51 protein-coding genes, 1 tRNA gene and 1 riboswitch (2 of these 53 cut by a window edge) are annotated in these 56,411 nt (G+C 62.0%); of the genes, 19 read left to right on the top strand and 33 right to left on the bottom strand.

Going from position 1 to position 56,411, the window contains the following annotated elements:
* The 5 genes in view from ACP15N_RS12225 to ACP15N_RS12205 are tightly spaced (at most 3 nt apart) and all read left to right on the top strand, a layout consistent with a single transcriptional unit that may run on beyond the window.
* Window positions 1-790: the 3' portion of a HesA/MoeB/ThiF family protein gene (locus ACP15N_RS12225; protein ID WP_425092563.1), read on the top strand. It extends 179 nt beyond the left edge of the window; the window shows 790 of its 969 coding nt (coding positions 180-969); its start codon lies off the left edge, out of view; the stop codon is at window positions 788-790.
* A 3-nt stretch (window positions 791-793) separates the two neighbouring features.
* A complete protein-coding gene (locus ACP15N_RS12220; protein WP_425092562.1) occupies window positions 794-1,738 on the top strand; it encodes an ABC transporter substrate-binding protein in 945 nt (314 codons plus the stop codon).
* Window positions 1,735-2,406 (top strand): TenA family protein, encoded by a 672-nt coding sequence (locus ACP15N_RS12215; RefSeq protein ID WP_425092561.1) that lies wholly within the window; start codon window positions 1,735-1,737, stop codon window positions 2,404-2,406. The genes ACP15N_RS12220 and ACP15N_RS12215 overlap by 4 nt, the downstream gene beginning before the upstream one ends.
* Window positions 2,403-3,128 carry an ABC transporter ATP-binding protein gene (locus ACP15N_RS12210; protein WP_425092560.1) on the top strand — a complete coding sequence of 242 codons (726 nt, stop codon included), beginning with the start codon at window positions 2,403-2,405 and terminating at the stop codon, window positions 3,126-3,128. Before ACP15N_RS12215 ends, ACP15N_RS12210 begins: the two co-directional genes overlap by 4 nt.
* A complete protein-coding gene (locus ACP15N_RS12205) occupies window positions 3,125-3,859 on the top strand; it encodes an ABC transporter permease (RefSeq protein ID WP_425092559.1) in 735 nt (244 codons plus the stop codon). Before ACP15N_RS12210 ends, ACP15N_RS12205 begins: the two co-directional genes overlap by 4 nt.
* Here the strand turns inward: ACP15N_RS12205 and ACP15N_RS12200 are convergent.
* Window positions 3,851-4,480, bottom strand: coding sequence for a trimeric intracellular cation channel family protein (locus ACP15N_RS12200; RefSeq protein ID WP_425092558.1), 630 nt, complete (start codon window positions 4,478-4,480; stop codon window positions 3,851-3,853). The genes ACP15N_RS12205 and ACP15N_RS12200 overlap by 9 nt on opposite strands.
* Before the next feature lie 18 nt (window positions 4,481-4,498).
* Complete coding sequence (locus tag ACP15N_RS12195) at window positions 4,499-5,155, bottom strand: hypothetical protein (protein ID WP_425092557.1); 657 nt, start codon at window positions 5,153-5,155, stop codon at window positions 4,499-4,501.
* A gap of 173 nt (window positions 5,156-5,328) precedes the next feature.
* Between ACP15N_RS12195 and ACP15N_RS12190 the strand changes: the two genes are divergently transcribed.
* Window positions 5,329-6,237, top strand: coding sequence for a hypothetical protein (locus ACP15N_RS12190; protein ID WP_425092555.1), 909 nt, complete (start codon window positions 5,329-5,331; stop codon window positions 6,235-6,237).
* Here the strand turns inward: ACP15N_RS12190 and ACP15N_RS12185 are convergent.
* From ACP15N_RS12185 to ACP15N_RS12135, 11 genes are all read right to left on the bottom strand, one after another.
* A complete protein-coding gene (locus ACP15N_RS12185) occupies window positions 6,227-7,855 on the bottom strand; it encodes a formylglycine-generating enzyme family protein (protein WP_425092554.1) in 1,629 nt (542 codons plus the stop codon). The genes ACP15N_RS12190 and ACP15N_RS12185 overlap by 11 nt on opposite strands.
* A complete protein-coding gene (locus ACP15N_RS12180; protein WP_425092553.1) occupies window positions 7,852-9,051 on the bottom strand; it encodes an ABC transporter permease in 1,200 nt (399 codons plus the stop codon). Before ACP15N_RS12180 ends, ACP15N_RS12185 begins: the two co-directional genes overlap by 4 nt.
* Window positions 9,048-9,785, bottom strand: a complete 738-nt coding sequence (locus tag ACP15N_RS12175) for an ATP-binding cassette domain-containing protein (RefSeq protein WP_425092552.1) — start codon at window positions 9,783-9,785, stop codon at window positions 9,048-9,050. Before ACP15N_RS12175 ends, ACP15N_RS12180 begins: the two co-directional genes overlap by 4 nt.
* Window positions 9,786-9,790: 5 nt before the next feature.
* Window positions 9,791-11,719, bottom strand: a complete 1,929-nt coding sequence (locus tag ACP15N_RS12170; RefSeq protein WP_425092551.1) for a vWA domain-containing protein — start codon at window positions 11,717-11,719, stop codon at window positions 9,791-9,793.
* Window positions 11,720-11,732: 13 nt separating this feature from the next.
* Window positions 11,733-12,818, bottom strand: coding sequence for a hypothetical protein (locus tag ACP15N_RS12165; RefSeq protein ID WP_425092550.1), 1,086 nt, complete (start codon window positions 12,816-12,818; stop codon window positions 11,733-11,735).
* The gene (locus ACP15N_RS12160) at window positions 12,815-15,508 is read right to left on the bottom strand and encodes a putative virulence factor (RefSeq protein ID WP_425092549.1); all 2,694 of its coding nucleotides are present in this window, start codon (window positions 15,506-15,508) and stop codon (window positions 12,815-12,817) included. Before ACP15N_RS12160 ends, ACP15N_RS12165 begins: the two co-directional genes overlap by 4 nt.
* Window positions 15,509-15,525: 17 nt before the next feature.
* Window positions 15,526-18,666 carry a virulence factor SrfB gene (locus ACP15N_RS12155; protein ID WP_425092548.1) on the bottom strand — a complete coding sequence of 1,047 codons (3,141 nt, stop codon included), beginning with the start codon at window positions 18,664-18,666 and terminating at the stop codon, window positions 15,526-15,528.
* The gene (locus ACP15N_RS12150; protein WP_425092547.1) at window positions 18,666-19,934 is read right to left on the bottom strand and encodes a hypothetical protein; all 1,269 of its coding nucleotides are present in this window, start codon (window positions 19,932-19,934) and stop codon (window positions 18,666-18,668) included. The genes ACP15N_RS12155 and ACP15N_RS12150 overlap by 1 nt, the downstream gene beginning before the upstream one ends.
* A gap of 9 nt (window positions 19,935-19,943) precedes the next feature.
* On the bottom strand, window positions 19,944-21,914 hold the full coding sequence (locus ACP15N_RS12145; RefSeq protein WP_425092546.1) for a trypsin-like peptidase domain-containing protein: 1,971 nt from the start codon (window positions 21,912-21,914) through the stop codon (window positions 19,944-19,946).
* 189 nt (window positions 21,915-22,103) lie between these two features.
* Complete coding sequence (locus tag ACP15N_RS12140) at window positions 22,104-23,423, bottom strand: peptidoglycan-binding domain-containing protein (protein WP_425092545.1); 1,320 nt, start codon at window positions 23,421-23,423, stop codon at window positions 22,104-22,106.
* 239 nt (window positions 23,424-23,662) lie between these two features.
* A tRNA-Leu gene (locus ACP15N_RS12135) sits at window positions 23,663-23,749 on the bottom strand.
* A gap of 168 nt (window positions 23,750-23,917) precedes the next feature.
* On the opposite strand from ACP15N_RS12135, the gene lipB reads away from it, so the two are divergent.
* The 4 genes from lipB to ACP15N_RS12115 all read left to right on the top strand — a co-directional run bounded on the left by lipB (window position 23,918) and on the right by ACP15N_RS12115 (window position 27,812).
* Complete coding sequence (gene lipB / locus ACP15N_RS12130; protein ID WP_425092544.1) at window positions 23,918-24,592, top strand: lipoyl(octanoyl) transferase LipB; 675 nt, start codon at window positions 23,918-23,920, stop codon at window positions 24,590-24,592.
* 284 nt (window positions 24,593-24,876) lie between these two features.
* Window positions 24,877-26,553, top strand: a complete 1,677-nt coding sequence (gene ctaD, locus ACP15N_RS12125) for a cytochrome c oxidase subunit I (protein ID WP_425092542.1) — start codon at window positions 24,877-24,879, stop codon at window positions 26,551-26,553.
* Window positions 26,553-27,074 carry a DUF2244 domain-containing protein gene (locus ACP15N_RS12120; protein ID WP_425092541.1) on the top strand — a complete coding sequence of 174 codons (522 nt, stop codon included), beginning with the start codon at window positions 26,553-26,555 and terminating at the stop codon, window positions 27,072-27,074. The genes ctaD and ACP15N_RS12120 overlap by 1 nt, the downstream gene beginning before the upstream one ends.
* Window positions 27,075-27,131: 57 nt before the next feature.
* Window positions 27,132-27,812 carry a Crp/Fnr family transcriptional regulator gene (locus ACP15N_RS12115; RefSeq protein ID WP_425092540.1) on the top strand — a complete coding sequence of 227 codons (681 nt, stop codon included), beginning with the start codon at window positions 27,132-27,134 and terminating at the stop codon, window positions 27,810-27,812.
* A gap of 358 nt (window positions 27,813-28,170) precedes the next feature.
* On the opposite strand, the gene ACP15N_RS12110 is transcribed toward ACP15N_RS12115, so the two are convergent.
* Window positions 28,171-28,632: a GatB/YqeY domain-containing protein gene (locus ACP15N_RS12110; protein ID WP_425092539.1), complete on the bottom strand. Its 462-nt coding sequence runs from the start codon at window positions 28,630-28,632 to the stop codon at window positions 28,171-28,173.
* A 157-nt stretch (window positions 28,633-28,789) separates the two neighbouring features.
* On the opposite strand from ACP15N_RS12110, the gene carA reads away from it, so the two are divergent.
* Both carA and ACP15N_RS12100 read left to right on the top strand, forming a co-directional pair.
* Window positions 28,790-29,953 (top strand): glutamine-hydrolyzing carbamoyl-phosphate synthase small subunit, encoded by a 1,164-nt coding sequence (carA, locus tag ACP15N_RS12105; RefSeq protein WP_425092538.1) that lies wholly within the window; start codon window positions 28,790-28,792, stop codon window positions 29,951-29,953.
* Window positions 29,954-30,022: 69 nt separating this feature from the next.
* Window positions 30,023-31,900, top strand: a complete 1,878-nt coding sequence (locus tag ACP15N_RS12100; RefSeq protein WP_425092537.1) for a glycosyltransferase family 2 protein — start codon at window positions 30,023-30,025, stop codon at window positions 31,898-31,900.
* Here the strand turns inward: ACP15N_RS12100 and ACP15N_RS12095 are convergent.
* Window positions 31,897-32,538, bottom strand: coding sequence for a GntR family transcriptional regulator (locus ACP15N_RS12095; RefSeq protein ID WP_425092536.1), 642 nt, complete (start codon window positions 32,536-32,538; stop codon window positions 31,897-31,899). The genes ACP15N_RS12100 and ACP15N_RS12095 overlap by 4 nt on opposite strands.
* A 98-nt stretch (window positions 32,539-32,636) precedes the next feature.
* Between ACP15N_RS12095 and ACP15N_RS12090 the strand changes: the two genes are divergently transcribed.
* From ACP15N_RS12090 to ACP15N_RS12080, 3 genes are all read left to right on the top strand, one after another.
* Window positions 32,637-33,284: a pyrimidine 5'-nucleotidase gene (locus ACP15N_RS12090; RefSeq protein WP_425092535.1), complete on the top strand. Its 648-nt coding sequence runs from the start codon at window positions 32,637-32,639 to the stop codon at window positions 33,282-33,284.
* Between the two features lie 98 nt (window positions 33,285-33,382).
* Complete coding sequence (locus ACP15N_RS12085; protein ID WP_425092534.1) at window positions 33,383-33,622, top strand: hypothetical protein; 240 nt, start codon at window positions 33,383-33,385, stop codon at window positions 33,620-33,622.
* An 81-nt stretch (window positions 33,623-33,703) separates the two neighbouring features.
* Window positions 33,704-34,903, top strand: coding sequence for a UbiH/UbiF family hydroxylase (locus ACP15N_RS12080; RefSeq protein WP_425092533.1), 1,200 nt, complete (start codon window positions 33,704-33,706; stop codon window positions 34,901-34,903).
* Window positions 34,904-34,906: 3 nt separating this feature from the next.
* Here ACP15N_RS12080 and ACP15N_RS12075 read toward each other — a convergent pair whose 3' ends face one another.
* The 4 genes from ACP15N_RS12075 to ACP15N_RS12060 all read right to left on the bottom strand — a co-directional run bounded on the left by ACP15N_RS12075 (window position 34,907) and on the right by ACP15N_RS12060 (window position 37,468).
* Entirely contained in the window at window positions 34,907-36,034 is a 1,128-nt protein-coding gene (locus ACP15N_RS12075; protein WP_425092532.1) for an aminotransferase class V-fold PLP-dependent enzyme, read from the bottom strand.
* Between the two features lie 138 nt (window positions 36,035-36,172).
* Window positions 36,173-36,538 (bottom strand): cupin, encoded by a 366-nt coding sequence (locus ACP15N_RS12070; protein ID WP_425092531.1) that lies wholly within the window; start codon window positions 36,536-36,538, stop codon window positions 36,173-36,175.
* A 13-nt stretch (window positions 36,539-36,551) separates the two neighbouring features.
* Entirely contained in the window at window positions 36,552-37,013 is a 462-nt protein-coding gene (locus ACP15N_RS12065) for an Lrp/AsnC family transcriptional regulator (protein WP_425092530.1), read from the bottom strand.
* Window positions 37,010-37,468 (bottom strand): Lrp/AsnC family transcriptional regulator, encoded by a 459-nt coding sequence (locus ACP15N_RS12060; protein ID WP_425092529.1) that lies wholly within the window; start codon window positions 37,466-37,468, stop codon window positions 37,010-37,012. Before ACP15N_RS12060 ends, ACP15N_RS12065 begins: the two co-directional genes overlap by 4 nt.
* A gap of 111 nt (window positions 37,469-37,579) precedes the next feature.
* Here ACP15N_RS12060 and ilvC point away from each other — a divergent pair, with 111 nt between their 5' ends.
* Window positions 37,580-38,626, top strand: a complete 1,047-nt coding sequence (ilvC, locus tag ACP15N_RS12055; RefSeq protein WP_425092734.1) for a ketol-acid reductoisomerase — start codon at window positions 37,580-37,582, stop codon at window positions 38,624-38,626.
* Between the two features lie 72 nt (window positions 38,627-38,698).
* Here ilvC and ACP15N_RS12050 read toward each other — a convergent pair whose 3' ends face one another.
* Together ACP15N_RS12050 and ACP15N_RS12045 are read right to left on the bottom strand one after the other, a co-directional pair.
* On the bottom strand, window positions 38,699-39,106 hold the full coding sequence (locus tag ACP15N_RS12050) for a hypothetical protein (RefSeq protein ID WP_425092528.1): 408 nt from the start codon (window positions 39,104-39,106) through the stop codon (window positions 38,699-38,701).
* Window positions 39,107-39,347: 241 nt separating this feature from the next.
* Entirely contained in the window at window positions 39,348-39,518 is a 171-nt protein-coding gene (locus tag ACP15N_RS12045) for a hypothetical protein (RefSeq protein WP_425092527.1), read from the bottom strand.
* A gap of 102 nt (window positions 39,519-39,620) precedes the next feature.
* On the opposite strand from ACP15N_RS12045, the gene ACP15N_RS12040 reads away from it, so the two are divergent.
* Complete coding sequence (locus ACP15N_RS12040; protein WP_425092526.1) at window positions 39,621-40,544, top strand: DMT family transporter; 924 nt, start codon at window positions 39,621-39,623, stop codon at window positions 40,542-40,544.
* Between the two features lie 19 nt (window positions 40,545-40,563).
* On the opposite strand, the gene ACP15N_RS12035 is transcribed toward ACP15N_RS12040, so the two are convergent.
* The 9 genes from ACP15N_RS12035 to ACP15N_RS11995 all read right to left on the bottom strand — a co-directional run bounded on the left by ACP15N_RS12035 (window position 40,564) and on the right by ACP15N_RS11995 (window position 51,351).
* Window positions 40,564-40,689, bottom strand: coding sequence for a hypothetical protein (locus ACP15N_RS12035; RefSeq protein WP_425092525.1), 126 nt, complete (start codon window positions 40,687-40,689; stop codon window positions 40,564-40,566).
* 167 nt (window positions 40,690-40,856) lie between these two features.
* Entirely contained in the window at window positions 40,857-42,200 is a 1,344-nt protein-coding gene (gene glmM, locus ACP15N_RS12030) for a phosphoglucosamine mutase (RefSeq protein ID WP_425092524.1), read from the bottom strand.
* Window positions 42,197-43,201, bottom strand: a complete 1,005-nt coding sequence (gene folP, locus ACP15N_RS12025) for a dihydropteroate synthase (protein WP_425092523.1) — start codon at window positions 43,199-43,201, stop codon at window positions 42,197-42,199. Before folP ends, glmM begins: the two co-directional genes overlap by 4 nt.
* A gap of 21 nt (window positions 43,202-43,222) precedes the next feature.
* Window positions 43,223-44,098 carry a dihydroneopterin aldolase gene (locus ACP15N_RS12020; RefSeq protein WP_425092522.1) on the bottom strand — a complete coding sequence of 292 codons (876 nt, stop codon included), beginning with the start codon at window positions 44,096-44,098 and terminating at the stop codon, window positions 43,223-43,225.
* 107 nt (window positions 44,099-44,205) lie between these two features.
* Window positions 44,206-44,829, bottom strand: a complete 624-nt coding sequence (locus ACP15N_RS12015) for a cell wall hydrolase (protein ID WP_425092521.1) — start codon at window positions 44,827-44,829, stop codon at window positions 44,206-44,208.
* A 242-nt stretch (window positions 44,830-45,071) separates the two neighbouring features.
* Window positions 45,072-47,660: a putative PEP-binding protein gene (locus tag ACP15N_RS12010; RefSeq protein WP_425092520.1), complete on the bottom strand. Its 2,589-nt coding sequence runs from the start codon at window positions 47,658-47,660 to the stop codon at window positions 45,072-45,074.
* A gap of 68 nt (window positions 47,661-47,728) precedes the next feature.
* A complete protein-coding gene (gene glyS / locus ACP15N_RS12005) occupies window positions 47,729-49,948 on the bottom strand; it encodes a glycine--tRNA ligase subunit beta (RefSeq protein WP_425092519.1) in 2,220 nt (739 codons plus the stop codon).
* 3 nt (window positions 49,949-49,951) lie between these two features.
* Complete coding sequence (locus ACP15N_RS12000) at window positions 49,952-50,428, bottom strand: DUF6446 family protein (RefSeq protein ID WP_425092518.1); 477 nt, start codon at window positions 50,426-50,428, stop codon at window positions 49,952-49,954.
* Window positions 50,425-51,351 carry a glycine--tRNA ligase subunit alpha gene (locus tag ACP15N_RS11995; RefSeq protein ID WP_425092517.1) on the bottom strand — a complete coding sequence of 309 codons (927 nt, stop codon included), beginning with the start codon at window positions 51,349-51,351 and terminating at the stop codon, window positions 50,425-50,427. The genes ACP15N_RS12000 and ACP15N_RS11995 overlap by 4 nt, the downstream gene beginning before the upstream one ends.
* 153 nt (window positions 51,352-51,504) lie before the next feature.
* Here ACP15N_RS11995 and ACP15N_RS11990 point away from each other — a divergent pair, with 153 nt between their 5' ends.
* Window positions 51,505-53,211 (top strand): serine protease, encoded by a 1,707-nt coding sequence (locus tag ACP15N_RS11990; RefSeq protein WP_425092516.1) that lies wholly within the window; start codon window positions 51,505-51,507, stop codon window positions 53,209-53,211.
* Window positions 53,212-53,223: 12 nt separating this feature from the next.
* On the opposite strand, the gene ACP15N_RS11985 is transcribed toward ACP15N_RS11990, so the two are convergent.
* From ACP15N_RS11985 to ACP15N_RS11975, 3 genes are read right to left on the bottom strand one after another with little or no spacing between them, the layout of a single operon-like run.
* Entirely contained in the window at window positions 53,224-54,672 is a 1,449-nt protein-coding gene (locus ACP15N_RS11985; RefSeq protein ID WP_425092515.1) for a TrkH family potassium uptake protein, read from the bottom strand.
* Window positions 54,673-54,731: 59 nt separating this feature from the next.
* Entirely contained in the window at window positions 54,732-55,121 is a 390-nt protein-coding gene (locus ACP15N_RS11980; RefSeq protein WP_425092514.1) for a glutathione S-transferase C-terminal domain-containing protein, read from the bottom strand.
* A 60-nt stretch (window positions 55,122-55,181) separates the two neighbouring features.
* A complete protein-coding gene (locus tag ACP15N_RS11975; protein WP_425092513.1) occupies window positions 55,182-56,006 on the bottom strand; it encodes a DUF726 domain-containing protein in 825 nt (274 codons plus the stop codon).
* Between the two features lie 200 nt (window positions 56,007-56,206).
* A riboswitch (SAM riboswitch) is annotated at window positions 56,207-56,284 on the top strand.
* 38 nt (window positions 56,285-56,322) lie between these two features.
* On the opposite strand from ACP15N_RS11975, the gene metZ reads away from it, so the two are divergent.
* Window positions 56,323-56,411, top strand: partial view of an O-succinylhomoserine sulfhydrylase gene (gene metZ, locus ACP15N_RS11970; RefSeq protein ID WP_425092512.1) — the 5' portion only. The gene runs 1,099 nt beyond the window's last position; 89 of the gene's 1,188 nt are visible here — the first part of the coding sequence; it begins with the start codon at window positions 56,323-56,325; its stop codon lies off the right edge, out of view.

Genomic DNA, 56,411 nt, shown 5'->3' with positions numbered 1-56,411 from the left:
CCTGCATCGCCAGATCCTGTTCAGCACCGATCAGATCGGGATGTGCAAGGCCGATGCAGCACGGGATGCTCTGCACAGGCTCAACCCCGAAACAACGCTTATCGCCCGGGACATCGCCTTCGATCCGGCCACCGGACCAGCATTGGTGGCGGATGCGGATCTGGTGATCGATTGCGCCGACAGCTTTGCCGCCAGCTACGCGGCCTCGGACATCTGTGCAGCCACGAACACGCCACTGATCACGGCCTCTGTCCTGCTACGCGGGGGGTACGTGTGCGGCGTGTGTGGCGGTGCCCCAAGTCTTCGGGCGGTTTTTCCCGACCCACCGGAGACAGCTGCAAGCTGCGCCACGGCGGGGGTCAGCGGGCCCGCTGTTGGACTGGTCGGGGCCGCGCAGGCGCAGATGGCGCTGGACCTGATCAGTGGCACGGGCCAGTCCCCCCTCGGTCTGATGGTGCAATTTGATACGGCGGCATGGCGGAGTGCCCGGTTTCGGTTCGACGACGCCAAGGAGCCGGACACCCGCCTTGCCTTCATCGCGCCCACCGCCATCCGGCAGGAGGATCTGGTTCTCGACCTCCGCACCGCTGACGAGGCCCCTGCACCGATTACAACCACGGCCCTACGCCTTGCGACCGACACCCGCCCACCGCTGCCAGCAGAACACCAGCGCACAGTCCTGGCGTGCGCCACGGGCCTGCGCGCCTGGCGCCTCGGCCATAGCATTTGCCATGACTGGCCCGGAGAGATCGTTCTCACCGCCGCCCCCTTTTCGACAACGGAGACCTGAGACATGAAACCAACGAGCTTGGCGCTGGCACTGGGCCTCGGCCTGCTGGCCGCACCTGCCGCAGCCGCCGACAAGATGACCTTGCTGCTGGACTGGTACATCAACCCCAACCACGGCCCAATCATCGTGGCGGAGGAACGGGGCTATTTCGCCGACGCCGGGCTGGAGGTCGAAGTGATTGCCCCTGCCGATCCTTCCGCCCCTCCGAAACTGGTGGCCGCCGGACGCGGCGACCTTGCGGTGTCCTATCAGGTCCAGCAGCACCTTCAGGTGGCACAGGGGCTGCCTTTGCTGCGCGTGGGCACGCTGATCGCGACCCCGCTCAATTGCTTGATGACCCTCGCGGACGGGCCGATCGAAAGCCTCTCGGATCTGCGCGGCAAGACAATCGGTTTTTCGGTCGCGGGTGTGGAGGAGGCCTTGCTGGAGACGTTGCTGGGCACGCACGGGGTCAGTCTGGATGACGTGACGCTGGTCAATGTGAACTTCTCGATCTCACCCGCGCTGATGTCCGAACAAGTCCAGGCGGTGATCGGCGCCTACCGCAATTTCGAACTCAACCAGATGGAAATCGAGGGGATCGACGGAAAGTGCTATTATATTGAGGAAGAGGGCATTCCACCCCATGACGAACTGATTTACGTCGCCAATTCCGAGACGATGGACGCCGACAAGATCACGCGTTTCCTAGGCGCGGTGGAAAAGGCCACACAGTATATCGTGAACCATCCCGAGGATGCTTGGAACATTTTCAAGGGCACTGCGGCGGAACTGGATGACGAGTTGAACGCGCGCGCCTGGGTCGACACGTTACCGCGCTTCGCGCTGCGACCGGCGGCACTGGACGAAGGCCGCTATGCACGGTTCGAAGAGTTTCTCGTTGGCACCGGCCTGCTGGAGACGGCGAGGCCCGTGGCAGAAATTGCGATCGACGTGACCGCGCAATGACCAGCTACGGCGCAGCATTTCAGGCGTGGCGCGACGCGGCACCGGATTGGCGTGCATATACAGACCACGCATTTGTCCAAGGATTGCAGGAGGGAACCCTGCCAGAGGCTGCGTTCCTGCACTACTTGCGACAAGACTACGTCTTCCTGATGCACTTCTCGCGCGCCTGGGGGCTTGCTATCGCGAAATCGGACACGCTGGCCGAGATGCAGGCCGCTGCCGCGACCGTGCACACCCTTCTGCACCACGAAATGGCGCTGCATGTGGAACTGTGTGCGGCAGCCGGGATCGACAAGAGCCTGCTCGAAGCCACGCAGGAGCGAGCGGAAAACATGGCCTACACGCGTTTTGTGCTTGAGGCGGGGTATTCCGGCGATCTGCTCGATCTGCTTGCGGCGTTGGCGCCTTGTGTGCTGGGATATGGCGAAATAGGGGCCGGGCTTGCGGCCCGCGACCATGCCCCAACCTACGCAGACTGGATCGCGACCTATGGCGGACCCGAGTACCAACAGGTGTGCCAAGAGACAGGCGCGCTGATTGACGCGGCACTCACACATCGACTGGGGGACGGGTTCGCAAAGCTTCCGCGCTTTGGCCAACTCTCACAAACGTTTTCCAAGGCCACAACGCTTGAGGTCGGCTTTTGGGACATGGGCCTCGCGCCGTGACACGCGCCCCGGGCATTCGCATCGAAGGCCACGCGCGGACTGGGGTGGATACTCTGTTCGGACCACTTGCGCTGACACTGGATCCGGGTGCATGGACTTGTTTGCTGGGCCCCTCGGGCGTCGGGAAATCGACAATCCTGAGGCTCCTCGCCGGTCTCGATGCGCACGTGGCGTTCGAGGGCGAGATCACGACGTCGGACAACGCCGCCCTGACGGGCCGCGTGGCGCTGATGGCGCAGGATGACTTGCTGTTTCCTTGGGCGAATGTGCGCGACAACGTCTGCACCGGTGCGCGGTTACGCGGGCAGACGCCGGACCTCCCACGCGCGGAGGCGCTTTTGGATCGTGTCGGCCTGAAAGAGCACGCTGGGAAGCGCCCACATCAACTGTCGGGCGGGCAAAGGCAACGCGCAGCTCTGGCACGCACGTTGATGGAGGACCGACCGGTCATCCTGCTGGATGAGCCTTTCTCGGCGCTCGATGCCAAGACCCGCAGTCAGATGCAGGACCTCGCGGTGGAGCTCCTGGCGGGGCGCACGGTTTTACTGGTCACACACGATCCGTCAGAAGCCGCGCGGCTCGGGCACAAGATCGCGGTCCTCGAGGAGGGTGGCTTGACGGAAGTGGCGCCGCCCGCCGGCCCGGTTCCACGTCCTATCGATGACCCGGAAACCCTGTCCGCCGCAGGGGCCCTCTTGCGCCGTCTGCGGGAGGCCGCATGACCCGGTCGGCGATTTTCTGGCCCATCGCGGCCCTGCTCGTTGCGCTTGGGGTCTGGCAGGCGATTGTCAGCTTCACCGGCGTTGCGTCGTTCATTCTGCCGGGACCCGGGCGCGTGGCCGCAGCGTGGTGGGACAACCGGAGCCTAATTGCCGAACACACGCTCGTCACCCTCTCGGAGGTGATGCTCGGATTGCTGATCGGTGGACTGCTCGGTATCGCCACGGCGTTGTCGCTGGCCACCTCCCGCACGGCGCTCGCCTTGGTGCGGCCGATGCTCGTCTTCAGCCAAGCGCTGCCGGTTTTTGCCCTTGCGCCGATCCTGACGCTCTGGCTGGGCTACGGGCTCTGGTCGAAGGTGGCGATGGCCGTCTTGATTATCTACTTCCCTGTCACCTCAGCCTTCTTTGACGGGCTGATGCGTACGCCGCGAGGATATCTTGATCTGGCTCGGACGATGGGCGCGACCCCGCGCGCTGTCCTGTGGCGCATCCGGGTGCCCCATGCGCTTCCCTCGCTTGGCTCCGGGCTGAAACTTGCGGCTGTATACGCGCCGATCGGAGCGGTCATTGGCGAATGGGTCGGGGCATCCAAGGGCCTCGGATACCTGATGTTACTGGCCAACGGGCGTGCAAAAACCGATCTGATGTTCGCGGCGATGCTGACCTTGGGGGTGATGTCGGTTTTGCTCTATGTGGCCGCCGATCGTGCGGCACAGCGCCTGTCACGCTAGCGGTTCATCCCGGATCGCGCCGCGCCAGACCACCCAGAACCGGGCCAGCGTCATGATCGAAAAGGACGTAATGAGCGCCGTCTCCAGCGTGCCGACCTCATGCGCGATAACAAACACGATCCCGCCGGCAAGCGAGATGGTCGCATAAAGATCCTCTTTCAGGACAGAGGGTTGCAGCCCGCAAAGCACATCACGGAACATGCCGCCGGCGATCCCTGTCACACAGCCGAGGATGACCGCCATCAGCATGGATACTCCCGCCGTCAAGGCGATCTGCACCCCGACCAGCGTGAACAGCGCGAGCCCGACCGCGTCAAAGTAAAGCAGTAGCCGCAGACGCCGCCCACCACCGGCAGGCATCCGGTGCGCGATGACCCACGTGAGCAACCCGACCGGCACTGCCGTCAGGATATATGTCGGGTCATTGATCCAGAACACCGGGAACCGTCCGATCAGGATGTCGCGCAGCGTACCACCGCCTACCGCTGTAACGAGCGCAAGAACCACAGCCCCGAAGAAATCGAACCCTTGCCGCGCAGCCTGAATGGCCGCGGAAACCGCCATGACCCCGGTTGCAAGAACCGTCAGTGCGACGAGAAGCGGAGCGAACTCACTCGGCATCGTGGGGGCGTGCGCCGGTCACAACGGCTGCGTGATCTTCGACATGCCCAAGGACGCCTCGCCACCTGTTTCAGGTTGCAGGGTATCGCACTGCAGCCCTGCGCCACCCAGCCCGCAGGCGATGTCGCGGCGATGGATGTAGCCGCCATCACTACAGGCCAGATTGTCTGCCTCGACAACTTGCAGACGCCCTTGCGCGGTGAACCCTGCGGTAACAGGGCCCGCACATTGCGACCCGTCGCTGCCCTGCATGATTTGCCGACCCTCCCCGCGCCCGTTGAAACACATCTGCCATGTGCCGTAGGTGATCACCTCGTCGGTATCGACGTCGCGGGTGGCATAGGTGCTGTCGAGCGCCCAACACCCGTAGAGCGCGCCCAGCTGGCGCGCCTGCCACAGATCGCGGTCAAACGGGCCATAGGGATCAGGTGGCGACGCAACGCATTGGATCCGAGCCAGTTCGCGTTCTGCCGCTGCGATACGAGCCGTCAAATCCGCGGTGCGAGCGTCGAGAACCGCAAGCTCGCCGCGCGCGCCAGTTACCGCGTCCCCTGGACAGGCATCGGGCAAAAACGGCGCACGAACCGCACAGGCCTGTAACGCCAAGCCCGCCCAGGCCGCACTGAGGCCGACAAGTCCCAGGCTTAAACCGAAGATCAGTGCTTTTGACGGCATAACAAGCAGATCCAATATGGCAGAGCGCAAAGAATTTCCCGCATGTTCGCCGCTCGAACGCGTCAGGTAAACCCCTATTGTCGGGGGCTTACCTGTTCCGATCCTGATTTCCGCTTGCCAGACGCGCGCGGCTGATTAGGCTTGGATGGAACCTTTTTGATCGCGAGTTTCTCATGCAAATCGTTCTGCGTTTCATCACTTTTTTTCTGTGCAGCCTTTTGGCATTGCCCGTGGCTGCCGAGCCCATTCGCGTCCTTTTTGTCAACGGGACGCAGGATTCGGGTGTCTCGCGCAATTCGCTGCGACAGGAGATGTCGGACTGGCTCAACTCAGCCGAGAACGACGGGGCATTTGCGTCGACATTCGTACGGTTTCGCGGGCGCGGGGCACTCGCCAGCGCGCTTGAGGCGCATCCGCAGACCGAAGTCCTGATCCTTGATCTCGCCAACACGGTGTCACAGGTCAGCCAGAGCGACATTCAGGCGTTGCAACAGTATTACGCGGGCGGAAAGCGTGTGGTCATGATGGACGCTTCCTTTGGGATCCGGTCGCTGCGGATCAGTGGCACGCCGGAAGTCGACTTCCCCGGTGCAGAGAACTCAAGCGGTGCGCTTCTAGCCAATCAGATAAAGGCCATTCACGACGCAGGCGGAGGCACGCTAATCGGAACGGACCACGACGTCTGGCAGGTTCCGGCAAATGCGGCCGCACGCGCGTTGCTGCCCGATGCCCGTTTCCGGGGAACGACCAACCCTTCCACGGACGGGCAGTTTCTGGGCGATGTCCTGCTGACGGGCCACACCTCCGTCAAACCGATCACGCTGCTGCGGCACTGGGAATCCGTCCCAAATCAGGGCGAGGCGCCCGTGGGCAATTTCACGGATTTCACCGGCACTCCGGTCACCCTCTATTCATTGGTCGAGGCGGCGGACAAACCCGGTGGTGGCCGCAAGCGTCCCTATATCTCGGCAAGTTTCAACCCCGGCGACGCGCGCTACGACATCGACAGCGAGCTTGCACCGGAGGTGGAGCCGCAACTGCCCGACAACATGCCAACACGCAAAAGCCCACCTATCCAGTGATCGCCAGTTCCAGCAACTGATCAAGCGACATGTCGGGTTGCGCAACGTAGACGGCAAGATCGTCCCAGAATTGCGATAGCGGCCCAAGCAAAACGGTCTGGCCTGCCTCTGACAATTCGGTGTTCAATGCCTCATATGCGGCTGTCCGTGTCTCGGCCGGGAAGTCGGTCCCGAGTGTCTCGAGCATTGCGCGGTAGGACAGAAGGTAGGTCTGTTGCTCCGTCCGAAGTGCAGTCAACCGTTCTACCGTCGCGCGAAAAGACAACATCAACTGATCACGCTGAGGACCGACCGAGACTGCGACCCGGTCGCGCAAGGCCCGCGCATTGGAATCAAGTCGCGAGATCTGTGTCGTGTCAGCCACGAGTGTCTCCACGAACGCGGCCCCGGCCAGCAACGATGACTTTGCCGCCTGTTTCAACGACACTGCCGCGTTTTCCTGAAAGACCCTGAATTCCAACTGCACCTCGGACAACGCCTGCTTGCGGCGCGGGTCCAGTTCATCGCGGATCAGCCCATCGAGGGCCGCCTGCGGGTCGCCTTCTTCTGCGTCAGCGGCACCGCCTTCGGCTTGCGAAATCCACCCTTCGCGGATCGTGTCAAAACTGTCTTCGGCCACGATATGGGAGGCGATCACAGGCCGCACTCCGAAGAACTGCCCTGCCAGTGCCCGCCCGCTTCGAGCACTGAACACCGGGTATTCACGCCGCTGTGCGGTGTAGATCTGGCTCTCCTCCGCGTCGATCGCGCCACCCCGGGTTACAAGCCCGCCGACCTGACCATGGGCGCGCCCGACGGCGTTGAGGCGAAACGGCTCCAGCATCAGTTCTTCGGCATTGCCATAGACGTCGAACAAACCGACGGGATTGGGTTGGCGCAACCCCACAGGGCGCAGACTATCCGCGGCGCGGCCTCCCGATTGGAAATGGCCGTAATCGTCCAGACTGCCGGAGGCGAAGAACCGACGCCCTGGAAACAGGGTGGCTTCGATCCGCGCGCCGCCGCGCACTGCGTATTCCCACTCCGGCTCGGTTGGCAGGCGCAGGAACCCCCGCCGTTCCCCCTGAACCGGGAGGCTCTCGGGCGCGTTTTGCAAAAGCCATTCCGTGTAGGCCCGCGTAAGCTCCACCGCGTCGAACCAACTGAGACCGCCTTTTGCAAAGCTATCACGCGGTCCGAACGGTGCCTCGCAATCACCTGTCAAGGCCCTGTACTGCGCAACCGTGACTTCGTACCTGGCGATGTAATAATAGGAGTATCCGGCATCCTCTTCCGCGAACGCCCCGCGTAAGTACGCCTGCCGCAAGTAATCTGAGAACCCTGTTTGCGCCTCGGACTGGCCAACCCGGAACCGCCGGTCATCAAGCGGATTTTCAAGATCAACGGGCACGGCGATCTTTTGAAAGGCCATGCCACCGCCACAAGGCATGGGCAGGATCAGATCGGCGGGCTCAGCACCGACGCGCACCGTACCGGGATCGATCAGGTCCGCGCCCCAGCCCTCAGTCACGGCCTCGACTTCTGCCGCAGGCAAATCCAAGGGGGCGACGGTGTCCTGTGCCAGCGAAGGATGTGCAGCAAGAAACAGTGCCACAAGGGCTGGAAACGCCCGCATCATGCCGCCCCCTCCCGCAGGACCGACGCCGGGTCCGCCTGTGCCGCCGCGCGCGCAGCAAACAGTGCGGTTGCAGCAACAAACACGATGACCCCGAGGCTGATGCTCACGACCTCTGCAAGGGACAGGCTCACCAGCCCCTGCCCATCCGGCATGCCTGCGGCGAACATGGCTTCGGCCACCTGTGCGGCGCCAAAGTAGATCACAAATGAAACCAAAAGCCCCAGCACTCCGCAGGCCAGCGCCTGCACCAGCGGGAACACCCACAGCCCGCGCGCGGGCAGGCCCATCAAAGCGAGCGTGGCCAGAACGCGTCGTTTGCGGGCCACTTCGGACCAAAACCCGAAGACCAGCGCTGCGGCAAGACCAATCGCAGCCACGGACGCTGTCAGGACGAGCGCAAGGTCGAGGTTACGCCCAAGGTTCAGGACCCCTTCCACCTCCGCCGTTCGGGCCTCGGTCCGGATGTTGAACCGTTGCTCTATTCGGGTCTGGAGCGTCGCAAGCTGCGTCAGGTCTGCCGCGAACACGCGCATGCCTTCGAAATCGGGCGTGCGCTGCGCCAGATCGCGCCCCTCTGTGATCCCGTGCTCTGGCAAGGCGTACGCATCGTAGAACGCCTCCACCAGATCGAGCACGGCAATGTCAGCAAGGATTGCGCGCCCGCCCATCCGCTCAGCCGGCATCACGGCGGCAACCTCAAGCGCAAGCGCCAGTTGCCGTGGCCGGTCTTCGGCTTGTGTGATCACCTGCACCTGCGTGCCCGGGGACAGGTTGAGTTGCTCGGCCAGTGTCGCGCTCAACACGGCCTGGCCCTCCGCCAGAGATAACCCGCCGAGGGTCGGATCGCCGCTGCCGGACGGCACGAGGATCGCGTCCCTTTTCCCACGTCCGCCGACCTCTCGCACGTTGACGAAATCGAAAAGTGACCGGGTCTTGAGTGTTACGAACCCCGCTTCGGGCCAACCGCGCACCTCTTCGGCATCAGCCATCGAGAAACTCTGATTGCCGGAGGTGTCAATCTGCAAGGCCGCAGGGTCCGACAGCAGCCGCCCAATCAATGCGTCATAGACCCCGTTCTTGACGCCCAAGAGAACCAGAAGCGGCACCAGAACCCCGGCCAGTACCGCGATGTTGCAGATCAGTTGCATCCGGTCGCGAAGCAAGTCTTTCAGAGCGAGGCGCGCCAGAAGGCTCATGCCGCGGCCTCCTGCAATGGGGCCAGAACCGAATGGACCCGCCCTTCGGCACTGCCGGGGGCTAGACCCAGATGCACGCGGCGCATGGCGAACTGCCCCAGAAGCCCGATGTCGTGGGACGAGATGATCACCCCGGAGCCGCCCCGCTCCGCAGCCTCGATCAATAGTCCCATGGCAGCCATCGCAGCCTCGGGGTCCAGCGCGGCGGTCGGTTCATCGGCGATCACGAAAACCGGCCGATGCGCCAGCGCGCGGGCGATCGACACCCGCTGGCGTTGACCGATCGACAAGGCGGATGGCGTCAGTCGGTCCAACCCCGTCAACCCGAGCCGGGACGTCAGTTCCGTGATCCATTGCGGGTCCGATATACCGGCAATCTGCTGGCTCAGCGCGATGTTCTCGGCCACGGTCAGAAACGGCAGCAACCCGCCTGTCTGCGGGACGAACCCGAAGAATTGCCCCCTGAGCTCCGCGGCCCGAGACGCCCCGCCGGTGGCATGCAGATCAACAGACAAGTCCTGCGCACGCAGCACGAACGCGCCGCCCGGATCGGGCTGGCGCAGCAGGCCCAGCACCTCCAGCAGCAGTGTCTTGCCGGTGCCCGATCCGCCGGATAGTCCGATGATATCCCCTGCGCCAAGCTCCAGTCGCCCGGTCGAGATCCGAAAGGACCGGTCGCCGTCACTGAGTGTGACGGCAACATCTTCCAGTCGAAGGGAAGCGAGCGCCGCCATCGTGGTCAGGGAAGCACGTCGAAGGGCATGGCATAAACCAGTTCACCATCCGGAGCACCCTCGTAGAGGGCGGTCCAGACAGACGGATCGAAAAGCCATTTGCGGTACTGCGTCAGCTTCTGCCGCATCCCGTCAATGACCGACCGGCGCAGCATCGCCGACTGGCCCCACCGGTCTTCCGTCATCTGCAAGAGCTGGCTCTGATAAGGCAGACGTTCGAGGTATTCGAGCGCGCCACCCAAGGTCTCGGTGTCTGGGTTGACCAACCGGTCCGGGTTCTGCGCCATGTCAGCAATCACGCCGCGTACCTGTCCGAAGAACGAGTATGCATCCTGCGAGTCGCGCGATTGCTCCCCAAGCCGCACGAGATTGTCGAGCAACTCAGCCATCGTCGCCAATTCGTTCTTGGTCACCAGAAGTCGCGGTTCAATCACTGTTTCGCGCGGGGATTCGACCGCTTTGTCAGACACCCAGCCTTCGATTACGGAGGGGGCTTGAGTGCCCCGCGTGGCCCCAAGATATGCAAGACGCATCGCGCGCCCGAGGGCCAGCAAATCCTCGCCCGCCTCGCTGTCCGGCAAGACACTCTCTTCCCCGCGCGCAACGCGCACGTGGTCGGTCAACGCCGTGACAAGCCGCTGCGCCGTATCGGCAAACGCATCGCGGGAGCCCCCTTCGATCGGAAAATAGTATTCGCGCCCGGCAAACCGCGACAGTGTGCGATAACGGTCCGCTGCATAGGCATGGTTTCCGCCCTGCCCGGCTGAGGTTTTCAGGTGCAGCGTCATCACGACGATGTTGCGCCCTTCGGCGTCAGCCTGCAACTCGGCCACCCCGATCTCGGAACGTGCATTCGGATCGCGCGGATCCTTCGGTCCCGCATCCGTCACGAGGATAACGTAGCGTGCATCAATGGGGTCACCGACGCCAAGCTGGTCCCAGTCGATCTGGTCAATCGCGTCTTCCACCCCTGCAAGGCTGTCTTCGTTGAACCCGGGCGAATTCGCGCGCGCCACTTCGGTTGTCGCGATGGCCGCGATCACGGGCGTCTGGTCCTGTCGCCGGGTCAGAGGAAGCAGGGTCTTGGTACGGTACTCCAGGTCAGGAACGGCATCGGTGCTGTCCCGGAACCCAACGGCCCCAAAGTTCACCAAGTTGCCGATTTCGGTGCCGGAGATATCGCGCACGGTGTTTTGCAGAACCTCTTGCGTTGCCGCGATGTAAGGTTCCATCGACTGCGTGGTGTCTAGAACAAAAACGATCCCGACATCAAACTCGCCGCCCTTGCCAGTATCCTCCGGCGCGGCGGGGCGCGCCGCCTCTTTGGGAACGGAGGCGATCTGCATCAGCAAGACATCTTCGTAGTTGACCGGGTGAAGATCCTCGACAAAGTCGAGAATGGGCATGAGGTACAGTTCCTCGCGGATGTTCACGAATTCTTCGGGCTCGATTGCCACGATCCCCTCTGCCCCGTCGATGATGCCCGCTTCGGCCTGCGCCAAGAGCCTTTCTTGCACCTGACGCAGGGCTTCGTGGTTCATCAACCAGCGCAACTGGTCCTCGCTGTCGAAAAAGAACTGCCGTTCACGGGCCGCTCTGTTGGTGAACGCGCCGACGATGTTCTGACGCCATTCAACGGTTTCCTCCGCCGCCACCCAGCCCATCGGACCACCGGCATTCGAATTGCCGACAGCCAGCCACGGCCCCTGCGCGGCGTAAACGTAAAGTGGTTGAAACGCTGGCAGTTCGTCCTGTACCGGGCCGTTCGGCGCAGAGCGCAGCAATGCCGAGGGTTTGGTCAACACGCGTTGATACACTGTCTGCGTACCTTCGAGCAGAAGCGGACGCTGGGTCTGGGCCAGCGAGGGCCCTGCCGCCACCAAAACGCCGAACGCGAGCGCGAGGGCGAGGATCGCACGCAGATGTCGGATCATCGGGTCTCTCCCATCAGTTCGGACAATGGTCTTCGCGCGCGCTGATGCTCAGCGTGTCGGTGCGCAGCAACAGGGCGCGGCATACCCCGGCAAGCAAGTCATCCGCCTCGGCAGTGCCTGCATCCTTGGCGCGCGCGTAATATTCAGCTGCTCGCGCCGGGTTGTCGCCAAGTGTCAGACCGATCTGGTTTTCAATGATCTCGTCGGTCTGGCCGCTATCGTAAAGCGTTCCGAAAAACGCCAGCGCGGCGGGATCGCCCTCGGCGACAGCGCCTTCAACAAGACCAAGCGCGACATCTGCACTGACCGACCCACCGCAGCCGCGCAATGCATCGCCAAGCGCAGCAAATCCCTGGCTCGCCACAGCCGAAAGCTCCGCGTCCGAACACGGGTCCGGCGCCGCGGCGACCGGTGGAATGGGTTCTGGCTCCGGTATCGGAGCGGGGGCGGGCTCGGGCTCTGCAACCGGCACGTCCTCTTCCGGCATCAGGAACAGCAGCGCTGCGATGATCGCTGCAACCACCGCCACACCGCCAATAATCAGAGGAAGGCTCAAGCCGCCCTTCTTGTCACCGTCCTCTTCCGCGACAGTTTGCTTTGGATCTTGCGTTACCAACACCTCTTCACGTGGCGCGGCAGGCGCGTCTTCTTCCGCTTGGGAGGGTGTCGCAACCTCAGGCTCGGTCTCAGGCTCCGGCTCTCGCAACTTGATCGGGGCCGCAACTGCCGGTGCGGCCGGGCCGCTGCCGAACTTGATCGCGCTGTCGGATGTCGCAGCTTTTGGTGAGTGCACAATATCGTCCGGCCAACTGACATCGCCGCTGAGAGCCCCGAGTGTCAGCCTGATGGTCGCGAATTCCTCCAAATGATCAACCACCTCGGGGCCAAGCACTACTTTGGCTTCTCCGCCGCTGCGGTCCACCGGATAGGGACCAAAGCTATGCCGTTCCGGCTGCCATCCAGCCTTGCCCAGATACAGTTCGTTATAAAGGTCGAACACGTCGACCGAGACGCTCTCATCGGGCACAGACGCCCCGTCAAACGACAGGACCGCGTACCCGCCACGCGGGTGCGCGGGATCGGGCCGGACGTCAATCATGCTGCATCCTCGATCTGTTCGTTGTTCAGACCACGCAAGATGCGGCCCACCTTGCGGTTTTGTTCCTGATTGATTTCGCCTGCATCCGTATCGCCTGCATTGCCAACAAACAGGGCCTCCAGCATGTAAACCCAGTCGGTCCAGGTTTCTTCGGCAGACGCGCGCGGCAGTTCCGGCAAACCGTCCACCCGATCAGGGGCCGCACGGGGCGCAAAAACCGGGCGTGTGACCCCCTCGTCGATCTCGATCGCGGGGCGTGCTTCGGGCGACAGGCGATCCGCTCCCAGCTGGTAGATGAAGCGGTTGATGGCCTCCGCACAAACAATTGCCGCCGGTGCAGCCTGTTGATCGACCGTATTTCCGTAAGCTATTGCACGCAATTCTTCGAGCATGGCATCACGTACACCGGTGCGGCGCAGACCATGCACCAGTTCGGCAACGAGTTGCGCGGCAACTTCTGGCGTGAGGGCCAAAGCCTCCAGCAATTTCTCGTCCTCGCGGAACCGGTTGAGTCCTTCGACCCAAAGCTCGATCGCGGTGTCCGCCTGAAATTGCTCTGGCGTCATGGTGCGGATCTTGGCAGGTGCTTCGGCGTCTGCCTCGTCGGGTACGGGCGTCGCCGCCGCGGCAGGCCCGGGTCTGCCCGGTCGCCCCGGTCGGCCGGGGCGCGAGGGACCGCCAGAAGCCGCGGCGGCCGCGGGCCGCTCAGCCGCTGCACTGCTCACAGCGCTGGAGATCCGGATAGAGCTCGGCACCCGGGACAGACGGTCCTGCACCACATCTTGATCCACGCAGAGCGCCGCCAGAAATGCACCGAACCGGTGGTTCTGCAACGTGATCTCAAGGCAGTCCATGATCTCATAGGCGGCTTTCTTCTTCTCTGCCTCGCGCTGTTCGAAATCGTCCGAGACATAGAATCCAGTCAGTTCCAGCGCCATGTCCTTGGCGATCTTGTCGCTCTGGCTCTTGATCTGGCGGAACTTGCTGTCAGGCTTGCAGACCTTCGTCAGCTCCTCCGTAAGATAGCCGACCCCGCCATCGTTGAGCTTGAGGGCCGCGTCCCACGCCACCTCGGGCGCTTTGAAATGCTTCTGAACGGAAGCGGCCTCAAGGCACCCGGCCTTCAACTCTGCAACCCGCGCTTCTTTTTCCGCGCGGATCGCAACCTCGCGCTGGTTCTCGTCGTAGTCGATAAGACCTTCGACGAAGTAGTTCGGGTTGCGCAGCCAGTAGCAGTTCTGGAACGGCGTGTTGGGGGTCCACTGATTGACCCAGCTATCATCGATCTTGCCGCCGAAACCCTGCAGCAGGCTGGCCTCAAGCCGACGGTCAAAGCGTGTGGATTCTCCGCCACCCGCAGCGCTTTCGCCGAGGTGCTTGTCGAACTTCGTCATCACAAAGAAAAGGATGCAGTCGGTTTCTGCCCGCTGCTGCGGACGCGCGCCATGGGTCATGCCGATCCAGTTCTCGACCAGCCCCGGCAGGTCCAGCGTTTCCATGTTGCTGTCCGGCACGCAGAGCAGCATGGACGTGATTTCCTGATTTTCCACATACCGGTCAAAGAGGTAGGCAACCTTGCCGCGCAGCAAAAGCTGGCTGACGGTCTCCTCCGGCTTGGAAAGTGTCTTGCTCAGGGGTTGCTCGAACCGGTTGCGCGCGCCGGGGAAGTCCAGCAGGTCGGTTTCAGCAAAGAGAGGGCTTGGCTGGGTTTCCATGGGGAATACCAACTCAGCAGCAAGGGCGCAGACAATCGCGCGCGGCAGGTCGACCTCCTTGCCCGCAGGTGTCCGCACCTTGAGCGTGTCGGCGCTTGCCCCTTCGAACAGCCCGTGCAACGTCTTGACATCGATGATGGAAGTTTCGCGCGGGGTAAGCGCGTCGAGGCCGCAAAACACCTCCTCGGCGTTATCGATCTTCTGCAGGGCTTCGGCAAGCTGCAGGTAAAGCGCCGTGAGCGGCTCATGCCCACCCCAAAGGATCGACAGAAACTTCGCGCGATCTGCAACGGCCATTTTCGGCGCCATTTCTGCGGCTTCTTCCCAGAACGTGCGCAAGGCGGCGGCGTAAGCAGCCTTGCCGAAGGACGCCGCGAAGTAGTCGCCGATCTCATAAACCTCATCCTCGGTCATGCCCGGCACGATCGCGCCGCCGACCCGTCCGCGATAAGCATCGAAATGCGCTGACAACTCCTCTGGCTCAGGGGCGGGTTCGGACTGATCCCCATCGTTGAAGAACGAGTTGGCGATCGTGCGGGCCAGATCGGCCTCCGACAACAGCGTCAGCTTGATCGGAAACCCGTCCGGCGTCGGGTCCTTGGACATGGTGAAGCGGGTTACAAGACCGGTGGACTCCCCCTCGCCCTCCGGGTTGATCTCGCGGATATAGTCCAGCTTGCCACCGGGGCCGTTGAAATCGGCGGTAAGACGCCCGGTTTCGGGGCGCGCCAGAACCGAAACCAGAAACGATTTCCCGGCCTGGCTGGGCCCGAACACGCTGACAGACATGCGGGTGCGGGCTGACTTGGCAAGCTTGTTGGCGCGCCGTTTCGACTTGCGCATCAGTTGCGTCAGCGTCTTGGCGCGGCGGTCGACCATTTCGGCATTCTCGGGGTCGTTGACCCAGCCCTGCGCCTCCTGGCTGAGTTCGGCGACCTGCAGGCAACGATCGGCAAGAGTGTTGGCATCTGACATGTCTAAATTCCCCGCACTCAAATCCGGAACACGCCGGTATCGAGCCAATACTCGTCTTCAAACCCAAGCGTATGCAAGGACAACACGACATCCTCGTTGCGCATCATGTTGCCCTCGGCATCTTCCACACCATCCACGCGGAACACCTCCCGCACACGTTCACGGCGCAGTTTTTCCAGCGAGGTCTCGGCTTCGTCCACATCATCGTCTTCGCGCACCAACTCGATCTGCAAGGGTTTCTTGCGCCCCTCGATCGACGAATTGGCAAAGTCGAGCCGGTAGAGCGGCGTCGTCGTCCACCGCTCCAGCGGCAGTTGCCGCGACCCTATGAATACGGGCGAGTACATCTTGATCATCGCGGTCGGGTCCTGCGCCGTTTTCTTGGCGTCCAGATCGATATCCTCGAACAGGATGCGGTGTTCGGGGATCTGCCCGTTCGTGTCCATCTCTCCGACAAAACGCGCGGTGGATTTCATCTGAAACGCGCCGGTCGTGACCTTGAAATTCGGAATCTGGCTCTCGCTGAGTGCGATCAGCATGCCACCCACAGCCACTGTCGACTTCGGGTCGCCGACCCGCTGGGACACCGGGTCGCGGAACGGATACCAGTTGCCCGTCTTGTACCGGTGCATGGAGATCAGGCGATGCGGTGGCACCACCAGCATCTCTTCGACAATCGCGCGCACGGCCGGCAAGCGCGACGGCCGCCCGGTCAGCAGCACGACATCGCAGCCGAGGTGATCGATCACCTCGCACATGTTACCCAGCACCTTCTGGAATACCTCACGCGCGATCGCATCAAGGTCTTCGCGACTGACGCTGAGCGTCACGTCCGCAAGGCGCCATCCTTCGGCGCCGCACTGCGCTGCGGGTTTTTCCAGATAATCGAGGATATCGTCCGTAACCTTCGGCTTGATCTCGACTTCGGCTTCCTCGGAGTCCGGCTGGTCTTCACCGTCAAGGGGCGCGTCGGGCGTAGGGATCAAACCAAGAATTTCCGCAACAGGCACGTCGATACGGTCCGCTTCCTCCACGTCCTCGCAGCGCGACAGGATCGCTTCAGCCAAGGGCACCAAAACCCGGACAGAAAATTGCCGCCGCCGTTGCACGGTCTGCTGTTCCTGACCGCCGATGTCACCACCGAAAAGCTCACGCATCCGCTCCGCCACGAAACGGCCGCCGCCTTCGGTCACGGCATCTTCCAAACGCGGAAGCACAATTGCACTGATCACCCGATGGACAAGATCATCGCCGGCGACACGGAACCCTTCGCGGAACGTCTGTTCAGGATGCAGAACCTTGTTGTCCTCACCCCGATAGGTCGTGATCATCAAGTCGGTCGTCCCGCCGCCAACATCGATGCAGGCCAGCCTGAGCGATGCTGCCTCCGCACCGTCGGGACCTTTGCGCGGTTTCCCCTTCAGATCGAGGAATGTATCAATCCGCCCTTCGAACTTCTGCGTGACCTCGGAGTAGAGATAAACCAACTGCGTGCAGCTTGCCTCGTCCCAGTCGACCAGCAATTCGGGTTTCTCGGATACGGCAATCGTGCTGGACCCGTCCTTGATCCCGAGCATCTCCTTTACCAGCGTCATCGCCCCCTGAACCCGCGACCGGATCATCGCCTGCTCCTGCACCGACGTGGCAGTCGGCAGGCTCAGGATGATCCGGTTGAGGAACCTGGGCAGGTCCGATTGCGGTCGCCGGGACCGGGATGCGGGATCGTTGATCTGCACCATCGCATGGGCGATCACCTCTGCAAGCATGAACCCGAACAACGATGAGCGTGAAAACCTTGGCCGGATTGCCGGGGTCATCGGAACGCCCTTTTTCGGAACGCGCAGCTTGTCGCTGATCTCCTGTTTGATCTGAACCAGAACGTCGCCCGCCTCGTTCAGGTGGCGCATCGCCGCCCGCACCGGACGCGGCAGATTGTTCGGATCGAAGTGGTTGTGGAAGCGCCAGTCCTGCTGAACCGCCGTGTCATCCCACAGGTACCGCTTTGGCGAGGACAGTCCGGACAGGGTCTCTGTCCCCTCCTCCGACTGAACAAGGCGCATCGCCTCGGGCCCCATACGCACGAAGCTCGGCCACATGAACGCATTCCGACGACCCGACCGCGAGGCGTAGCGTTCGTCGCCGAACCGCAGGTCGGCAAATTCCACGCGGCTCTCGAACAGGCCGGAGTAGAAATACTCGGGACGTGACAGATCACGGATTTCCAACGGGAAAGACCGCGCCAGATCGACCCGAGTGTCCCCGGGAAACCGTTCAATCAGAATGCCACAGGTGCGTGAGTTGCCGATATCCAGCACCAGGTCCACCTTAACCGGCGTCACGGCATCGCGCTGCGCCACGGTGTTCGCAAACCGCATCTTTGGCGGAGCCACCGCGCGTTCGATCAACCGCAGATAAGAAAGGTACCGCGCCCAGTGCTCGAACATGTAGGGCAGGTTTTCCTCGGAAATCGCGCGCCCCGGACGCTCGGCGCGTTTGAAGTCCAGAAACATCTCCTTCAGCCAGTCCGAGACCCAAAGCTGCAAGTCCAGAGCGTTTCCTTCGTCATCCGCTTCGAGCCGTTGCAGGAACCAGCTCATCGATGCCGGATCGGAGACCAGCCTGAACTCGCGCGGCTTTTCACTGTCCGCTCGTTCGGGAGCGACGTAGTGATGGCTTTGATCCTGATCGGTCAAGGCTGTGTCGAGCGCGATCTGGACCCGGTGGGTATGTCCGGTATCCGCGTCCGGCTCGGCCAATTCGACCGTGCGCATCCGTGCCCAACTTGAAGGCCCGGCATCGTAGAGTTCTTCGCCACCGGCCCCGCGCTGGTTCTTGAGTCGAAGCACAGGCACCGGCACCCATTTTTCCAGGAACGGTTCAAGCGCGGCGACAGGACGGACGGAGTATTCGGTATCGTCCGACGTCACCCCTTCGAGGATCTCGCTGTCCTTGTCCGCGTCTCCGGTCAGAGGATACAGCGTGCGATGCGTCTCAGATGCACCTGCTTCGGGGCGCTCGATGAACCTGAAGGACCGGATGTCCAACGCGTTGATATCGAAACCGAAATCGAGGATTTGAATGCCCGAGTAAGGCACCAGTGTGACCTCGTCTCCCAGATTAACCAGCTTTCTCAGCCGCTTGGCGCGGTCTTGCAGCATTATTGTCCCCCGAATACGTAGGAAAAGGTCCATTCTCTGGATTGACCTGAAACGATACCTGTCAGGTTTTCAACCCTGTCGCCCGCGCGAATTTGCAAGGTAAAGGGCGCGTCCGCGCCACCGGTGCGCGATGCATAGAGGTGAACGCGCACGGTATAGGTTCCAGCCAGCGGATCGGTAAAGAAGGTGTTCTCCACCGGTTGCGGCACCGGCGTACCGACATTGCTGTCCACATCGATCTGGCCGTTGCACCCCGCCCGCAGCAGGTGAGAGACCGTCACACCTGCCGGACAGGTCACGTACAGGTCGATGTCATCGGCATTGTCCCATGCCAGAGTGAACGTCAGGTCGCCCAGTTCGGCCCCGGCCCGCTCGCGCCGCGCATCGATGTCCGGCAGCGATTGCGGAACGGGGGCTGGTCTGGCCGGAAATGGTGGAACCTGCGCCGTGTCGAACGGGTCGGGCTGGCATGCACGGTCCAGAACGCCAATCTCGCGTTCCAACGCTGCAATCTGGTCCTGCAACTCCGCGGTGCGACGGCTGTCCTCGCTCGCCTCGGCCGGGGTCGGGCAGTTGGACAGAAGGAATGGGGTGCGGACACCGCAAGCTGGGACCATCAACCAGAATATCGCCGCGAGCAGAACCGCCAGCACAAGCCACCACAGCCAGAAAAGCCACATGGGGATGGTCCGGGGCCCGTCACGCCGCGCAGCCGCCGCCTGCGCCCTCGCCCCGGCTGCAGTAACCGTAGTCGGAGCGACCGGTGCAGGCTTGGGTGGCGTCCGGGTATCCTTGGCCTTGAGCGTGCCCTGAACAGTTGTCTGCTTGTCTTCGACCCAGGCCCAGTTCACGAGCACGGGTTGCGGCGGCCCATCCCCGGTGTCGATAACGAAAATCCAGTCCGCTCCGGGATAGTTCAGCGCGTTTTCAAGCGCTTCCCCAAGACGTTGTTCTTCTGCAAGATCGCTATCGGAAAAGCCTTGCGCCATGGCGCGAATATCGCGGCTCAGCGCGTCTATCCGTGCGGTGATCGCGTCCTGTTCCTCCTCCGGCAGCGCGGACAAGGGCCTCGCCTTGCCTTCAACCGCCGGATACCAGTCGAAACGATCGCCGAACTGGGTCGCAACGGGTTCAGCGAACAGCGCTGCGTGGGCCTCGCTGAGCTGACCGCGGACTGTCCCCGTGATCAACTCATACGATCTTTGTGGCGGCGTCCCCAGTGGGCGCAGCCCTTCGATGGAACTGTTCGTCAGTAGCGGATCCGACATGCGACCGGCCTACTCGACGGGAACTTGCAGCGGCGGCAGCGCCGGGATTTGCGACGTCCCGCCCTGTTGCGCCGGCGCAGGAACCGGTGTCGCCTCTGGCGTAGGGGTCGGCGCAGGCAAAGCAGGAACCGGAGTCGCCGTCGCCGCGCCCGCAGGGGCGGCCGCAACCTCCGCCGGAGGAGGTGACGGCCGCGCCACTTGCGGGCGGCAGGGTTGGGATACCACGTTCGGCAAAGCGCCCGCGGATTGCAGGAAGCCCAACAGTTCGGAGCTTGCCAGTGCGAAGTTCAGATTTCTGAGAGGACCCTGCACGACAAAGGTATTCACGCCCACGACCCGCCCACAGGTGTCGATCAGTGGCCCGCCAGAATTCCCGGTGGAAATGGGGGCGGAGTGTACGACAACATCGGTTTGCCGTGGCGCCATGGTCTGTTCAACGCTTACAGACCCATCGGTGACGGCCAGTGCGGGTACCGCGCTCAGATCACCATTGCGCAACTGCGCGAATTCCGTATCGGTTCGCATCAAGTCGCCCGGATAGCCCGCAGCAATGACGTTTTGCAGCCGGAGACTTTCGGTCGGTCTCAGAATATCGAATGCCGGAGAGTTCGCACCGGGCACGCGCAACAGGGCAAAATCGCCCCCCGTCCGGTCCAGAGGGCCAAGCGCGCTGAGCACCTCAGCGCCGCGCAATTCGCCCAACGCTTCGTTTGTCACGAAAATACTGTCATTGGGCGCGCCTTCGATGACATGGAAGTTGGTCACAAGCAGATCGGGCGCGACAAAGAACCCAGTCCCAAGCCCCATCCCGGACGGGCTGACCGCGATTACCAGAGCGGTACGGCTTTCGATCAAGGCCAGCAGATTCCCCGTATCGAGACTGCCTTCCGTCACACCCGGAGGGGCGATACGTTCCGGATCCGGGGGCAAAATGGGCGTCGGATCGGCAGGGCGGATCGCCCCGGCCCGATCATTTGGATCACGGGGATCAGGTGGAAGGAGCCCTTCTATCGTCATTCCGTCCGGCATCAACAAAGTGCCGTCTGCGCGGCATTGCGCCCCCTCAAGCGCGCCCTGCAAACCCGCTAGGCGTTCCTCCAGCGCGCGGTTCACGTCCTGCGCCAGCGCAACGGCGGCCTCGTCCGAAATCGCCTGATCGCCCGGATCGTCCGGGAAAAGGCGCACACCCGGGATGAGCAGCCAAATCAGCACCGCAAGGGCGAGCAACGTCAGCACCGCAAGCGGGATCCAGCCCCCTGGTCCGGCGCGGCGATCCGCCGGGGGTGGTGAGGTCGGGGCGCTGCCGCCGGGTTGATCTGGTGGGGGTGGCGATGCCCCCGCAGCGCTCGCGCCTGCGGCGGCAGCACCCGCGCCAATTGCGGCCGCGGCCGCAGCAGGCGCAGCAACTGGTGTGCCGCCGGAACTTTCGGCGCCGCCGACCAGTTTCTCTCGGTAGCTGCGCGCCTCCGACGGGCCAAGCGGTGGAGGGGCTGGCAGATCAAGGTAGGCGCCAAGGGTTCCCGAGAAGTGCTTCGCGCGCGCGCTGCGGTCCCGCTCCAGTCCTTCGGGGAGCATGCCCCAATTCAGAATGACCGGCTGACCGGCAACGGACGTGATTGACCCGGCATCAAGAGTGTAGAGCGCGCGGGACAGAAGCGCACCATGCTCGGGATCATCCAGATGGTCGGTGAGCGGACCGAGGCGCGCCCGCAAGGCGTCGATGACGTTGGAGCGCGCTGCACCATCCAGCCGGTCCAACGGCACGGGCTTGCCGTCGGCATCGGCATACCATGACACAGAAGCTGCCGCCTGGTCATTGCCGCGGCTGATCAGAGGTTCCGCGAACAGCGCTTCGGCCCCAGGGGAAACCGCGCCGAGGGCCGCGCTCAGCGCCTGATGCTGTTCAAGCACGAGTTGGCCATCGTGGGACAGGCAGTTTTCCAACGCCAGAGGCGTCTTCAACAAGAAAAAGTCAGCCATCGCACCGTCCCTGTATGCGCGCCTGTTCGGTCAGTGCGGGGGTCTTTCGCCCGCTCCTCGATAATCCCGCCGCCGCGCTTGTAATTATCACTAGAAAACTTCCGGTCTTGTCGGCGGACCGGCCCCGCATCTGGGGCAGGTCCATCTTTCCACGCCGCTCCGGCTGACGCCGAAGCGCGCCGCGTCAGTCTACTGGGGCAGCACCGGCAGTGCCGGAATCGCTCCACCAGCGGGAACGACCGGTGGCAAGCCCGGGGTTGCGACCGCCTGCAAGCGACCGGATTTGAGCGCCGCGCGCATCACGGACACCCGCTCAGCAGATTGTGATGGCAGGAACGCAGGCTGCGCGTTCTGCTCCAGCGCGCCGAGGGCTGTGTCATACCATGTCACCGCGCTCGGAACGTTTGCGGTCAAACCAAAGCCTTCGCGCAAATGGTGCGCCATCACCTCACCATAAGGCATCTGTCCAATAGAAAATGCCAGAAGTGCACCTGACAACGCCATGTCCGCATCATCCTGGCGGTATCCGATACCGAGACAAAGCTGCCCGTAAGCGCCCGCGTTTGCCGGATCCCCAAGGCCAATGGACTGACCGATCTTGGTGACCTCTGCCGACACGGCCTCGACACCGCCGCTGCCCACCATGTTGCGTGCCGGGGCCAAGGCTTCGGTGATCTGCGTGCAGGTGCTCAGCAACTGATCATCACTGACCCGCAACTGTGCCGCATAGCTTTGCGCCACCGACATCGCGTACCCACGCGCTTCGCAGAACTTCTCGCTCAGCGCCTGATCCGGGTCCGACATGGCCGCAGCCTGGATAGCTCCCTGATTGGTCTGCGTCATCAGCGTAACGAGCTCACACCGTTCGGCCATGCTCTTCTTGACCTGGCCGATCGCGCCGGGAATAGGCGGGATCGAGATTGGCGGCACCGCACCTGCTGCCTGCGTGGTCGCGGGTGGGATCGCACTCGGGATTGCGCTCGGCACCGGGTTCTGCACGCCGACAGTTCCCGGAGCCCCATACTGGCCAGGCACCTGCGTGCCGCGCGCCACTTGCGGGTCGGGGAAATTTGTCGCGCCATATTGGGCCGCCCATTGCGGGTCCCGGAACGCCTTCAACAGGCCCTTGGTGCCTTCGGCCGCGACGACCTGCGGATAGGCCTGCCCGGCCCCGTTCCGCATCCGGTTGTGCGACTCAAGCAGGAAACCGCGCTGCTGATCATCGAGGTAGCCAGTCCGGGGATACCCCATATATTGCTGGTAATCTCCGATTGCACCGCGCGACCTCGGGCCGAGTGCCCCGTCGACCGTGCCGACTGGAAACCCAAACCCGTTGAGTGCGGATTGCACGTCACGGTTCTGTTGGCGCTGCGCCTGCGAGACGCCGCTTCCGCGATTGGACGATGACGATCCGCGATTGCCGCTGTTCTGGTTGGCAATCGCCCCCAGAATTCCGAGTCCGATAATTGCCCCATGAATATCCGCTTTGACGGCAGGAGTCGCCGCCATGGTCAAAACACAGGCTGTTGCAACTGCATTGCGTAAACGCATTACAAACCCCCATAAAACAATTTCCTCAACAGTATTTGGGTTTGAACCGGATTCGTCTAGGGCTTTCCCTTGAAAACCCTTGAGATTTCCCGCACGGAACTGTGTCTTGACGATCAATTGCGCCGCGAGCGCAGCAACAGGACCGCAGCCGGAAACAACCCGGCGGGCTCGCAACAACTTCATTTTCGGAAGAAATATGGTGCGGTCGGCGAGACTCGAACTCGCACGGGTGTTACCCCACAGCGACCTCAACGCTGCGCGTCTACCAATTCCGCCACGACCGCACGTGACTGGTGTGGCGCGTCTTTAACCGGGCTTTTGCGGGTTGTGAAGAGGGAATTGGCGTTCCCTTTGAATTCGCAAGCGCAACGTCCTGCCCCCTCTGATCCGGCTCCACACTTGCACTTGGGGCAACCATGAGCCATTTGCGGGTATAACACGGGAGTTCCTGTATGGAATGGAGAACATCCGACACGTTGGTGGACTATCCGCAAGCGCTCGCCGAGATGGAGGCGCGTGCCGACGCGATTGCACGCGGTCAAGCGGATGAGTTGATCTGGCTTCTGGAACACCCCCCGCTCTATACCGCGGGCACCTCTGCCGACGCCAGCGATCTGACCGACCCGGACCGGTTTCCCGTCTACGCGACACGCCGCGGTGGGCAATACACCTATCACGGCCCGGGTCAAAGGGTGGTCTACATCCAGCTTGACCTGACCAAGCGGGGACGCGATGTGCGCAAGTTTGTTTGCGCAGTCGAAGACTGGCTGATTGCGACTCTGGCGGAGTTCAACGTCAAAGGCGAACGTCGCGCCGGGCGCGTGGGTGTTTGGGTGGTACGCGAGGACAAACCGCGCACGGCATCCGGCGCGCTGGCCGAGGACAAGATCGCGGCACTTGGCATCCGGCTGAAGCGCTGGGTCAGCCTGCATGGGCTGTCGATCAACGTCGATCCGGACCTGGAACACTTCAGCGGCATCGTGCCCTGCGGGATCGCCGAACATGGCGTGACCAGCCTCGTCGACCTCGGCCTCCCTGTCGGTATAGCGGATGTCGACGTGGCGCTGCGCCGGACCTTTCATCAGGTCTTCGATGCTATGCCGACTGGCCCGGTCACACGCGACTAGCCCCAGGCCGCGCCCGAATCTGACCGGCATGTCCAGCCGTCGAGGGGATCGGATGACGCCGACAGATTACCGCGACACGGGGCGCCGGTCCGCGAAGCTGGTCCGGAATGCGACCAATGCGCGCGACAGGGCAAAAACACATGCAGTTTTTGTTGTATGTCAAGGCGCACCCCATTGCCGCGTACCGGAGGCGCCGCTAGAACCGGTGTCGGGAAATATGACAGGCGGGTGTGTGCCTATCCCGGCGCAACGCCACCTGAACGAACGACGAACAGGAGAGCAGCATGGCAGATGCAGCCATCCATGATCACGGCCACGAAGACAACCGAGGGTTCTTCACGCGCTGGTTCATGTCTACCAACCATAAGGATATCGGGATCCTGTATATTCTTGTGGCGGGTCTGGCCGGGTTTATCTCGGTCGCCTTCACCGTCTACATGCGCATGGAGTTGATGAACCCCGGTGTTCAGTTCATGTGTGCGGAAGGCGCGCGGTTCATCGCCGCCGGGGCGGGCGATACCTGTACCCCGAACGGCCATCTTTGGAATGTTTTGATCACCGGCCACGGCATCCTGATGATGTTCTTCGTGGTGATCCCGGCGCTATTTGGCGGCTTTGGCAACTATTTCATGCCCTTGCACATCGGCGCGCCGGACATGGCCTTCCCGCGGCTGAACAACCTGTCTTTCTGGCTGTATGTGGCCGGTACGTCGCTCGCCGTCGCATCCGTCCTCGCACCGGGCGGCAATGGACAGACGGGGTCAGGCGTTGGCTGGGTGCTGTATCCGCCCCTGTCGACCAATGAGGACGGCTTCTCGATGGACCTTGCGATCTTCGCGGTTCACGTGTCCGGGGCGTCCTCCATCCTAGGGGCAATCAACATCATCACCACGTTCCTGAACATGCGCGCGCCGGGCATGACGTTGTTCAAGGTGCCGCTGTTTGCGTGGTCGATCTTCGTCACTGCGTGGCTGATCCTCCTGGCGCTGCCGGTTCTGGCGGGTGCGATCACCATGCTGCTGACCGACCGGAACTTCGGGACGACGTTCTTTGACCCGAGCGGCGGCGGCGATCCGGTGCTGTACCAGCATATCCTGTGGTTCTTCGGGCATCCTGAAGTCTACATCGTGATCCTTCCTGCCTTCGGTATCATCAGCCACGTGATCGCGACCTTCTCGCGCAAGCCGATCTTCGGCTACATGCCGATGGTCTGGGCGATGATCGCCATCGGTGGTCTCGGCTTCGTGGTCTGGGCGCACCACATGTACACGGTGGGCATGTCGCTGACCCAGCAAAGCTACTTCATGCTGGCAACGATGGTCATCGCGGTGCCGACCGGCGTGAAGATCTTCAGCTGGATTGCCACGATGTGGAAGGGCTCGATCACGTTCGAGACGCCGATGCTCTTCGCGATCGGCTTCCTGTTCCTGTTCACCGTGGGCGGTGTGACCGGTATCGTGCTGTCCCAGGCGGGCGTCGACCGGGCCTATCACGACACCTACTACGTCGTGGCGCACTTCCACTACGTGATGAGCCTCGGGGCGGTGTTCGGGATCTTTGCCGGGATCTACTTCTGGATCGGCAAGATGTCGGGCCGTCAGTACCCCGAATGGGCCGGTAAGCTCCACTTCTGGACCTTCTTCATCGGCACGAACATCACGTTCTTCCCGCAGCACTTCCTGGGCCGTCAGGGTATGCCACGCCGCTACATCGACTACCCTGAGGCGTTCGCGTACTGGAACTGGATTTCCAGCTGGGGCGCGTTCCTGTCCTTTGCCTCGTTCCTCTTTTTCATCGGTGTGGTCTTCTACACCATCACCCGCGGCAAGCGCGTGACGGAAGAGAACTACTGGAACGAGCATGCGGATACGCTGGAGTGGACGTTGCCCAACCCGCCGCCGGAGCACACCTTCGAAGAGCTCCCGACGCGGGATATGTGGGACAAGCAGCCAAGCCACTGATGCCGGCTGAATGGACTGAGCTTCAACAGGAGGCCCCGGCGAAACCCGGGGCCTTCGCGCCTGTGGCAGTGCTGCGTCTCTGGCCGCACCGTTCGCTGACCGCCAAAGGGTTCGTCTGGTTCATCGGGATCACGGCCGCAGCTCTGTCCCTGCCACTGATCGCCGTGCTTGGCAGCGTGGTTCTTTGGGGCCTGCTGCCCTTCATGCTGATTGCCCTTGGCGGGGTGTGGTACGGCATCCAGCGCAACCAACGCGACCTAGCATTGAACGAGGTGCTGGAACTTTCACCCGATCGCATTTCACTGACCCGGTTCAATCCGCGCACGTCCGATCAGCACTGGGAGGCAAACCCCTATTGGGTGGAGGTGCAACTGCACCCGTCCCGCGGCCCGGTTGAAAACTACCTGACTCTGCGCGGCAGCGATCGCGAGGTGGAACTGGGCGCCTTTCTGAGCCCTGACGAACGAATGGCGCTCTATGCGGACCTGCAGGACCGGTTGAGCGCCCTGCGGCGCGGGTAGGCAGGCCCGGATCGCCAGCTGTTTGCGAGACCTGCGCGCTGCGCATAAGCTCCGGGCATGGCACACTCAGAGTCGGACAAGGCGGGTTACGACGCGGGGTTTCTGGCCCTCGCCTCTCCGCGCCTGCGAAACATGCTGGAAACACTGGCCACTCCGGTTCGATTGGCCGCAGGTGAAGTGTTGTTCACCGAAGGCGACGCGGGCGACGCGCTCTTTGCGGTTTCGACCGGAGCAATTGAAGTGTCGGTTCTGTCTCCGGATGGCCGCAAGCTTCTGCTGGACGTGATGCGCGAGGGCGAACTTCTGGGAGAGATCGCCTTGTTCGATCCCGGAGAGCGCACCGCGACAGTGACAGCGCTGGAACCCACGACCCTGCGTCGCGTCGCCCATTCGGACTTGTTGGCCGCGTTACAAGCAACACCTGATCTCGCCGCCGACTTGCTCCGTCTCGCAGGACGGCGCATGCGTGCGATGACCCTGCAGATTGAGGATCAGGTGTTCCTGCCACTGGCAAGCCGACTGGCACGAAAACTTCTGTACCTTACGACATCGCAACCGGAAGCGCGGTTGGAGATGTCGCAGGCTCAGCTCGGCGAATTCGTCGGGGCCACCCGCGAGGCCGTTTCAAAAATCCTGGGCGAATGGCGTCGCGCGGGTGTCGTCGAGTTGAGCCGCGCAGGTGTTCTGATCACGGATCGGGCCGCCCTGAAACTGATTGCCGATCCGGCATCGATTTGACCGCATTTCTGGCTGTTCTGTGACCTGCATCACAGACGTGAATCCCGCCGCGCGATAGCGTCATCGGCGTGTCTCTGATGTGTTCTCAATTCACCGTGTTTTTTCCAGTGCCCAGAGGCGCCGGGGCTTTTGGGCCTCCAAAACATGGCAGATCGGAGTGATGGCCGATGTGTCAGCAGCGCTCGTGTCGAGTGCTGGACGGGTACTGATGTCGCATGAGTAACGAGTGTTTGGATGTTGTATCCACGTTACAGCGCAGTGCTAAGGCGGCATCAGTTAGGGTAACGAGTGCTTGAGTGCTCAAGCGCGGCGGGTTCGTCCCGCCGCGCTTGGGGGCTATTCTGCCGCTTGCGGCCTGTCAGGCTCCCAAACGGTCTTTGACGCGCGGACCCACGACGGCAAAATCCATCTGTCCGGTGTACTTCGACTTCAATGCACCGATCACCCGGCCCATATCGCGAATGGAGTTTGCGTCGGTCTGATCGATGGCTGTCTGGATCGCGGCGTCGACTTCATCGTCCGACAACTGGCGCGGCAGGTAATCTTCGATGATCGCGATTTCGGCCTGTTCAGCCTCGGCCAACTCCAATCGTCCGCCTTCCTCATAGGTCCGCACGCTTTCCTGACGCTGCTTCACCATTTTACCGAGGATAGCGAGGATTTCTGCATTGGTGACCCCGTCGGCGCGGCCTTCGCCACGCAAGGCGATCTCGCGGTCCTTGATGGCGGCATTGATCAGACGCAGCGTCGACAGGCGCGACGCGTCCTTTGCCTTCATCGCATCTTTCAGTCCGGTGGTGATCTTGTCTCGCAGGTCCATGAGTGGTGTTCCCGTTGTCAAATCGAACACCCCACATAGCGAGTGCCCCTGCGCGCTGCAAGACCCGCGCCCTTCGTCCGGATCGGCTTGACCCGACCCGCCGCCGCCCTTAGGAACGCCCCTGTTTACCTACATCTCAACGCCCGAGGAATCGCCCATGTCCGCCCCCGATGCAAAGCCCACGGCCTGCCTGGTTCTCGCTGACGGGACAGTGTTCTACGGACGCGGGTTCGGAGCCACCGGCGAGACCTCGGCGGAGCTGTGTTTCAATACAGCCATGACCGGCTATCAGGAGATCATGACAGACCCGTCCTATGCCGGTCAGATTGTAACCTTCACGTTCCCGCATATCGGAAACGTCGGGGTAAATACCGAGGATGATGAAACCGCCGATCCCGTGGCATCCGGCATGGTGGTGAAGTGGGACCCGACGGAGCCTTCGAACTGGCGCGCCGAGGGTGATCTGACAAACTGGCTCGCAAAGACCGGGCGGATCGGGATTGGCGGGATCGACACGCGCCGCCTGACCCGTGCGATCCGCCAGCAAGGCGCCCCGCATGTCACGCTCGCCCACGATCCCGAGGGCAATTTCGACCTCGAGGCTCTGGTCGCGAAAGCCCGCGAGTTTGCCGGACTCGAAGGGCTGGACCTGGCCAAGGAAGTTACCTGCGCACAATCCTATCGCTGGAACGAGATGCGGTGGGCTTGGCCAGAAGGGTACAGCCAGCGTAAAGACCCCGGGCACAAGGTTGTCGCGCTGGATTTCGGCGCCAAGCGCAACATCCTGCGCTGCCTTGCCTCCGCCGGGTGTGACGTGACTGTCATGCCGGCCACTGCGACTTCCGAAGAAGTGCTCGCGCAGAACCCCGATGGCGTGTTCCTGTCGAACGGCCCGGGCGATCCGGCGGCTACCGGCACCTACGCGGTACCCATGATACGCGATGTTCTCGACCAGACCGATATTCCGGTGTTCGGAATCTGCCTCGGCCACCAGATGCTCGCCCTCGCACTGGGCGCAACGACCATCAAGATGAACCACGGACACCACGGCGCAAACCACCCGGTGAAGGACATCGAGACTGGCAAGGTAGAGATCACGTCGATGAACCATGGGTTCACTGTCGATAGCCAGACACTGCCCAAAGGTGTGATGGAAACCCATATCAGCCTGTTTGACGGATCAAACTGTGGCATCCGCATGATAGACCGGCCGGTCTTTTCGGTGCAGTACCACCCCGAGGCCAGCCCCGGCCCACAGGACAGCTACTATCTTTTCGAGCGCTTTGCAGACGCGATGGCCGCCCGCCGCGTCAAAGCTTAACGCGGGTTTACCTTAACGACTTGTTAAACCTCTCTGGTGCACACCCTCTGATGACGGAGGCGAGTGCCTGTGAATGTGCCCCAGCTACAGAGACGGACGGACCGTGTCACCACGCTGTTTGCGCGGCCCGAACCGCGTGCGCGCGCCCGCACGCCTCTCGACAAACTGCTGTCTCATCTGATTGAAACGGGCCGGATTTCCGAGGCGGAACGCTTGCAGGCCGGGCACCTTGCACGCGTGCATCAGGTGGCCATCCCCGACACCCTGGTCGCGGAAGGTTGGCTGACGGAGGCTGATCTCCTTGCCGCGCGCTGCGCCTGTTTCTCGGCAACGCACATCCAGCTGTCGATCTCGGCCCCGGACGCCACCCTGGTGCATGAGGTCGGTTTGCAGTGGTGCCTGCGCCACCGTTTGCTGCCGTGGCGCCGATTGGGCGGACGCGTCGTCTGTGTCACGTCAGAGCCGGAATACTTTGACCAGATCGTCGAGGATCTGCCCCCCGAGTGGGGCCAGCCGCTGCTTGGTGTGGCCAGTGCGGCGGAGATCGAACAGGCTTTTGTGCGCGGCTTTGGCCCCGAACTCGTGCAACATGCCGAGACCCGGCTGGAGGCCGCGGCGAGCTGCCGGACGTGGACCGCCCCCCAAGCGGTCAGCGTGTTGCTGGCAAGTGCATGCGTCGCCTTCTGTCTTGTGGTTGCACCACAGCTTGCCTTGTCCGCGCTCCTGTTCGTTGCCTTTGGCGCCGTGGCCGCGAATGTGATTTTCAAGGCCCTGTTGACCGGCGCCGCCCTGCGTGCGGCACCTTCGCCTCCTCCGGCGACCACAGACATGGCGCTGCCGCGCATATCGTTGCTTGTACCGCTTCTGCGCGAAGCCGAAGTCGCCTCAACCCTGCTTAACAATCTGGAACGCCTCAAGTATCCGCGTGGCTTGCTTGAGGTGCTCTTTATCGTCGAAGCCAACGACGACCTTACGAAATCCACGCTCTCCCGACTGTCTTTGCTGCAATCATTCCGGGTGATCGATGTGCCCCCCGGGACGATCCAGACCAAGCCAAGGGCTCTCAACTTTGCTTTGCACTTCTGTCGCGGCGAGATCATCGGCATTTACGATGCCGAAGACAAACCGGAGCCCGAGCAACTTCTGAAAGTTGCCGAAGGGTTCCGACAGCACGGTCCCGAGGTTGCATGCCTGCAAGGACGACTGGATTTCTTCAACTCGGGTGCAAACATGCTGACGCGCTGTTTTACCATCGAGTATGCAACATGGTTCGGACTGCAATTGCGTGGGCTCGCCCGGCTCGGTCTGCCCCTGCCTCTGGGCGGTACAACGCTTTTCATGCGGCGCGACGCTCTGGATCGGGTCGGGTGCTGGGATGCGCATAACGTGACGGAAGATGCCGATCTTGGAATCCGCCTGCACCGCGCCGGCTACCGTACTGCCCTGATCGATACCGTCACGGACGAAGAGGCGACGAGCCGCGCCTGGCCTTGGGTGCGCCAGCGGTCACGCTGGATCAAGGGCTTCATCATGACCTACATCGTGCACATGCGCAGTCCGCGCACGCTGTGGAGGGATCTGGGGCCGCTGGGGTTTGCCACCTTTCAGTGTCTGTTCCTCGCCTCCGTGCTCGGGGCACTGACAATGCCTCTCCTGATCCTCATGCTGGGGGCAACGATCGGATTGAGTGTACCGGGTCTTTCCGACGCGATGGTGCGGGTTGTCGGTCTGTCATTTCTGGGCCTGGAGGTCATCAATCTGGCGGTCTGGGCCGCAGGGATACGCGCACGCCGACATCGGCACTTGTTCTGGGCGATCCCGTTGCTGCATATCTATTTCCTGCTGGCATCCGTCGCAGCGCTGAAGGCCACGATCGAACTGGTTGCGCGACCGTTTTTCTGGGACAAAACCACCCACGGCATAAGTCGGCCTCCCCCGTCCTGCTAAAGCGCTTCGGCGTCCGCCCTCAGCCGGGTTTCAAACGCTATGGAGATATGAGCCTTGAGTGCAGAATACGCCGCCTCTTCATCCCGCTTCGAGATCGCATCGACAATTGCGCGGTGTTCTTCAAGGGCCTTTTCCCCACGTCCCTGCGCCGCCAGTGACGTTGTCGCCATCAGCGCCATGGAACGGTAGACAAGGTCCAATTGTTGCACAAGAAACCGGTTGTGCGAAGCAAGGTGAATCTGCTTGTGAAACCGGCGGTTGGCCCGTGCCATCGCGGCACTGTCACCAAGCAGCGCAACATCGTCCTTCACCATCTCCGCCAAGACCTTGATCTCCTCGACTGCCGCGTGGCGCGCAGCGAGCCGCGCCGCCAGCCCCTCAAGCTCTGCCCGCACGACATAAAGTTCGGCCATCTCGTTGTGATCGAGCGAGGCCACGATCAGCGACCGCCCGTCTCGCGCCAGAAGGGATTGCGTCTCCAATCGTTGCAGCGCCTCGCGAATGGGCGTGCGGGACACGCCGAACCGGTCCGCCAGATCGCTTTCCACCAACCGGTCTCCGGGTTTGTAGACGCCGACGTCAATCGCTTCGAGGATCATGTCATACGCATCACGTTGGGCCGGTTTGGGCTCTGTCATTCTTGTCTCTCCCTTTGGTGGATCGAAGCTATCCGCGCCAGCCGCCGAAGTTCAAGCCTGCCGTTGCCTGCGCCGCGTGAAAACCCTATGTCCGGGCAATGGTTGCAGCACAGTTTTCACACGTCACGCACTGGGTCTTCGACCTCGATAATACGCTCTATCCGCCCCACATGCGATTGTTCGACCAGATCGAGGTGAGGATGACCGCATACGTGCAGAACGCGCTCGGGGTCTCGAAAACCGAGGCGGACCATTTGCGCAAGGATTACTGGCATCGCTACGGCACGACGCTTGCTGGGTTGATGAGCGAACATGACGTCGATCCCGCGCCGTATCTGACCGACGTGCACGATATCGATTTCACGGTTCTTGATCCTGATCCCGAACTCGCCGCACGGTTGCGTGCCCTGCCGGGCCGCAAGATCGTCTACACCAACGGCTGCGCCCCCTATGCGGCGAACGTTCTGACGGCGCGCGGCCTGTCGGGGATATTCGATGCAGTCTACGGCGTGGAGCATGCAGGGTTTCGCCCCAAACCCGAACGTGCCGCGTTCGAAACCGTGTTTGAACAGGACAACCTGCCACCCGCGACAGCCGCGATGTTCGAGGACGACCACCGAAACCTCGCCGCCCCGCATGCGATGGGAATGCGGACCGTCCATGTTGCGCCCACGCCGGAACTTGCAGATCACGTTCATCACCATACCGATGACCTGTCGGCGTTTCTTGGCCAGCTGACCGGTTGAGCGACCATCTACGACTTTCTGCGCTGCGGCAATCTGCACGCTATGCTGCGACGCAGAAAACCTGCACACAAGGGCATCATTTTTTCGAGGAGCCTGCCATGACTGCCGTTGCGACAAATCTCGACCTGCCCGTCAAAGCAAAGAAAGTTGCTGTGAACCGGGGTAAATTCGATGCTTCCGTCTCGAAGGATGAGCTGAAATTCGCAGCTCTGGCGGCGGTTATCCTGACGCTCTGGATCGGGGCGACGGTGCTGTTCGGATATGCAGGCCTGATCACCGGAGCGCTAAGCATGGTCGCCACTATGTACATGATGATCGTGGTCATCAGCCGCGGCTGACCGCCCGGCCTTCGGGTCAAAATGCCGCTTGGACGCCCCCGTGCTGCCGCCTAGGTTTGCACCAGCACCGGAGGGCAAACCATGCAGGTACAGAAAACCGACATCCTGATTTCCGGCGGTGGGGTTGCAGGCCTTGCCGCCGCTTGTGCTTTTGGAACCGCCGGTTTCACCGTCATCGTCGTGGACCCCGCCGCCCCAGTCACCGATGGCGCCGCTGAAGGTGCGGATTTGCGCACGACGGCCTTCTTGCAACCGTCCCGCGATGTGCTTGAGAAGGCAGGGCTCTGGACGAAGGTCGCGGCGCATGCATCCGCACTGCAAGTGATGCAGATCATCGACGCAGGCGGGACCGAACCTGTCGCCCGCGTACAAAAGGCCTTCGACGCAAAGGACATATCGGATGCGCCGTTCGGGTGGAACCTGCCCAACTGGCTGCTGCGTCGTGAGTTCCTCGCCCGGGTAGAAGAGCTGGACACTGTTTCGTTCCGCCCGGGCGTTGCGACGAAATCCGTGCTCACCCGCCAATCGGAGGCACGCGTAACGCTCAGTGATGCCAGCCAGATCTCCGCAAGGCTACTCGTTGCAGCGGATGGCCGGGACTCGGCCGTGCGTCAGGCCGTCGGAATTGGCGCGCGCACCACGCGTTACGGGCAAAGGGCGCTGGCCTTTGCTGTTACGCATCCGGTGCCCCACAACAATGTCTCGACCGAGATCCATCGCTCAGGCGGCCCGTTCACCCTGGTCCCCCTGCCCGATCGCGACGGGTCGCCCTGCTCTGCGATTGTCTGGATGGAACATGGACCCGAAGCCAAGCGGCTTGCCGCGCTGCCGGTGGATGCATTCGAGGCAGAGATGAACGCGAGGTCGACCGGATTGCTCGGCCCGCTGAAGCTGGCGTCGCGCCGATCCGTTTGGCCAATCATCACCCAGATTGCGGACCGGATGTGGGCCGAGCGCACCGCCTTGATCGCGGAAGCTGCCCATGTGGTCCCGCCGATCGGTGCTCAGGGCCTGAACATGAGCCTCGGCGATGTCCGCGTCCTGCTGGAACTTGCAGAGGCGACGCCGGACGATCTGGGATCCAAGAAGATGCTGGAGTCATATCACCGGCGACGGCATCCGGAAGTCAGGTTGCGCGTGTCCGGCATCGATATGCTGAACCGCGCCTCCATGGTCGGTGCGCAGCCGCTCAGGGACGCACGGGCCCAGGGCCTGAAGGCCCTTTACGGCCTGCCGCCGGTGCGCAGGTCACTCATGAAGCTGGGACTGGGCGTGCGCTAGGGTTCAGACGATGCGGTTCAACACATCCTCAAGTCGGGACACGGCGCCGTCCACGTCATAGAGTTTGTCCAATCCGAACAGGCCAATGCGAAAGGTCCGAAAATCCTCCGGTTCGTCGCACTCCAACGGGACACCGGCCGCAATCTGCACGCCCTGCGCGGCAAACTTCTTGCCGTTCTGAAGATCCGGATCGTCGGTATAGACCACCACAACCCCAGGGGCCCCGTATCCATCCGCAGCAACCGACTCGAACCCGCGCGCCGCCATCAGATCCCGCACGCGCGTCCCGAGCGCCCATTGCGCCTCCTTCAGGCGCTGGAAGCCATACTCCTGTGTCTCGAGCATGGTGTCGCGGAACGCGCGCAGCCCATCTGTGGGCATCGTCGCGTGGTACGCGTGGCCCCCGTTCAGATACGCCTCCATGATCTGAAGCCACTTGCCCAGATCCACTGCGAAACTGTTGGACTGAGTTTCAGCCACCCTCGCGCGGGCACGATCAGACATCATCACAAGACCAGCACAGGGCGACGCGGACCAGCCCTTTTGTGGCGCTGAAATCAGCACATCAACACCCGTGGCCTTCATGTCGACCCAAGCACAGCCCGACGCGATACAATCGAGCACCATCAGCGCGCCAACCTCATGTGCCGCTGCCGCAAGTTCGGAGATATATGCGTCCGGCAGGATCACCCCGGCGGACGTTTCCACATGCGGGGCAAAGACCACATCGGGTTGGGTCTCGCGAATTCTGGAGACCACCTCTTGGATCGGCGCGGGCGCAAACGGCGACTGGGGCGCATTGGCGACCCGGCGTGCCTTCATGACCACGGGCTCCTCCGCCATCTGGGCCACGTCGAATATCTGGCTCCACCGGTAGGAGAACCAGCCATTGCGCACAACCAGCACCTTGGCGCCCTGACCAAACTGACGCGCCACGGCTTCCATTCCAAACGTGCCGCCGCCCGGCACCAGTGCCACATGATCGGCGTTGTAAACTTCGCACAGCATTCCGTGGATGTCGCGCATGACCTGCTGAAACGCACCGCTCATGTGGTTGAGCGAGCGGTCGGTGAACACTACGGAATATTCCAGCAACCCATCGGGATCGACTGTGTCGAGCAGTGCGGTCATACGGTCCTCCTGTGGTGGTATGCGGTGGTCGTACCGCATGGATGCAGGGCGCGCAAAGCCAAACGAGCAGACGGAATGCGGCTTTTGCGACAGCACGACGCGCTTTTGGGAAACCTCTGGCGCATTTTCGCTACAAGGCTAGCCGTGTTGGGCAATCACGCATTCAAAATCATCATCACCGATCACCTCGGTATGGTGGCCCTTGCCATGCGTGTCGGCCATGCGCCAGACATCGCCGGGGCCAATGTCGCGGGTGTCACCATCGCTGGCCGTGACCCGGACCCTGCCGCGCAGGCAGATCAACGTTTGCGCGACCGGTGTCGGATGAATTGGTTCGTTCCAACCCGCCCTGAGCCGCAGAAAGAGCATTCCCGTCGCCGCCTTGGTGTTAGAAATCTCGATGGCTTTCGCCGGGGGTGCGAAATTCCGCTCCTCCAGCGCGACCTCCACATCCCGGAAATGACTGTCGCCTGCGTCGTCGGCGTAAAGATCGTAGTAGTTCATCTCCCCCTCGCACTCAGCCAATCGGACCCGATCTGCGTTCCTCGGACAAAAGCACATTTGCCTCCACCTCTCCAGCACCGGGCAGGGTCATGATACGCCGCCTGAGCACCCGTTCGAAGTCCGAAATGTCCCGCGCCACAACGCGCAGACGGTAGTCGTATGCGCCAAGAACGTGCTGCACGACCTGCACCTCGGGAATGGCTGTGACGGCACGCTCGAAATCCTCGACGCTCACCCGACCCCGCGCTGCAAGCTTCACCCCAAGGAACACGGTCACACCGAACCCCAGCTTCTCAGCATCAAGACGCAGCCGCCGCCCGGTGATGACACCCGCTTCCTGCAATCGCTTGATCCGGCGCCACGTTGCGGGTTGGCTCAGCCCCAGTTTCCGCCCGAGCGCGCCAGCACTTTGCCGCGCGTCCCGGGTGAGCTCTTGCAACAGCGCCCGGTCGAGGTCGTCAAGCTCGACGCTCATAGTGGCAGGCTCTCATCGGTATGGATGTCCGAGATGAGCATCAACTGTTCTATCTCGGCAATGTGAGGCAACGCCAAGATACGGGTGCGGTAAATCTCCTGGTAGTGGGGCATATCGCGGGCAAGAACGTTCAGGCGTACATCGACCCGCCCCAGAAAGGTCTGGATCTCCGTTACTTCGGGCAATTTGCGCGCTTCGGTCAGAAAGGTGTCAAAGGCAGCGCGTTCCGTCTTGTCGAGTGTGATCCGCAAGCTGACCTCCACCGCGAAACCAAGCTTGCGCCAATCAATGACGGCCTCGACGCGCTGGATTATTCCCAGCTCTTCCATCCGCTCGATCCGCCGCCATGCGGTCGCCTTGGGCACACCGGAGAGGGCCGCAAGCTCTGCCGCTGAAAGTGTCGGGTCTGCCTGGTAATGCCGGAGCAGCCGACGGTCCGTATCATCTATCTGCATGAATTATCAAATAACTGGCTAATTTAAGAATGACAATTTCATTCTCGACCACTAATTCAGCGCAATACTTCTACGCAATCGGCGCGCAGTCAGTATGGTGCCCGGCGACGGATACACCAAACGGAGGAAGACCCGATGCGCGTTTATTATGACCGCGATTGCGACGTGAACCTTATCAAGGACAAGAAGGTTGCCATTCTGGGCTATGGCTCGCAGGGGCATGCCCACGCGCTGAACCTGCGCGACAGTGGCGCAAAGAACCTTGTTGTTGCCCTTCGCGAGGGGTCCGGTTCCGCCAAGAAAGCCGAAGCCGAAGGCCTGACGGTGATGGGGATTGCCGAGGCCGCAGCATGGTGCGACCTGATCATGTTCACGATGCCCGACGAACTTCAGGCGGAGACCTACAAGAAGTACGTCCATGACAACATCCGCGAAGGCGCTGCAATCGCATTTGCCCACGGCCTGAACGTGCATTTCGGCCTGATCGAACCGAAGCCTGGCGTCGACGTTATCATGATGGCGCCCAAGGGCCCCGGCCATACCGTGCGCGGCGAATACACCAAGGGCGGCGGCGTGCCCTGCCTTGTCGCCGTTGACACAGACGCGACCGGCCGCGCACTGGAAATTGGCCTGTCGTACTGTTCCGCCATCGGCGGCGGCCGCTCAGGCATCATCGAGACCAACTTTCGCGAGGAATGCGAGACCGATCTGTTCGGCGAACAGGCAGTTCTGTGCGGCGGTCTTGTCGAACTGATCCGCATGGGTTTTGAGACCTTGGTCGAGGCAGGCTATGCGCCCGAGATGGCCTATTTCGAGTGCTTGCACGAGGTGAAGCTGATCGTGGACCTGATCTACGAAGGCGGTATCGCGAACATGAACTACTCGATCTCCAACACGGCGGAATACGGCGAGTATGTCAGCGGCCCACGCGTTCTGCCCTACGACGAGACGAAGGCGCGGATGAAAGCGGTTCTGACCGACATCCAGACTGGCAAGTTCGTGCGGGACTTCATGCAGGAAAACACCGTTGGACAACCGTTCTTCAAGGGCACGCGTCGCCTCAACGACGAGCACCAGATCGAAGAGGTGGGCAAGAACCTGCGCGGCATGATGCCGTGGATTTCCGCAGGCAAGCTGGTCGATCAGGAAAAGAACTGATTTCGAGGCGCGAAGCGCTCCTGCGCTCCGCCACCAAAAAACTGCGCGACCCGGTTCCGGGTCGCGTCGCCGTCAGGGCTCTGCATGCGCCGCGGTGACGAAAGCTTGAGCAAGCTGACGCGCGGTCGCTTCGGTCCCAAGCTGTTTCGCATATGCCAGAGCCGCCCCATTCAGATCGTCTTCGTTGCAATATCTGTATTCAACCAACAGGGATGCATCGAACTGATAAAAGAAATGGATATTGGCCACCGATTTGTCGTTCACAAACGGAACAGTGACGTGAAGCCGGTTCCAGTTATACGGGGAGTGTGGCTTTTCATCGCGACTGCCAACCGTGAAATGAGGAACGGGCGGTTTGCTATCGCCGTCTTTATACCAAACGTAGAGTTCGTTGTGGATGCTGCTCTTGGTTGTGTAGGCGCCGGCTTGATCAACAGGCGCCGTGATATTGACCGTCTCGGCAATCTCGCTGCGACGCATTGCTGGACCCTCCCTTATGTCTACGACACCCCAAGCTTGCACGAGGCTGGCGCACACTGCAAAGCTTTATGAGTGCAGCGGCCGGGACGCAGAGCGCACGGCTTCGACTTGGGAGGGGTCTTGTGCCTGCGGCAACCGGACCGCGACGCTGAGACATCTACGATAGGGGCTGGCGACAGCACTGGGTTGTGCGCACGACGATCATCCGGCTCTTCAGAGTTCTGCCCCGGTCAGCGCCGCATCAGACGTCCGCTGGTTTCGCAGTGCTGGGTTTGTCCGCCGCAAGCGTCGATTTCGAAGCGTCCGGATCCTGCATGCGGCGCTCAAGCTTTGCTTTGCTCACGAGACTGAACACGATCACGCCCAGCACTGTGATGAGAAAAAGAACCGGTACGAAAAACCACACATCCATCTTCCTATTCCTTTCAAATTGCTCAGTCCGATCAACGATCCTGCATAGACTTTGTTCCGTGCGGGCCTTGACCCTGCGTTTGATCCGGGCAAAGCCCGCGCCATGACGACGCCCGAGCCCCCTACCCTGCGCCACTGGTTTATGATCGCCACCCTCGGCCTGGTTTGGGGCGCAACCTTCATGTTCATAGAGATCGCGTTGGGAGGCCTTCCGCCCTTCTGGCTCGCCGCGTGGCGCCTGACACTTGGGGCGGCGCTGATGCTGGTGATCTGGCGCATCATGGGTGGTCGCTACCGCATCGGCACCGACCCGAGGGCGCGCTGGCCCTACGTTCTGATCTGCGGGGTCATAAGCACGGTTGTGCCCTTCACGCTTTTGTCCTGGGGCCAGCTGCACGTCGTGTCCAGTTTTGCCGGGGTGTCGATGGCGACCATCCCGCTGATGGTACTGCCGCTTGCGCATTTCTTCGTGCCCGGTGATCAGTTGACCAGGCGCAAATCCCTTGGGTTCGGCCTCGGGTTTGCGGGCACGCTTCTTTTGATCGGCCCGCAGGCGGTGGCAAGCAGCGGTTCGGATCTTGAGAACTGGGGGCGGCTGGCCTGTTTCGGGGCTGCCGCGTGCTATGCGATCAGTTCGATCATCCTGCGCAACTGCCCGCCGATAGACCCGATCGCGATGGCGACGTTGCTGCTGGCGGTCGGGGCAGTGATCGGCGTGCCGCTGGCTTGGGCGATGGAAGGGCCGCCCACACTCCCTGCGACGGAGCCTTTGGTAGCGCTGCTTATCCTCGCCTTCATTCCAACCGCGGCGGCCAACTACCTGCGCGTTCTCGTGGTGCGCAGTGCCGGACCGACGTTCATGACACTCACGAACTTTCAGGTACCGCTCTGGTCACTGGCGTTTGGCGCGCTGATCCTTGGCGAGCCTTTGCCCAAGACACTTCTCGTTGCGCTGGTGCTGATCCTGTCAGGCCTGACCCTCAGTCAGTGGAGCAGCCTGCGGCGCCTGTTCGGCGCCCGCATGTAGCTGTGTCGCACGCGCACGGTCACTCATCCTGTTTCTCGATCGGCTTCACCACCGTACCCGGCAGCACGATCGTGCCGTTCTTCATCAGCATGAAAACGCACACGGCCAAAAGCGCAAACAGGATCAGGATCACAAGAAAATACATCGGGTGCTTCCTCCAAGCGTGGTTTCTGACAGAGCGCGACGTCAGCCTGTCGCCTCTCGGCGCCAAGGCTTGCAGGTTTGGAGAGTCGTCGCAAATGGCGCAGCGCGCCTTGCTGCAAAACACGAACTAGCCGTCGACCCACGCCCGTTTTTTGAGCAGTCCAAAGGTCAGGCGGCGGCTTCGACCGCGCGAACAACGTCGTCGACAACCTGCGATAAAAGCGCGGCGTCCTCACATTCGGCCATGACGCGCACCAACGGTTCCGTCCCGGACTTTCGGATCAGAAGGCGGCCCTTTCCGGTCAGCGCGGCTTCGGCATCGGCCACCGCTCGCTGAACGGACGCCGCGTCGAGCGGTGTTGCCCCCGCCGCAAAGCGCACGTTTTTCAAAAGCTGCGGCACAGTCTCGAACGATCGGACCAGCTCCGATGCCCGGGCTTGTCGTCGCACCATTTCGGCCAGAAACTGCAACGCCGCCATAAGGCCGTCTCCGGTGGTGCCGTAATCCGTCATCACGATATGTCCCGATTGCTCCCCGCCGAGGTTCCACCCCCCCTGCCGCATCGCCTCCACAACATATCTGTCGCCAACCGGGGTGCGCACCAGCTTCAAACCCTCGCCCTGAAGAAACCGCTCCAGCCCGAGGTTCGACATCACCGTCGCAACGAGCGTTCCATCCAGCAAGCGGCCCTCGGAAGCCCACCGCGCTGCAAAGAGCGCCATGATCTGATCGCCATCCGCGATCTGTCCCGTCTCGTCCAGGATGATGACGCGGTCTGCATCCCCGTCGAGGCAAATCCCCATGTCCGCGCCGTGCGCCACAACAGCCTCCGCCGCGCTGCGCGGGGCGGTTGAGCCACAGTCCAGATTGATATTTCGGCCGTTCGGGCCGACACCTATCGGGATGACTTCGGCCCCCAACTCCCACAGAACGGCAGGCGCGACCTTGTAGGCCGCTCCGTTGGCGCAATCGACGACGACCTTGACCCCGTCGAGGCGCAAGTCCTCCGGAAAGGCCCTTTTGGCACGTTCTATATAGCGCCCCTGACCGTCATCGATACGCTTGGCGCGGCCGATATTCTCAGCTTTCGCGGGGGTGATGTCACCTGCGATGATGCTTTCGATCTCTTCCTCCGCCTCATCCGACAGCTTGTAGCCATCAGGCCCGAAGAACTTGATCCCGTTGTCGTCCGCCGGGTTATGACTGGCTGAAATCATCACGCCGACATCCGCGCGCATCGATTGTGTCAGCAGCGCCACCGCTGGGGTCGGAATTGGCCCCAGCAACAGTACGTTCATGCCCGTGGAGGTGAAACCCGCCGTCAGCGCGTTTTCGAACATGTAGCCCGATTGCCGCGTGTCCTTGCCGATCACGACACGGTGCCCGGAGGAGCCGTCCCTGCGAAAGTACCGTCCTGCTGCTGCCCCGAGCCGCAGCGCCAGATCAGCGGTCATTGGATGGGCATTCGCCGTTCCACGCACACCATCGGTGCCAAACATCGTGCGGCTCATGGCCCCTCCCTCCTCGTTAGATGGCCCCAAACCGTCAGAGCCTGCCGGGTTTCTTCTACATCATGGACCCGCAGAACCTGAACCCCTTGCGCTACCCCATGCAAGGCGACAGCGAGGGACCCGGGCAAGCGCTCAGCCGCGACCTGCGCGCCGGTCAGGGCGCCTATGAAGCTCTTGCGCGACGCCCCGAGCAGGATACCGCATCCGAGTCCGTGGAAAACACCGAGCGCGCGCAAAAGCTCGAGATTATGCGAAACCGTCTTGCCAAACCCGATGCCAACGTCGACCAGTACCCGGTTTCGCGGCATCCCCTGCGCCTCCATCGAGGACAGCTTGTTCTCAAGATAGTCATAAACATCCAGGACAGCATTCTGGTACTTGGGCGCGATCTGCATGGTATCCGGATTGCCCTGTGCATGCATGAGACATGCGGGCGCGCCGGTTTCCACGGCGAGACGCGACATCTCAGGATCATGGCTGAACGCAGAGACATCGTTGATCAGGTCCGCGCCCGCATCCAGCGCTGCACGCGCAACCGCAGCCTTGCGCGTGTCGATGGACAGCGGCGTTGTAAAACCCTCAGCACGCAGCCGGGCGATCAGGGGCACCGTGCGCGCGACCTCCTGATCGGGTGGGACTTCCTGTGCACCCGGGCGCGTGGACTCACCTCCGATGTCCAGAATGTCCGCGCCTTGCTCCAGCATATCCCGGGCATGCGCAAACCCTGCCTCCGCATCGTCGAAAAGCCCGCCGTCGGAGAAGCTGTCAGGTGTTGCGTTCAGAATTCCCATGATCCGAGGTTGATCGAGCGACAGCCCGGCAACAGGCGATCTGGGCGCGGTCAACCGGTCAAGGGCTGCGTGCCCGATTTCGGTGGCGCACTGGCGCTCCGGCGACTTGCCGCGGGAATAGCATATCACATCCGTGAACCGCACCCATCCACCCGCCAGCAGGTGGATGCCGTCCGGGTCCGGGACCGGGCCAAAGTAACGCGTGCTCATGACAACGGGTGAATCAGGAAATCATGCGGACGGCAAGGGGCGCACGCCCGCATCGTCCCACTCCAGCAATTCGATCGCGTCAAGCCGCTCGCCCAGCCAGCGCATCAAGGCGCGCGGATGCTCGGGCGCGGGCGTGGGGCCGTCCGCGGCATCCAACACCAGTTTCGACGGTGCCCAAACCGTGGTCTGACCTTGTCGCAGCGCCCAATCAATCTCGGCGCGTGTGGCCACAACCACGCAACGCGGGTCGCGCCCGGCGAGAACCCACGCATTCTGTTCAATCGACAACAGATCAATGCGGCGCTGTGCCCCGCGCACCGCCGAGTGCGGCGAGGGACGAGGCACCGGTCCCACGCACAGGATCAGGGGCTCGTCCAGCGCCTCCCACGCGTCCAGATACTCCGACAACTTGTGATCGTGAAGCGCGCTTTCGTGCAGGAAGACCAGGCGCGGGCGCGGTTCAGGTTCAAGTGGCGCAAGGCGAATTGCTTCGGCCTCGCGCACGATCTCGACGCCCAAGGCATACGGGCCGCGGTCCAGCTTCTCTATGCGGATAAACGCGCGCGCCGCCCTCGGATCCGCGAGGATACGTTCGGCGATACGCTCGGCCAGCGTCTCCAGAAGGTTGAGCCGCTCTTCCGCAAGGGCCGCATCGATCGCATCGGCGATCGTGTCATAGCTCAGGACCTTGTCGACATCGTCCGCCAGCGTTTCCGCTGCGGTGCGCACCTCGACCACGATATTGAAACGGATGGACTGGGTAGTGCCCCGCTCTGCCTGATAGGCCCCGATCTCGACCTCGCGGACATGATCTCGCAGCGAAATGCGGTCCCGTTCAGACATGGCTGCCGCGCGCTTTTCCGGATGCGCGAACGCCAGCAGTATTTCAGATGACATCGGTTGAGCCCATGCAAAGCCTGATCATGCAGGCGTCAAGGTCAGGCTAGCATTCAGTTGCAGGGGGGTCCTGCTCTAAAACCGGCATGTACCGCGACACAAGCGCCTCAGCGCGATGCGGTACGGCCCGGGTAGAACTGCCGATAGAACCTGTGCACCCCGATTTGTGCGGTCCGGATATACTTGCTGGCCCAACGGGGGTTTACGGCCGTGGTATGATAGTGCGTGGCGCCATCGGTCAGCGGGCGCTCCTGCGCGCCGAGGCTGAGTTCGGCGATCTTACCCACCCGTTCCCATGCCGCAGGTTCAGAGATGCGTTCCGGCAGCCCATCGCACGTATACGTGAACTGACAGGCATATTTGCGCCCCGTGCCCTGATTGATCACGCCGCAAACACTGTCAGGGTACCGGTCACTTTCCACTCGGTTCAGGATCACTTCGGCAACGGCGAACTGGCCCTTGATGCTTTCGCCGCGCGCCTCGAAGTAGAGAGCTTCGGACAAGCATTGCCACGCTGCGCCACCAGAAGATTCGGGCAGTCCGTCAATGAAATCGCGGCTGTACATGCGCGCACTCGGTTGTGGCGAAGTCTTGACCGGCTTGGAGAGGCGCTTCAGACGTGTCGCGGACAGGGATGACAACGCCCCTTGTTCCGTGCCCAGCAGACCTCGCAATTCCAGATCCATGACAGCCGTCGCATTCGAAGATGTCGAAACGGTCACGTCGGACATGGCAGGTCCGGCCAAAACAATTGCAGCGCCAAAACACAGCGCTTTGAAGGATCCTTTGACAGTCACCTTGTAGCCCCCTTAGGTAACGACAGCGAAGACTCGATTTCGCAGTCGCAGCATTTTACTTCGCAAACGCAGAAACTCTACGTTCACCGGGTGCTGATTAAGAGAACTGTAACCCTACGTCCACCCCCGTGGCAGGTTGGCAACAGTTTGTTTCAACTCAGGCAATTTGAAGGCAGCTAGCTGCCAGACCGCAAGACGCGCCCCAAAATATTGAAACGGCGCGGTTTTTTCTCCATCGGGACATCGGTCAGGGCCAGATGGGCTGCGGCCATACGCGCAACAGGCACCCGAAATGGCGAACAGGAAACGTACGTGAACCTTGCTTTTCGGCAAAAGTCTATCGAATCGGGATCACCGCCGTGCTCTCCACAGATTGACAAGGTCAAGTCAGATCGCGTTGCGCGCCCACGATCCGCGGCAATATTCAGAAGCTCGCCCACCCCGTCAGCATCCAGCGTATGAAACGGGTCTTCAGAGAAAACACCCTGCTGCACATACGACCCCATGAACCGGCCCGCATCGTCGCGGCTCAGACCATAGGTCATCTGGGTCAGGTCATTGGTCCCGAAAGACAGGAAATCCGTGATCTCGGCAATCTCGCCCGCTTTCAACGCGGCGCGCGGCGTTTCCACCATCACGCCCAACCGGTAATTGAAGCGCACGCCGCGTTCGGTGCGGACCGCGGCCGCCACGGCATCGATATTGGATTTGATCAGCTCCACCTCGCGCCGGGCCGAGACCAGCGGCAACATGATCTCGGGGGTGATGATGGCTCCGCGCAAACTGGCATCCAGGGTCGCCTCGAAAATCGCGCGCGCCTGCATGTCGTAGATCTCCGGCATTGCAATGCCGAGCCGCACGCCCCGCATCCCGAGCATGGGGTTGTATTCGCTCAGCGCTTCAATGCGCTGCGATACCGTGGAAACTGACAAATCGAGCGCCTCGGCAAGGCCAAACACCCCTTCGCGCGAGGTCGGCAGGAACTCGTGCAGTGGTGGGTCAAACAGCCGGATGCAGACGGGCTTGCCGCGCATGATCTCGAACAGGGATCCGAAATCCGCGCGTTGCATCGGCAGCAAGCGTTCAAGCGCGGCCGCGCGAGCCTCTGCGGTTTCGGCAAAGATCATCTCATGCATCACGGTCAGACGATCTTCGTCAAAGAACATATGCTCGGTGCGGCACAAACCGATCCCGTCCGCATCAAAACGCCGTGCGACTTCGGCATCGGCGGGCGTGTCCGCATTGACCCGTATGCCGATATCGCGGGCTTGGTCTGCCCAGGCCATCAGGGTCCGGAACGAGCCGTCCAGCGAGGGTTCGATCAAAGGCACCTCGCCAGCGAGGCACTCCCCGGCAGTGCCGTCCAGCGTTACCGTATCGCCCGCTGCGAAAACGCGCCCTCCGGGCAGGGTCATTTGCTTGGCCTTCACATCGATCGCCGCGCCACTGGTACCAACGATGCACGGTTTTCCAAGGCCCCGTGCGATCACCGCAGCGTGGCTGGTCATCCCACCTTTCTGGGTCATGACCGCCGCGGCTGCGTGCATCCCGCGAATGTCCTCCGGCGCGGTTTCCGGGCGCACAAGAATACACGGTGTATCCTGTGCCGCGGCCGCCTGTGCCGCAGCGGCAGAGAAAACCAGAACACCGGTCGCAGCCCCCGGGCTGGCCGCCATACCGCGCGCGATCACGTCGCGTGGCGCGGCCATGTCCACCTGACGGTGCAAGAGCTCTGGCAAAGCGCGCGGTTCGATCCGCAGCAGGGCATCCTCTTTGGTGATCACGCCGCTTTCCGCAAGGCTGACCGCAATCCGAACAGCAGCGCGCGGTGCCCTTGGCACCTTGACGGCATCGAGAACACTCAGTTTTCCGGCATCGAGCGCGAATTCGATCTGCATCTCTTCGCGCAGACCAGTGCGAAGGATATCGGACAGGGCTTGCAACTCAGCGAAGCCTTCGGGACAAACCTCTTCGAGCGACAAACCGCGCGTGTCCCGTTCAAGGTATAGCGCCTGCGCTGGCTTGGCGAGCGCCTCACGCCCCTGACTTTGGCTCAGATAGCGCCCGGTGATCTGCGGATGGCCAGTCTCGGAGCTCACGAACTGGATCACTCCGGACCCGGATTCCGGCGCGCCCAGGCCGAGCGCCATCCGTTGGACCACCAATCCAAGCCCTGCATCAACAGGCGCACCGCGCGACTGCCGCAACAGCCGCGCCGAGGGCCCCTCCCATGCGCGCGCCATCGACCTGAGCACGGTTGCCAACTGTTCGGCAGGGTCCTGGGGAAACGGTTCGTCCATTTCCTCCTGATAGATGTCCAATGCGCTCAGCAATCCTTCGCGCGAGTTGTCGACATCATCGAAAAGCTCCGGGTCAAGCCGGGCTACATCAACCGCAAACGACACGATGAAACGCAGATAAATCGACCGCGCAGCTTCCGACCCGATGGCTTCGGACAGGGAAACAAGCAGTGCATCGTTCATGCCGACATCCAGCACGGTCGATGGCCCGCCCCATTCCTGATACTCCGGGCTCGGACGGACCGACACCAGAGGATCGGCGCCAAACCCCGCAAGCAGCTCTGTCAGGTCAAAAGCCGTTCCGTTTGCGATCTTGTGGACGACGTCAAAGCCCAGAGCCACCGTATGCGGTACCGGCATATCAAGCCGGATCAGACGCTGGATGCACTTGGCACGCTGACCATGCGCCGCGCCGGACAGGGCGGCGGTCTTTGTCACAATGGTAAATGGCGCCTTTTTCTGCACCGCAGCGTACTCCTCGGCGACACGATAGCCAGCTTGCGAGCATTTGCAACTGTGACGGTTGATCCGTGCTAGCCGGAGATCTGGGTCAGATCAGCGACCTGAAGACAAACGGTGCGAATGCGGCTCAGCAGGTTCAGCCGGTTGCGGCGCAAGACCTGATTGTCGGAGTTCACCTGTACCGCCTCGAAAAACGCATCGACTTGCGGCCGGAGCCCGGCCATCGCAGCCATCGCGGTGCCGAAGTCTTCTGCCTTGAGCGCGGGCTGGATGGTGGCATCCGCCGCATCGAGCGCTTCGAACAGCGCCTTTTCCGCCGGGTCTTCGGCAAACTTGATGTCTGCGCCGTACGAATACTCGACCCCGTCCGCCTCTTCGGCTTGCGACAGGATGTTGTTCGCCCGCTTGAAGCCCTGCAACAGGTTCTCCCCGTTTTCGGTCTTGAGCGTCTGCGCCAGCGCCTCCGCCCGGTTCACCAGCAACCGAAGGTCGTCGTTGCCGTCCATGGCAAGGCAGGCGTCGATCACGTCATGGGGGATGTCCCGGTCGCGAAGGTAGACCTTCAGCCGGTCATGGAAAAAGGCAAGCAAATCGATGGACTTGTCGGGCACCTGGTCTTCGAGGCTGAGAAAACCGTCCGAGGGCGACCCCGTACGCGCATCGCGGACAGCGCGAAACGCAGCGCCAAAAACGCCATGATTGGCAATCTCCCGCAGCAGGTCCTCGACCTCTTCTTCCGCGATGGGATTGACCAGACTGGCCTTCTGGCGCACGAGCTGCGCATCAAACAACGGATCGAGTGGCAAGCGCAGGTCGTTCTCAAGCACGATCCGGATCACCCCAAGGGCGGCCCGACGCAGCGCGTAGGGGTCCTTGGAGCCGGTAGGCTTTTCATCAATCGCCCAGAAACCAGTCAATGTATCCAGCTTGTCTGCCAGCGCGACAGCCACCGAAAGTGGCGCCGTCGGCACATCGTCGGTCGGCCCGAGAGGGGCATAGTGGTCACGCGCAACGTCCGCCACTTCCTGCGGATGCCCGGCCTCGGCGATGTAATAGCGGCCCATCACCCCCTGAAGCTCCGGGAATTCATAGACCATTTCGGAACTCAGATCGGCCTTTGCCAGTTCCGCCGCCAACGCGGACTGATCCGGGTCGGTCCCGATTTGATCCGCAATGCCCCGCGCCAGCGCTGCGATACGGTCTATCCGCGCGGCCTGCGAGCCCAATTCCCGGTGAAACGTGACATTCGTCAGGCTGTCTCGCCACGGCTGCATACCAGCTTTCGCGATCCGGAGGTCGTTTTCCCAAAAGAACTTCGCATCCGCCAAACGCGCCGCCAGAACCTTCTGGTTGCCTGCCAGAATGGTGGCGCCGTGATCGGCCGTTTCCGTGTTCGCCACTGTCACAAATCGAACAATCTGTCCCGATTTGGCGTCTTTAACAGAGAAAAACTTTTGATGTTCCCGCATCGAGGTTTGCAGGACCTCCGGCGGCAGCGACAGGAAATCCTCCCCGATCTCGCCCATCAAGACAACCGGCCATTCGACCAGGCCAGCGACCTCTCGCAGCAACCCTGAGTCTTCGACCACCTCAAGCCCCTGCGCGAAGGCAGCGTTTTCAGCGTCGGCCCGGATGTGGTCGGCGCGGGCTTGCGGGTCAAGCACGACATGAGCACGTTTCAGCTTGGCCTCGTAGTCATCGAAACCTGTGACCTTGAGTGTGCCTTTCGACAGGAACCGATGGCCTTCGGTCACGTCCGATGCAGCGATCCCGTCTATACTCACGGGCACGACCTCCGCTCCTTCTTCGGTGCGAAGCAGGCAGAGAATTCGGTGCAACGGACGCACCCAGCGCAATGTCCCGCTGCCCCAGCGCATGGACTTGGGCCAAGGAAACGTCCGGACTGTTTCCTCCAGCACCTCGGCCACGATCTCTGCCGCGGGTCGCCAGGGACGTTCGATCACTGCAAACAGAACATCGCCTTTTTTTGTCTCGCGGCTCTCAAGCTGATCGCGGCTCAGGCCGGTTGCGCGCAAGAACCCGTCGATCGCCTTGTCGGGCGCATCGGCTCGCGGCCCCTTGCGCTCTTCGCGTACCGGTGCGGAAGCGGCCAACACATCCGAAACAACCAGCGTAAGACGCCGCGGGGTCGCAAAAGCCTTTGCCCCGGCATAGGTCAACCCGGCTTCCACCAACCCATTGGTGACCAGTTTTTGCAGATCGGCTGCTGCCTTGGCCTGCATCCGGGCGGGTATTTCCTCGGAGAAGAGTTCGATCAGAAGCTCGGGCATCGGTTAATCCGCGTATTTTTTATTGAGTTGGTGCCAGGCAAAGGCGCGCCCGTCGTCATAGACCGCAACGATCCGGTCGACGCCATCGGCAATTTCCGCCTCGCCCAGAAACGCGATCGCCTCCCCACTGGCCAGCGCCGCTCCGATGGACGGCGCGTCGAAGCAGTCAAACCAGCCCGGCGCGTTCAGGGGCACGGCATCATCGCGGATCACATAGCTTTCGGTCAGCAGCGCAAGGCTCTCGGTCGTCCGGAAACAGGCCCGGAACCGCAACGGGCTCGAGTCCCCGTCGATCGCCTGCACATTTGTGGTCAGCATCGCCTCCGGCGCGCTGGTCTCATCGAGCGGGGTCAGACGGATCGTGACTGCGTCTGCAGCGACCTCCTCGTAATAGGCAAACACCTGCGTGTAATAGACCACTGCGCCAAAGATCAGTGCAAACCCCACGATCAATCCTCCGACCAACTTGCCGCCGGTCATACAGGCTCAGGCGTCCAGCCCCCCGCCGGTGTTTGCACGAATGCGTCTGCGCAGGCCTTGGCCAGCGTCCGGACCCGGCCAATATAGGCCTGTCGTTCCGTGACGGAGATAACCCCGCGCGCGTCCAGCAGGTTGAAGATATGGCTCGCCTTGATGCACTGGTCATAGGCGGGATGCGCCATGACAATGCGCTTGCCAGTCTTGGAATCCACGGCCTCCTGCGCCAAAATCCGCGCGCACTCGGCCTCGGCCTCCTCAAAATGGCGCAACAGAACGTCCGTATCGGCCACATCGAAATTCCAGCGGCTGTATTCCTGTTCGGTCTGTTGGAATACATCGCCATAGCTGAGCGGGATCGGTGTTTGCGGGTCGTTGTAGGGCATGTCCATGACGTGATCGACGCCAAGCACATACATCGCAAGCCGTTCCAGCCCATAGGTGAGCTCGCCTGACACCGGCGTGCAATCATGGCCTCCAACCTGTTGGAAATAGGTGAACTGCGAGACCTCCATCCCGTCGCACCAAACCTCCCACCCGAGGCCCCAGGCACCCAGCGTCGGACTTTCCCAATCATCTTCGACAAACCGGATGTCATGCAACGATGCGTCGATCCCGATGGTCTCCAGCGAGCCGAGATAGAGCGACTGCAGATCAGGCGGGCTGGGTTTGATAATGACCTGATACTGATAATAGTGCTGCAAACGGTTCGGGTTCTCGCCATAACGGCCATCGGTGGGGCGTCTGGATGGCTGAACATACGCCGCAGCCCAGGGTCGATCCCCCAGTGCACGCAGGGTTGTGGCCGGATGAAACGTGCCCGCGCCGACTTCCATGTCGTAGGGTTGCAGCACTGCGCAGCCCTGGGCAGCCCAATAGGTCTGCAAGCGCAGGATGATTTCCTGAAACGAACGCGGGGTGTCCATGGCGGTGCCTTCCCTGAAGCCGCGTTCTCAATAGGCAACAGCCCGCGGGGGGTCAATTCCGCGCGCACCCTTTCGGCGTGCAAACCGGAGCCGTTTTGCTAGATTGCGCGACAACGACAGGCCGCGGGAGAGGCCGAGACACCGGAGCAGCTTATGAAACAGACCATTTTCGCGCTATGTGCGCTCGTTTTCCTCCTCATAACGCCCACCGCGCAGGCGCAGGAGCAGGTCTGGATTCAGGTCGAAGCTCTGCCGACTCTGTCGCAGGCCGAAGAGCGTGCGCGAGTCTACGCCTCAGCGTTCGAAAACGTGGTCGGCTTTCGCCTGAACTCCGGCTGGTATGCCATCGCGCTAGGGCCGCTCAGCCGGTTCGAGGCAGAACAGTCCCTGCGCAACTATCGCCTGTTGGGGGATGTGCCGCGTGACAGTTTTCTGGCTGATGGGCGTGGCTACGCACAACGCTTCTGGCCCGCTGGGACTCTGCCGCCTGCAACGGACCCCGTGGTCCCGACAGTCGAAGAAACGCCGCCCGCCCCGTCAGACGAAACGCCCCGTGAAGCACGTGCCAGCGAGCGCGCCCTGGACCGCCCGGCGCGCGAAGCTCTACAAGTCGCGCTGAAATGGTTCGGCTTCTACACCTCGACCATCGACGGAGCGTTCGGGCCCGGCACGCGGCGCGCGATGTCGGATTACCAAAGCGCCTTTGGGGATGATCCGACCGGAGTTCTGACAACTGCACAGCGTGCGCGCCTGCTGGAGGCCTATCGCGGCGATCTGTCAGCGTTGGGCATGGCACCAGTGACAAGTGCCGAGGCGGGTGTCTCTGTGGAAATGCCTCTTGGACTCGTGGCCTTTGACCGGTTCGAGCCGCCATTCGTGCATTACGAGGGCACGGGCGATGCCAAAGCCCTGCTGATCAGCCAGTCGGGCAATGCCGCGACCCTGCGCAGCCTCTACGAGACGATGCAAACGCTTGAGATCGTACCCCGCGAAGGGGCACGCAGCATCGGGCGTGACAGCTTCACGTTGGAAGGCGCGAACGATCGCATCGCCTCGTATACCTACGCCGCGCTGGACGACGGCGCAATAAAGGGGTTCACGCTGGTCTGGCCGCGCAGCGATGCACGGCTGATGTCGAAAGCCGCGCAATTGATGCGGGACAGTTTCGAAGTGACCGAAGGCGTTCTGGACCCCGCCCTTGCAGACCCGAGTGCCGAACAGCGGATCGACCTGCTTGCGGGGCTCGAAATCCGCAAGCCACTACGCACCCTGTCGGGGTTCTACGTGACCGACCGGGGGGATGTTCTGACCACTGATACATCTCTGCAGAGCTGCGGGCGCGTCACCATCGGCGAGACCGAGGCTAGGCTTCAGGTCGCCGACCCAGATCTGGGCATTGTGGTTCTGAGCCCTGCGGAACGCCTGGCGCCGATGTCGGTGGCCCGGTTCGCGCAAACACCGGGGCGTCTGCAATCACGGATCGCCATTGCAGGCTACCCTTATGCGGGCGTGTTGGACGCGGCCACGCTCAGCTTCGGGCAACTGGCCGATTTGCAAGGCCTCCAGGGTCAGGACACGGTGAGCCGTCTGGCAATCGAAGTTACCCCCGGTGATGTGGGCGGACCAGTTCTGGACAGCACCGGGCAAGTCCTTGGCATGCTTTTGGCACGCGAGGATGATGCTGCACGCCAACTTCCTGACGACGTGAATTTTGCCGCTGCTGCGGCCGTGCTTGCAGACCGGCTTGAAGCCGCGGGTGTGTCCGTAGGACGATCCGACGCGAGCCGCGAAAGCCTGGCTCCAGAGCGTCTTGCGCAACTGGCGTCCGGCATGACCGTACTTGTGTCCTGTTGGGAATAGGCGGAGGTCTGATCAGGCCTGCCAGAACCGACGGGTGAAAATCGCGAACACCACCATCAATTCCAGCCGTCCGATCAGCATCGCCGCGGCAAGGATCCACTTCGCCGTGTCGTTCACTTCGGCGAAATTGCCCGCGGGCCCGATCTGGTCGCCCAGCCCGGGACCAATATTGCCCAGGGCCGTCGCTGCGCCTGAGACAGACGTGATGAAATCGAGACCGGTCATGGCGAGCAGGATCGACAGGATCCCGAGCGAGACCGTGAACATCACGAAAAACGCCATCACCGACGACAAGACGTCTTCGGACACGGGGCGTCCGCCAAACCGGGGAGAAAACAACCCGTGCGGGCTGCGGATACGCCGGATCTGCGACAGGATAGAAGCGATCAGAAGTTGATAGCGGAAGACCTTGATGGAACAGGAAGTGGACCCGGCGCAGCCACCGATCAGGCCTGCGAAGAACAACACCACCACCGGGAAAGCCCCCCAGAGCATGTAGTCGTCGCTGGCATATCCGGTACCGGTCAGGATGGACACGCTATTGAAGAGAGACTTGCGAAATGCCGGCTCGCTTGGCGTGTCGATGGCAAACATCTTCCATAATGCGACCAGCGCGACAACCACCGCGACTGTGCCGAAAAATGCCCGTATCTGGGGATCCATCAGCATCGGTTTCGCGCTGCCGCCGACAAGTTGGACGAACCGCACGAACGGCAGGGCGGCCATAAGCATGAACACCACCGCCGCGTATTCAATCGCGCCGGAGTAGTCGCTGAAACTGGCGTCCGTGTTGGCGAACCCCCCTGTGGCAACCGTGGTCATGGCGTGCACTGTCGCGTCGAAAGGCGTCATCCCCAGGATCAGGTAGACCAGCGCACAAGTCCCGGTAAGACTGAGATATATAACCGATATGCGCGATGCGATTTCCGTTGCGCGCGGCAGGATTTTTCCGAACGTATCGAACCCCTCGGAACGAAAGATCTGCATGCCACCGATGCGCAGTTCCGGCAGGAACACCATGGCCACAACGATAATGCCGATCCCGCCGAACCATTGCATGAGCCCGCGCCAGAGCAACAGCCCCGGTGGCAGATTCTCAAGGCCGCTGAAGACGGTCGATCCAGTTGTGGTCAGGCCGGACATCGCCTCGAAAAACGCATCAACATATCGCGCTTCAGTCGCGCCGAAAACGAAAGGCAGAGCCGCAAAGACCGGAAGCGTGAGCCAGACCCCCGTGGTCAGCAAAAACGTCTGCTGAATGCTCAGGCGTTCGCGCTCGGCGTTGGCGCAGGCCACAGCGGTCAGCCCGCCGGTCAGGCCCGTGACCGCACCAGCCTCCAGAAAGACCTGCCAGTGATCATTCCCCGCGAGGAAATCAAACAGCATCGGCACCGACATGGAGGCCCCCAAGGCAGCCACCAGCAGGCCAATGACATATCCAACTGGACGCAGATCAAACATCGCGATCAGGCTTGGGCTGTGTCTTGGATGCTGTCAACGGCACAATCGCTGCGCGTGGCTCAGGTCTTTGTGCGAAAAAGCTGCCCATGCGCGCCCTTGTCCTTGCGCAGATCAGATCGTTTTTCAGCGTGAAGAGCACGACCAGCGATAACCCCCGGACGCGCACCACACTCCGCAAGCCAACGTTTCATGTGCGGTTTGTCATCCAGGGTCTGCTGCTGGCCCTCCCACAAGGACGCCCAGGGCCAGACCGCCATATCCGCGATGGAGAAGACATCGCCTGCCACGTATTCTGACCGCGCCAGTTGGCGGTCCAGCACACCGTAAAGGCGCGCGACCTCTGCCCGGTAGCGGTCCTTGGCATAGGGCAGTCCCATTTCCTCGAGTGCGATGGAGACTTCCCATCCGTTCGGTGTGGGCCAGAAAAAGAAGTCAATCGCGTCAGACATGGGACCTCCGCAGCGCGGTCAGGCCCTGAAAGTCCATGTCCTTCTCGAGCAGGGCAAGCCTTAATCGGCCAGAACGCTGCCATCTGCCATACGACTACGGGCAAAGGTTTGGAATACCGGAACATCCTTGCCGGACAGAAGGTCGGCGTAGAACTCCATCAACCCCCCGCGCAGATAGGCGCTCCAATGGCAAACTCGGGCCTTGCGAGGCGCCACACGGTGACCCAAGGCCGCCAGCTGTGCAAGCTCCCCGTCCGTCCCCAGGCTCAGCGAGATCCAGTTCGGTGCATCAGGTGCGCGCTGGCCCAAGGCAGTCCCGGTTTCCTTGTGGCGGAGGGAACGGACCAAGAGAGCATCGAAAAGCCAATTCTCCAACGGGCTGATCTGCAAGATCTCCGTCGCCTGCGCGGCCGGATTGCGCAGAGCACGCTGCGCAGGGGCAGTGAACTCCGCCGGGGCCAGCAGGATAGCTTGCTTGACCACGGGTCTTTTCAGCGAACGCAAGCAGCTCAAGGCAACACGCGCGCCCAAGGAATGGGCCATCAGTTTTATCGGATGCCCGGGCATGAGGGCAGCCACTGCATTCAGCAAATCCGCCAACGCAGTACCGACTTGCGCGGCGTGATCATAGGCATCCGCCAGTTTGCAGCGCGCAGACCAACCAACCGCAAGGCACAGCCCGGGATCATCAGGCTGATCCAGAAAGCCCAATGCCTCCAACCACGACATTTGGCGTCTCGGCAAGCCGGGTTCGGGTTGAACGGCGTACAGGCTGGTGTGTGGATTGGCGTTCTGCCGGGCCGGATCGTACCGGTAGCCGTGCAAAAGCACCACGATCGGTGCTCCGGGCCTGATCTCCCGTGCGGCATCACCCAGTGCAGTCATAAGGCCGGAAGATGTCTCGTGTGCCGGCTGAAACGTGCCGTCGCGATGTGTAAGGTTAATCACGCCCATATGACAGAACCTCGCTGCCTAGCCCCCCTACATCTTGGGGTCAGTCGGTACAGACACACTACGAAGCTGAGATGAAGCTTTTGTTAGAGCTGCGTGACGGTGGTTGACCACAACACGCAACACCCCTACGAACTCCGGCATGTGGTGATTTGTTACCGGATTGCAGGCCACGTAAAACAAGCTGCTAAAGAGGTCGCGGTGTATCACCGTCGGTCTCGCCCGGTTACGCAGACGACGGAGACCCGACATGACCGACTGGAAACCCCGCACCAAACTCGTCCATTCCGGCACGCGCCGAAGCCAGTATGGCGAAGTATCGGAGTCGATTTTTCTGAC

Source organism: Tropicimonas sp. S265A (assembly GCF_049800835.1).
Classification (GTDB): Bacteria; Pseudomonadota; Alphaproteobacteria; order Rhodobacterales; family Rhodobacteraceae; genus Dinoroseobacter.
This window is presented reverse-complemented; position numbering and strand designations above follow the sequence as displayed.

Bases quoted from the DNA above. Each gene is read 5' to 3' on its own strand.
- ACP15N_RS12080 (WP_425092533.1), top strand. From the start codon at position 33,704: ATGCAGGTACAGAAAACCGACATCCTGATTTCCGGCGGTGGGGTTGCA.
- ACP15N_RS11985 (WP_425092515.1), bottom strand. From the start codon at position 54,672: ATGTTTGATCTGCGTCCAGTTGGATATGTCATTGGCCTGCTGGTGGCT.
- folP (WP_425092523.1), bottom strand. From the start codon at position 43,201: ATGAGCACGCGTTACTTTGGCCCGGTCCCGGACCCGGACGGCATCCAC.
- ACP15N_RS12160 (WP_425092549.1), bottom strand. From the start codon at position 15,508: ATGTCAGATGCCAACACTCTTGCCGATCGTTGCCTGCAGGTCGCCGAA.
- ACP15N_RS12070 (WP_425092531.1), bottom strand. From the start codon at position 36,538: ATGAACTACTACGATCTTTACGCCGACGACGCAGGCGACAGTCATTTC.
- ACP15N_RS11990 (WP_425092516.1), top strand. From the start codon at position 51,505: ATGAAACAGACCATTTTCGCGCTATGTGCGCTCGTTTTCCTCCTCATA.
- ACP15N_RS12145 (WP_425092546.1), bottom strand. From the start codon at position 21,914: ATGGCTGACTTTTTCTTGTTGAAGACGCCTCTGGCGTTGGAAAACTGC.
- ACP15N_RS12215 (WP_425092561.1), top strand. From the start codon at position 1,735: ATGACCAGCTACGGCGCAGCATTTCAGGCGTGGCGCGACGCGGCACCG.
- ACP15N_RS12150 (WP_425092547.1), bottom strand. From the start codon at position 19,934: ATGTCGGATCCGCTACTGACGAACAGTTCCATCGAAGGGCTGCGCCCA.
- ACP15N_RS12015 (WP_425092521.1), bottom strand. From the start codon at position 44,829: ATGTCCGACGTGACCGTTTCGACATCTTCGAATGCGACGGCTGTCATG.
- ACP15N_RS12035 (WP_425092525.1), bottom strand. From the start codon at position 40,689: ATGTATTTTCTTGTGATCCTGATCCTGTTTGCGCTTTTGGCCGTGTGC.
- ACP15N_RS12115 (WP_425092540.1), top strand. From the start codon at position 27,132: ATGGCACACTCAGAGTCGGACAAGGCGGGTTACGACGCGGGGTTTCTG.
- glmM (WP_425092524.1), bottom strand. From the start codon at position 42,200: ATGAGCCGCACGATGTTTGGCACCGATGGTGTGCGTGGAACGGCGAAT.
- ACP15N_RS12175 (WP_425092552.1), bottom strand. From the start codon at position 9,785: ATGGCGGCGCTCGCTTCCCTTCGACTGGAAGATGTTGCCGTCACACTC.
- ACP15N_RS12200 (WP_425092558.1), bottom strand. From the start codon at position 4,480: ATGCCGAGTGAGTTCGCTCCGCTTCTCGTCGCACTGACGGTTCTTGCA.
- ACP15N_RS11980 (WP_425092514.1), bottom strand. From the start codon at position 55,121: ATGTCTGACGCGATTGACTTCTTTTTCTGGCCCACACCGAACGGATGG.
- ACP15N_RS12040 (WP_425092526.1), top strand. From the start codon at position 39,621: ATGACGACGCCCGAGCCCCCTACCCTGCGCCACTGGTTTATGATCGCC.
- carA (WP_425092538.1), top strand. From the start codon at position 28,790: ATGTCCGCCCCCGATGCAAAGCCCACGGCCTGCCTGGTTCTCGCTGAC.
- ACP15N_RS12140 (WP_425092545.1), bottom strand. From the start codon at position 23,423: ATGGCGGCGACTCCTGCCGTCAAAGCGGATATTCATGGGGCAATTATC.
- glyS (WP_425092519.1), bottom strand. From the start codon at position 49,948: ATGCCCGAGCTTCTGATCGAACTCTTCTCCGAGGAAATACCCGCCCGG.
- lipB (WP_425092544.1), top strand. From the start codon at position 23,918: ATGGAATGGAGAACATCCGACACGTTGGTGGACTATCCGCAAGCGCTC.
- ACP15N_RS12085 (WP_425092534.1), top strand. From the start codon at position 33,383: ATGACTGCCGTTGCGACAAATCTCGACCTGCCCGTCAAAGCAAAGAAA.
- ACP15N_RS12180 (WP_425092553.1), bottom strand. From the start codon at position 9,051: ATGAGCCTTCTGGCGCGCCTCGCTCTGAAAGACTTGCTTCGCGACCGG.
- ACP15N_RS12185 (WP_425092554.1), bottom strand. From the start codon at position 7,855: ATGATGCGGGCGTTTCCAGCCCTTGTGGCACTGTTTCTTGCTGCACAT.
- ACP15N_RS12205 (WP_425092559.1), top strand. From the start codon at position 3,125: ATGACCCGGTCGGCGATTTTCTGGCCCATCGCGGCCCTGCTCGTTGCG.
- ACP15N_RS12060 (WP_425092529.1), bottom strand. From the start codon at position 37,468: ATGCAGATAGATGATACGGACCGTCGGCTGCTCCGGCATTACCAGGCA.
- ACP15N_RS12020 (WP_425092522.1), bottom strand. From the start codon at position 44,098: ATGTCATCTGAAATACTGCTGGCGTTCGCGCATCCGGAAAAGCGCGCG.
- ACP15N_RS12220 (WP_425092562.1), top strand. From the start codon at position 794: ATGAAACCAACGAGCTTGGCGCTGGCACTGGGCCTCGGCCTGCTGGCC.
- ACP15N_RS12155 (WP_425092548.1), bottom strand. From the start codon at position 18,666: ATGCTGCAAGACCGCGCCAAGCGGCTGAGAAAGCTGGTTAATCTGGGA.
- ACP15N_RS12075 (WP_425092532.1), bottom strand. From the start codon at position 36,034: ATGACCGCACTGCTCGACACAGTCGATCCCGATGGGTTGCTGGAATAT.
- ACP15N_RS12190 (WP_425092555.1), top strand. From the start codon at position 5,329: ATGCAAATCGTTCTGCGTTTCATCACTTTTTTTCTGTGCAGCCTTTTG.
- ACP15N_RS12195 (WP_425092557.1), bottom strand. From the start codon at position 5,155: ATGCCGTCAAAAGCACTGATCTTCGGTTTAAGCCTGGGACTTGTCGGC.
- ACP15N_RS12000 (WP_425092518.1), bottom strand. From the start codon at position 50,428: ATGACCGGCGGCAAGTTGGTCGGAGGATTGATCGTGGGGTTTGCACTG.
- ACP15N_RS12120 (WP_425092541.1), top strand. From the start codon at position 26,553: ATGCCGGCTGAATGGACTGAGCTTCAACAGGAGGCCCCGGCGAAACCC.
- ACP15N_RS12165 (WP_425092550.1), bottom strand. From the start codon at position 12,818: ATGATTGACGTCCGGCCCGATCCCGCGCACCCGCGTGGCGGGTACGCG.
- ctaD (WP_425092542.1), top strand. From the start codon at position 24,877: ATGGCAGATGCAGCCATCCATGATCACGGCCACGAAGACAACCGAGGG.
- ACP15N_RS12050 (WP_425092528.1), bottom strand. From the start codon at position 39,106: ATGCGTCGCAGCGAGATTGCCGAGACGGTCAATATCACGGCGCCTGTT.
- ACP15N_RS12095 (WP_425092536.1), bottom strand. From the start codon at position 32,538: ATGACAGAGCCCAAACCGGCCCAACGTGATGCGTATGACATGATCCTC.
- ACP15N_RS11995 (WP_425092517.1), bottom strand. From the start codon at position 51,351: ATGGACACCCCGCGTTCGTTTCAGGAAATCATCCTGCGCTTGCAGACC.
- ACP15N_RS12110 (WP_425092539.1), bottom strand. From the start codon at position 28,632: ATGGACCTGCGAGACAAGATCACCACCGGACTGAAAGATGCGATGAAG.
- ACP15N_RS11975 (WP_425092513.1), bottom strand. From the start codon at position 56,006: ATGACTGCACTGGGTGATGCCGCACGGGAGATCAGGCCCGGAGCACCG.
- ACP15N_RS12045 (WP_425092527.1), bottom strand. From the start codon at position 39,518: ATGGATGTGTGGTTTTTCGTACCGGTTCTTTTTCTCATCACAGTGCTG.
- ACP15N_RS12170 (WP_425092551.1), bottom strand. From the start codon at position 11,719: ATGATCCGACATCTGCGTGCGATCCTCGCCCTCGCGCTCGCGTTCGGC.
- ACP15N_RS12090 (WP_425092535.1), top strand. From the start codon at position 32,637: ATGGTTGCAGCACAGTTTTCACACGTCACGCACTGGGTCTTCGACCTC.
- ACP15N_RS12065 (WP_425092530.1), bottom strand. From the start codon at position 37,013: ATGAGCGTCGAGCTTGACGACCTCGACCGGGCGCTGTTGCAAGAGCTC.